The following is a 57,671-nucleotide window of genomic DNA, read 5'->3' on the forward strand; positions in this document are numbered from 1 at the left end:
AATATTCCTCATTAAACCAGTAAACCTTATTATGTTCTGATTCATGGCCATCTAATGCAAAATTAGATATTTCGTATTGATGGAAAGGAGATTGTTCTATCTTAGACATCAGCAACTGATACATGTCAGCACCTAAATCCTCATTAGGAAGTTTGAGCAACCCTTTTCTATACATATTATAAAATTGGGTTTTAGGTTCAAGTATTAAGCCGTAACTCGAAATATGTTGAATATCCATATCTAAAGCTAGATCTAAACTTTGTTCAAAATCTTCAATCGTCTGTTTCGGTAAATGATACATTAAATCTAAACTGATTGATTTAATACCTGCGTTTTTAGCATTTAACACCGAAGTGTAAATATCTTCAGTATTGTGCGTTCTACCTAAAACAGACAATAACTCCGGCTTGAATGTTTGAACGCCCATTGAAATTCTGTTTACTCCATATTTCTCTAATAGTTGGACTTTCTCTTTAGTTAACTCATCAGGATTGGCTTCAAATGTATACTCGCCTGTGATTGTAAACGTATCACGTATTGCTTTAAGTAATCTTTCCAACTGATTAATAGAAAGGGCCGTTGGTGTGCCACCACCTACATACATGGTCATTAAGTTCCTATATTTGGCTGTAGACATTTCTGTTATTAGTGCATCTAAGTACTCATCTACAGGTTGATTCTGTATAAAATATTTATTGAAATCACAATATGTACATATTCTTACACAAAATGGAATATGTATATATGCACTTTGTACCGTCATTTTAATGCCCCGCTTCTCAGACTGTTTATCCAATCGGCTACATCCTGTTGGACTATCTGCTATTATTCTTACTTTTAACTTTAACGTTTAATCAATGATTGTCTAATATATCGATTCATTTTAATATTTATAAATGTTAAGAGGGAGTGAGATAGAAATAATAAAGAACCACTAATGATTTATTATGTAGTGGCTCTTACACATTAGCCAGAGGTAATATGTACTTAAAAATAGAATTACATGAGTTAAACTCATGCATAAGGGAGTGGGACAGAAATGATATTTTCACAAAATTTATTTCGTCGTCCCACCCCAACTTGCACATTATTGTAAGCTGACTTTTCGTCAGCTTCTTTGTTGGGGCCCCGCCAACCTGCATTGCCTGTAGAATTTCTTTTCGAAATTCTCTGTGTTGGGGCCCCACCCCAACTTGCACATTATTGTAAGCTGACTTTTCGTCAGCTTCTATGTTGGGGCCCCATTGTTATAAGCTCATTTTAACTCTGTCGATGGCTGCCAATATAACATTGTAAAGCCCAGGACGTTAATTTATCCTAGGCTCCCTCTTTTTAGTTATTAAACTTTATTCATTGTAAATTGTTAATAGATTTTTTAAAAACTTATTCGTCATCCATTTTCAACACAGCCAAGAAAGCATCCTGTGGAATTTCAACATTACCAACTGCTTTCATCTTAGCTTTACCTGCTTTTTGTTTTTCAAGTAATTTACGTTTACGGCTTATGTCACCGCCATAACATTTAGCTAAAACGTTTTTACCCATTGATTTAATATTTGTACGCGCTACAATTTTTTGTCCTATTGCAGCCTGTACAGGTACTTCAAATTGCTGTCTTGGAATTAACGTTTTAAGTTTTTCAACTAATGCTTTACCACGTTCATACGCAAAATCTCTATGAACTATGAAGCTTAGCGCATCCACTTTATCACCATTTAATAAAATATCCATCTTGACTAAATTACTTTCTTTATTTTCGATGAATTCATAATCAAATGATGCATATCCTTTAGTATTAGATTTAAGTTGATCGAAGAAATCAAATACAACTTCAGCTAAAGGTAATTCATAAACAATATTTACACGAATATCATCTAAATAGTCCATATTTATAAATTGTCCACGTTTACGTTGACATAATTCCATTACTGCACCGACATAGTCATTTGGAACCATCATAGTTGCTCGAACATATGGCTCAAATATTTTATCAATTTTATCACGATCTGGCATTTGTGCTGGGTTATCAACCGTCACTTCTGAACCGTCCCTTAAAATACATTGATAAATTACAGATGGTGCGGTTGCAATTAATTCAATACCAAATTCTCTTTCAATTCTTTCTTGAATTATTTCCATGTGTAACATACCTAAGAAACCAGTTCTATAACCAAAACCTAATGCTTGTGATGATTCAGGCTCAAATTCTAATGATGCATCATTCAATTGTAATTTTTCTAATGCTTCTCTTAAATCATTATAATTTTTGTTATCTATTGGGAACAGTCCGCAATATACCATTGGATTCATTTTCTTATAACCTTGCAATGGTTCTGATGCAGGTCTACTAGCTAATGTGATTGTGTCACCAACCCTAGAATCATCAACATTTTTAATACTTGCAATAATATAACCAACATCACCAACTGTTAATTCATCAACTGGAAGCTGCTTAGGTGTATTAATTCCAACTTCTGTTACTTCGAACTCTTTACCAGTGGCCATCATTCGAATTTTATCCCCGGCTTTAACAACACCGTCTACAATTCTTATCGATGAAATTACCCCTCTATATGGATCATACTCAGAATCAAATATTAACGCTTTTAGTGGTGCTTCTGGGTCACCATCTGGAGCTGGCACAACTTCAACTATTTTCTCTAGTATCTCTTCAATTCCAATGTTAGATTTAGCACTTGCTAAAACAACATCGTCTTGGTCTAAACCTATCATATCCTCAATTTCTTGTTTCACGCGTTCAGGTTCTGCAGCAGGTAAATCAATTTTGTTAATAACAGGCAATAACTCTAACTCATTATCTAATGCCAAATAAACATTTGCTAATGTTTGTGCTTCGATACCTTGAGCCGCATCTACTACTAAAATCGCACCCTCACAAGCTGCCAAAGAACGTGACACTTCATATGTAAAATCGACGTGTCCAGGCGTATCGATTAAATGGAATGTATAAGTATTTCCATCTTTAGCTTCGTACTTTAAACGTACTGCGTTTAATTTGATTGTAATACCACGTTCTCTTTCTAAATCCATTGAATCTAGTAACTGATCTTGCATATCTCTTGTTTCAACTGATTTGGTATTTTCTAAAATTCTATCAGCCAATGTAGATTTTCCGTGGTCAATATGTGCTATAATCGAGAAATTCCTTATATTCTCTCTTCTTTTTAAGCGTTGCTCATTATCCATTTTATCCTTCTCACTTTCATAAAATAAACCCGTATTATCTTTCGCATCTTTGATATAATAACGTTTTTAATAGGTAAATGCAAACGCCATAATCTTGGATGAACTTTGAAATTATAACAATCTTTATTTAAATACATACTTGCGATATGTTAATATGTTAATTACGTACTTATAATTATAAAACGTATTGATTGTGTTTCCAACACAATTTATTAAATCTGCAAAATTTTAAGCTAACCCCATCAAATAAATGATTGCACAACGGTTAGACTTTTGTTAAAATATTTCTTGTTGTAATCAAATAAAATTTTGATAAGATGAACTCACTTTTAGGAGGTGACAGAAATGGCAAATATCAAATCTGCAATTAAACGCGTAAAAACAACTGAAAAAGCTGAAGCACGCAACATTTCACAAAAGAGTGCAATGCGTACAGCAGTTAAAAACGCTAAAACAGCTGTTTCAAATAACGCTGATAATAAAAATGAATTAGTAAGCTTAGCAGTTAAGTTAGTAGACAAAGCTGCTCAAAGTAATTTAATACATTCAAACAAAGCTGACCGTATTAAATCACAATTAATGACTGCAAATAAATAATCTTTTTAAATAAAAGTTCAAGCGCATGCTTGAACTTTTATTTTTTATAAAGATAGAATGAATAATTCCAGTATTAACTGTTTATCCATATATGATGATTTAAGTTTATAATCAGTTTCCGCACAAGCATCTATAATATTCAATAATTCATCAAGTTGATAATGTCTTACTTGTCCTAACGCTAATTTTACTCTGTATGGATGTACGCCTATTGTTTTAGCAATTTGCTGTCCACTATATCCTTTTTGACTCAAAATCTTACATTGATAAAATAATCGGTAATTACTTGTAATTAGTGCAAGTAATTTAATAGGTTCTTCTTTCATAGTTATTAAATCTTTTACTAAATGAATTGCTTGTTCTTTCTTTCTTTTCTGAATGTATTCAGTCAGTAAAAATACATTTTGTTCTAAACTTCTATTAATAATTTGGTTAACATCCTGCTTATTAATTGTTGGTCTATCGCCTAAAAATAAAATCAACTTTTCTATCTCTTGTGAGACAATATTAAAGTTAATACCTGTCAACTCAATAAATAAATCTAATGCATCTCTTTTGATATCTTTGAAATTCTCATTTAATTTACTTTGAATCCATTTTTTTATTTCTTCTTCAGACATTTGCTCTATTTTTTTAAGCCTTGCATGCTTTTTTAGAGTTTTAGTTAACTTTTTTCTTTCATCAAGTTTATTTTGATATATCTCAAAGACAATCAAATTTTCGCCATCATATTTTTCAATAAATTCTATTAATTGATCTACATTATGAGCCATATCTTTTGGCGCTTTTTCACCTGTAAATATATATGCATTTTTAACCAAAATTGCTTTTTTATCTGAAAAGAAAGGCAATGTTAATGTTTCTTCAACAATTGGTGCAATCTCTGTTTCGTATAAATTATATTTCACAAAGTTAAAGTCATCTCTATCACTTTTCAAAAATTGTGATATGATTTCTGCACTTTGTTTTTCAACCAATTCAGGCACATCTCCATAAATAGCTACAATATTGTCGCTCATTCATTACACCCTTTCATTCGTTTGACACATCAATAGATTATATCATGTTTCTGTATCTATAAACCACTTGCATTTCCATAAGAGTTTGAATCAACTTTTAAATTATCATCTAAGTCAATTGTAACTTGACCGTTTTGTTGACTATTGTAAATGCGACTGCGAATCCTTTGCAATCGTTTAACAACTTCTATATTAGGAAGATGATACATATTGTTCTTCCCAGAAGAAATCAAACTTATTTTAGGCTTAATCATCTCTATAAATTCTTTAGAACTACTTGTCTTGCTCCCATGATGTCCTACTTTTAAAATATCAATCTCCGGCAAGTTATATTTTTTTAGTAGTAAAGATTCATTATTTTTACTAGCATCGCCCATTAATAAAACTTTTTTATTTTGATATGTAATCATAGTAATAATAGAATATTCATTTTTATCTCGGCTATTTGGAATAAAACTATCAAAAAATAGAAAACTACTATCTCCAAGTTTAAAACTACTAACTTGTCTTACATCCATAAGTTTAATGTTATACTTATGGCTTAATTTCGATAATAACATCAATGTATTACTACTATATCCCTTATTGTATATCACTATATGTTTAATTTTAATATGACTAATAATATATTCCACTTCACCAATATGGTCATTGTGTGGATGTGTTAAAATTAGATACTCTAATTCATTTATCCCTCTTTCATTTAGCGTTGGTAAAATATGATATTTAGAAATTGAATAACTAGGTTGTTTAGTATCATCAATCACTTTCCCACCTGTATCAATCAAGACATTTTGGTTCTTACCACCTTCATATAAAATACTGTCTCCCTGCCCCACATTTAACATTGTAATTTTGTGATGTGAATTTGTTGGAAACGTTATTAATAATGTCAGAATAATTATAGTCCAAACCGTAACCAATATATATTTACGTTTAGCCAATAACCAAAATATGTAATAAACAGAAATTATAAATATTATAAATATCCAATCATTAAACTTGGGAACAGAAAAATGTGATTGCTTGATTCTTGTGAATAGGTCTAGTAACCAGTCATGAAAATTAAAACTTAGGTCAACCAAGTAATTTAGCGGCGTTAATCCCACAATAAAATGACTTGTAATAAAGAATAAAATAGATAGCGGAAACAATATAATCGAATAGTACGGTACAAAAATCAAATTAGATAAAAATCCCACCCATTGAAGTTGATGAAAGTTTGGAATGGCAACGATAAATGAAGCTAATTGTGCAATAAACGTAATTATGAATAATGATTGTAACTTTGACAATTGCTGTAAAAAAGGAAAAAGTAGCATAATAAAAAATGAAATGATGAATGAAAATTGAAATCCAATATCATAAACAACTAGTGGATTTAAAATAAACATAATTATAAATGCAAATGCTAATAGCTGAATACCCTTTATTTTAATTTGCTTAGTAATAAGCAGTACAAGAGTTGTCATTATTATAGCTCTTACAGCACTAGGTGCATAATTTGTGTATTGAGCAAATAAAGCTAATACAATGATTGTAATTCCTTTAATGACAAATAAAGGTAAATTTAATCGTTTTAAAGGTTGGTAAATTAAGAATACAATTGCAGCTATATGCGAGCCACTAACTGGCAGCAAATGATATATACCTATCTCTTTAACACGTTCCTTAAATTGCTCATTAATTTCTTTTACGTCACCAGTAATCAATGCCATAATACGATCCGGAAACTTAATACCCGAATCATAAATTCGATTCATTATAAACTGTTTATGTTTCTCAATTAAATTAGACCGGTTCGATTCTAGGCAGCTTTGTACAACTATACTTTGTAATTTAAGAGTTACAAACTTATTGTCATTAACTTTGAATTGTCCTTTAACAATACAATTACGACTTTCAATTTTCTTTAAATCAAAATTCTTTTTATTTGTTAAAAAGAAAGGATATATTTCATTTTTTAAACTCAACCTACCTTTATATGTGTCACTACCTTGACGTTGAATTTGGATTACTTGAGCACGCTCATTAAACTGAGAATTACGTTCAATATAATTGATATAATTAAATATTGCTTGTTGTGAATAATGTAAATACCATGAGGAGAAAATGATTAAAAAGAGAGAAATAGGGGCATAAACGATTTTATTTTTACGATAAGTAATATACAAAAGTAAAATGAAAAGAAATGTAGAGAGCACTTTGCTAGAATTCCAAAGCACTCCTACAATCATTGATAACGCGACATACAGCAAAACATTAACCTTTAGTCAGATATTTAGCAACATATTCTGGTGAAAATGGAATTTTTTTAAATTCAATACCAGATTGTTTGAGTAATTTAGTTGCATATTCATGGTTATGATAATCTTCTGCATAGTAGATACGCTTTATACCTGCTTGAATAATTGACTTTGTACAATTTAGGCATGGAAAATGAGTAACATAGATTGTTGCACCTTCAGTAGATACACCTTGTTTTGCACATTGTAATAAAGCATTCATTTCTGCATGTATCGTTCTGATACAATGTCCATCTTCAATTAAACATCCTTCATCTATACAATGCACCTCGCCAGCTACAGAGCCATTATAACCACCAGCAATAATACGATTATCCTTAACAATCGTTGCACCTACAGATAATCTTTGACAAGTTGAACGTAATGCTAGCAAATGACTTTGTGCCATAAAATATTCTTCCCATTTGATTCTTTCCAAGATGTTCACCTTCCATACTTAAAATTTAGTAACATTTTCTAATAATATAAGATTAATCACAAAAAATAAAATTTGCAATTAAAATAATCCATTATATCGTGAAATAAGATTTCAGTTTATCAAAAGTTTTACTTCCAAAACCTTTTACTTTTTTCAAATCGTCAATTTCTTGAAATGCACCTTGTTGGTTGCGATATTCAACAATTGCATTAGCTTTAGCTTGCCCTACTCCAGGAACAGACATCAATTCTGATACAGATGCGGTATTTAAATTTACTTTAGTATTATTTGTGTTCCCATTTTTTACATGCACACTGTTTACTCCAATTTGTGGTTCAACATTCTTTTGTCCTTTATGAGGTATGAAAATCATTTTTTGATCTGTTAATTTTTCAGACAAATTAATTTGACTTACATCTGCATCCTCCAATAATTGTGCTTTATCAAGTAAATCAACTACTCTATCCTTAGATGTCATTTTATAAACATTAGGATGTTTAACAGCACCTTTTACATCGACATATACAGGACCTTTATTTTTGGAATTATCTCCATCTTTGACCTGGACATCTTCTAATTTGGACAAACTACTATTTTCACTAGTGCTTTGTTTCAGAGCAGTATCTTTATTTTCAAAATTTCTTGAAGTATAATCATCTTGTCTCCAGAATATAAAACCAATTAATACCATAATTAAAACAACAGCACTTATAATATATAACTTCCACTGAGTTAAAAAATCTTTATAGCGTAATAAAAATTGATACAATAAAACCACTCCTCAACTTTATACACGTCTGAGCGAGTGGTTTTACTTTTATTTTTTCGCAATGAAAAACAATCTTTCTGCATCTTCATTATGTTCATCTATATTAAAATCAGTAAATGTTTCAACTTGTTTAAAACCAACTTGAGCTAACCAAGACAAATATGTCTTTTCATCAAATGTTCTCTGAAAATGAGACTCATCAAACCTTGAATATGTTTCATCTTCATGTCGAATGAAAAATGTCATATCATGATAAACACTTAAAGGTAAATCTCCTTGCACAGCATCCCATGCTAAAAAAATGTCCCCTTTATCATCAATATAACTTTGATTATTAAACAAAGTCATCATTTTATAAACAGTATGTACATCAAAAATAAATACACCTGAATCAGTCAGATGATGATAAACATTGATGAATGTTTCAATCACTGCAGTTTCATCTTGCAAATAATTTAGAGAGTCACAAAAAATAGTGATGATATCAAATTGTTGTTGCAAATCAAAAGATGTCATATCTCCTTCAAGCCAATTTACATTTGCTGATTTTTGAGCTGCAACAGTCAACATATCAACACTTAAATCCATACCAGTAACATTACCTAAAGCTTCTAATTGAACTGTTAAACTACCAGTACCGCATCCAATATCTAAAATATTTGATTCATCTTTGCAGTGATTTTTTACAATTTCAAACCATTTTTCATATGGTTGATCTTGAGTCAATTGATCGTACACTAGGCTCATTTCTGCATATTGCGACATAATTAATACGCAACCTGACTATATGATTCTAATGGTGCATCTTGATATAACTTTTCAATATTATAATAATTTCTTTCGTCTTTATGGAAAACATGTACCACAACATCAGCTAAGTCAATTAATATCCAACGCGCTTCATTGTATCCTTCCATACGTTTTACTTCTATATTTTGTTCATTGGCTACTTCTTTCACCGCTCTAGCAATCGCTTGAACTTGTCGTTCATTATTTCCGTGCGTTACAACAAAATAATCTGTCATATCGCTGATACCTTTCATTTCTAAAGAAATCGTATCTTCGCCTTTTTTATTGTCAATTGCATCCACAGCAATTGCTAATAATTCTTGTGAATTCATTTAATCATCCTTTATTCTTTCGTCACTATAGTTATAATAATTTAAACAGTCAATCGTCTTATTATATACCGTAATATCTTTCTGTATTAAAAATAGTACTGTGCGTTTAGAAATTTCATAAATTGTCTTATCTAAACTACCTTGATTGTATGCCATATCTCGAATATCATCAACTCCTGGGATTGTTCTTCCAGGTTCGATGTAATCTGCAATAAAAATCAGTTTTTCAGTTTTTGTCATTTGTTGACGTCCAGTAGTATGGTATTTGATAGCCATTAATACTTCCTCATCATTGATACCATATTCATGTTCCATGATTGCTGCACACACAGGGCCATGCAATATTTCACTACCATAACTCAGTAGGTCATTACCTAATTCGTATTGTCGAACAATTTGATACATTTTACCTAAATCATCATACTTACAGAAATCATGTAATACACCTGCTAATTCTACTTTACTAGTGTCTCCATCATAAATTTCTGCCAATTTAATAGCTGTTTCTGCAACTCTTAAAGAATGATTATAACGTTTCTCTGGCAGTTTCTCTTTTGCAAGCCGTTTTGCTTTTTCAATGTTCATATAATCCTTCCCCCTTAATATAGTTTTCAACGGATTTAGGAACAAGAACTTGGATAGATTTCCCTTCACTAACTCTTTGTCGAATCATTGTCGAACTTATATCTACCCTAGGTATCTGAATTGCAATCATAGCATTTTCAACATTTTGACTATTTTTGTCTCGATTTACAACTACAAAAGTAACCATTTCTTTTAAGTATTCAATTTGATACCATTTCTCTAGTTGGTTATACTGATCCGTCCCAATAACAAAGTACAACTCACTGTCTTTGTGTTGCTCCTTGAATGCCTTGATCGTGTCATAGGTATAACTCTGACCACCACGTTTAATTTCATCGTCGCAAATATCTCCAAAACCAAGCTCGTCGATAATCATCTGTATCATTGTTAATCTGTGCTGAACATCTATAAAATTATTGTGCTTTTTCAATGGAGACATAAAACTAGGTAAAAAATAAAATTCATCTGGCTGTAATTCATGAAATACTTCGCTAGCTACTATCATATGTGCAGTATGGATAGGGTTAAACTGACCGCCGTAAAGTACTATCTTTTTCATTATTATGGCAATTCAATTTCTTTATTTTCTTTAGATTCTCTATAAATCACTATCATAGATCCAATCACTTGCACTAATTCACTACGCGTAGCTTCGCTTAATGTTTCAGCTAATTCTTTTTTATCATCAAAGTTATTTTGTAGTACATGCACTTTAATCAATTCTCTGTTTTCTAACGTATCATCTATTTGTTTAATCATATTTTCGTTGATACCGCCTTTTCCAATTTGAAAAATCGGATCAATATTGTGTGCTAAACTTCTTAAGTATCTTTTTTGTTTGCCAGTAAGCATATGTTATTCTCCTTTTAATTGTTGTAAAACTGCTGTTTTCATAGAATTAATATCAGCATCTTTATTAGTCCAAATTTTAAAGCTTTCCGCACCCTGGTAAACAAACATATCTAAGCCATTATAAATATGGTTTCCCTTGCGCTCTGCTTCCTCTAAAATAGGTGTTTTATACGGTATATAAACAATATCACTCATTAAAGTATTGGGAGAAAGATGCTTTAAATTAATAATACTTTCGTTATTTCCAGCCATACCCGCTGGTGTTGTATTAATAACGATATCGAATTCAGCTAAATACTTTTCAGCATCTGCTATTGAAATTTGGTTTATATTTAAATTCCAAGATTCAAAACGAGCCATCGTTCTATTCGCAACAGTTAATTTGGGCTTTACAAATTTTGCTAATTCATAAGCAATACCTTTACTTGCACCACCTGCGCCCAAAATTAAAATGTATGCATTTTCTAAATCTGGATAAACGCTGTGCAATCCTTTAACATAACCAATACCATCTGTATTATACCCTATCCACTTGCCATCTTTTATCAAAACAGTGTTAACTGCACCTGCATTAATCGCTTGTTCATCAACATGATCTAAATACGGTATGATACGCTCTTTATGAGGAATTGTGATATTAAAGCCATCTAATTCTTTTTTCGAAATAATTTCTTTAATTAAATGAAAATCTTCAATTGGAATATTTAAAGCTTCATAAGTATCATCTAATCCTAAAGAATTAAAATTTGCTCTATGCATAACGGGCGACAAGGAATGTGAAATAGGATTTCCGATAACTGCAAATTTCATTTTTTAAATCACCTTATAAAATAGAATTTCTTAATACAACATCAACATTTTTAGGAACACGAACGATTACTTTAGCTCCTGGTCCTATAGTTATAAAGCCTAGACCAGAGATCATAACATCGCGTTTCTCTTTGCCTGTTTCAAGTCTAACAGCCTTTACCTCATTAAGATCAAAATTTTGTGGATTTCCAGGTGGCGTTAATAAATCGCCAAGTTGATTACGCCATAAATCATTAGCCTTCTCCGTTTTAGTACGATGTATATTCAAGTCATTAGAAAAGAAACAAACTAACGGACGTTTACCACCTGATACATAATCTATGCGCGCTAGACCGCCGAAGAATAATGTTTGCGCCTCATTTAATTGATATACGCGTTGTTTTATTTCTTTCTTAGGCATAATAATTTTCAATTCTTTTTCACTAACTAAATGCGTCATTTGATGATCTTGAATAATACCTGGTGTATCATACATAAATGATGTTTCATCTAAAGGAATATCTATCATATCTAAAGTTGTTCCAGGAAATCTTGAAGTTGTTACTACATCTTTTTCACCAACACTAGCTTCAATCAGTTTATTAATCAATGTAGATTTCCCAACATTCGTTGTCCCTACAATATACACATCTTCATTTTCTCGAATATTCGCAATTGATGATAATAAGTCGTCTATGCCCCAGCCTTTTTCAGCTGAAATTAATACAACATCGTCAGCTTCCAAACCATATTTTCTTGCTGTTCGTTTTAACCATTCTTTAACTCGACGTTTATTAATTTGTTTCGGCAATAAATCCAATTTATTTGCTGCTAAAATGATTTTTTTGTTTCCGACAATACGTTTAACTGCATTAATAAATGATCCTTCAAAGTCAAATACATCCACGACATTGACGACAATACCCTTTTTATCCGCAAGTCCTGATAATAATTTTAAAAAGTCTTCACTTTCTAATCCTACATCTTGAACTTCATTATAATTTTTCAAGCGGAAACAACGTCTGCAAATCACGTCATCACGAAACATATTATGCTCTGGTACAAAACCAGGTTTATTTTTATCTTCAGATTGAAGTGGCGCACCACAACCGATACATTTTAAAATGTCAGACAATCAATTTTCCTCCCATGTGATATAACCTTTTTTACTGAAATGACGTAATAATCGTCTTTCAATTAACCTATTAAACTTAGTAATAAAGCCATCAGTTCGTTTAACTGGAACGACCATAATTGTATATAAACCTCGACGATTACCACCAAATACATCAGTAAGCATTTGGTCACCTATAACAACAGTTTGATCTGGTCTGATATTCATCTTAGTTATTGCTTTATCAAACGCTTTCCCCATTGGCTTTCTCGCTTTAAAAATAAAATCGATGTCTAAATGCTGACTAAAACTAGCAACACGAGACTCATTATTATTAGACACGATTGTAATAGTGATTCCTTTTTCATTAGCTTCCTTAAACCATGCTTTAACACGTTCTGTAGGTTCTTTAACATCCCAACCTACTAGCGTATTATCTAAATCTGTAATAATACCTTTAACGCCTTTGTCCACTAACTTGTCTAAATCAATTTGAAATATTGATTGAACATATGAATTCGGCATAAAAAACTTGCGAACTAAACCCATTTAACTCACCTTTACCTTTTTATAATTGAGACACTAATGCTTCAACAGTTTGACTTGATGATACAGCTGCTTTTTCTAAAAATGCTTCGAAGCTCATTTCCGCTTCTCCATTTGCTAAGTCTGAAACTGCACGAACTACAACAAATGGTACATTAAATTGATAACATGTTTGTGCAATTGCAGTTGCTTCCATTTCAACCGCCATCGCATTTGGAAATGCTTTTTTAATTTTTTGGCGTTGTTCAACACTACCGATAAAGCTATCACCACTTACAATTAAGCCTACTTTAGCTGTTAATTGTTGTTGTTGTACAACTTGAGATACTTTATCTATTAAAGGTTTACTTGATTGAAATGCTACCGGCATCTGTGGTACTTGTCCATATTCATAACCAAATGCTGTTGCATCTGCATCATGATATTTTACATCATCACTTATAAGAACGTCACCTACATTTAAACTTTCATCTAAAGCTCCAGCAGAACCTGTATTAATAATGATGTCCGGTTTAAACTTATTAATTAATAATGTCGTAGAAATTGCAGCATTAACTTTTCCAATGCCGCTTTGGGTAATCACTACTTCTCTATCTTTTAAAATGCCAGTATAAAATTTAACATGTGCAACTGAAATTTCGCTTAATTGTGTTAATTTATTTTTTAATATTGTTACTTCTTCTTCCATGGCACCAATTATACCAATCATCCTTTGATTCACCTCTTTTAAAAAATCCTAGCATTTGTTATTTTATCACATTTTAATCACTACAACGACAAGTATCATGATTTTCGTTACTGTATAAAACTTTTGCTTTATTTTTTAAAAAAACATTCACAATAACGTGGTATCATAAATAATTATTTATGAACTCATAACAAGGAAATCGATGCTTCTAAATTGTCTATTTTTCAAAAACTAATCAAATCAATTACATCAGCTAATTGTGTCAAGAAACTTTATTAAATAACAGGAAAATGATATGTTTAAAATAATAATGATGAAATAAGAGGATTCTACAATGGCTGAAAATAATCAAAATAGTCTCGTAACAAAGATTGCTACATACGGCAGTTTTATTGCAATTGCGTCGTTTGTCATTTTATTTATAAGTATATTTTTAAAGTTTTCATTTAATATCGAGTTTACAGCAACAATTATGAACATATGTCGCTACACTCTAATTCTAGGATTTATACTTATGTCCTTACCTGATGTTGTTGATAAAAACATCAAGAAAATTATATTCGATGCATTTATTATCATCGTCTTTATCTTCTTTTTGCTATAGTAGTTTTATTTTGTAATTACACAGTTAATCATATTTGTTTCGTATCGAATTCCTGTGTGCATTAAAGGTAATTCTAATAGAAAACAGCAGTAAGACTTTTCTGAGTGATAGCCTCCTTACTGCTGTTTTTATTTGTAACAATAAAATGACAGGTACTTTATATTTCACTGTCAAAGATCATTAATGATTAACTTACTTAAATTATGATTTGAATAAATAGATATCTAAATGCAATTTGTCACTATTGATAGTTTTATTATCAGCATACATTTTTAATACCTCATGACCATACTCACCATTTAAATTATAAAAATCATATTCTACATTTTTTTCATCATCATTATGATATTTAACATACCCTTTAACAATGTCTCCACCTAGTTCGTACAACTTATACTTCTCATTCAAATAATTTCTTAATTGAACATCTAATTCTTGAATGGTAACAATTTTCTTTTTCGTTTTTACTGCAGTTAGTTCTATTCCTGTTTGATGTCCGTCAATCCATAAATTACAAGGTATATTCTTATAATCATCGTATTTATTATTGTCACTTAAAGTAACACCACCATAACTACATAGCGTTTTATTGGTTTCTCCCCCATGACATCCATATCCATAATTTCCAGCAAATATATCGATATCCTTATTTACAAATTTCTTTGAAAGTGCCTCATTTTCGAATTCAACTTTAAAATCTTTTTTCCAAGCATCATTTACGAACATGTCATGAAATAACAAATCATGCTTCAACAGTCTATCGTTTGTTTTTTTATTTTCAAGCTGAGTTGGATTAGCAAATGACACCTTAGCATTATATAGACGCTTGGAATCAAGTTCACTTTTATGATGTAAGTCTGAATATTCGATTGCACTTGCTGAATTTGTAAAAATTCCTTCTAACAATAATATTAAAATAAATCCTGTTAAATATTTAACTTCAAACTCCCCCAAAACAATTACTAATTTACATTTGAGAGCGAGACATAAATGATAAGGGAGTGGGACAGAAATGATATTTTCGAAAAATTTATTTCGTCGTCCCACCCCAACTTGCACATTATTGTAAGCTGTCTTTTCGCCAGCTTCTATGTTGGGGCCCCGCCGGCAAGGTTGACTAGAATTGAAAAAAGCTTGTTACAAGCGTATTTTCGTTCAGTCAACTACTGCCAATATAACTTTGTAGAGCACTGAACATTGATTTATGTCTCAGGTTCTTTAGCCTACAATTTTGATTATGTATCACGCTCATAATACTTTCCAATTTGAAATACCCTGTTCGCAATTATTAGTTGAGTTATATCAACCAATACAGTGTATACTTAAAAATTCCAAACCGTTTAACAGTATATCAGAAAAAATGATAATTATTTCAATTATTTTTATTAAATTTCATAATGATTCATATAATATTCGCATTAAAACATCACAATACTGATACACAACAAAAAGAGCAGTACATTTGTCATGCACCACTCTCAACAAATATATTTTTTTAATGAAGCAATTACGCAATCTTACAAATACAATAAGTATAGCTGAATCACATATTACATTTATTTTATAATCGAATTTAGAAATTCATCACTTATCTCATAAATTGTTGGTCTACTTTTAATTTTAACTAAGTAGTTACCAAATTTTTTAATTGTATTATTAATTTTTACTCTTCCTACTCCCAATATGTTTTCTAAATCAATTAATGTTAATCTATTTCTTTTATTTCCAAACAATTTATCCATTGAAAGGAGATACAAAAATTCATAATCTATCTGTTTATAATGACTAGTTAAATAAAGCGTTAATTTTTCAGTCGCATCCATTTTTGGTATTAATTCATCAAGTATTCTTTCTTGTCCTGCTATCAATAACTCAAGCATTGTGTCAATAAATTCCGTCAAATCACCGCAATTCAAATGATTTGAAGCAGTCATAAACGCCTTGTAATATTTCGATTTATTCCTATTTATAACATATGAAAATGTCAAAGCAGTATAATTATCATAATAATCACTCAAGAGCTTGGCAATTATAAATCTTCCAACTCTACCATTGCCATCATAAAAAGGATGTATATATTCAAACAGATAATGACTAGCCATGATTTTGAACGGCTGAGGCGCATCAAAATATTTTAAAAATGTTAGCATTTCACCTATATATTCAACAATTTTGGTTTCAGGTTGTAACCCAACATGTATATATTTATTCGTTGACCGATCATGTACACCGACAAAATTTTTACGAAATAGCTCTCCATCTAACTTATCTTGTTCGTTAATTTCATTTGAAACTAATTTATCATAAATCGCTCTAATGTCTCTTACATTATCAACTTTAATTTTTTTATTAAGTTCTATCTCTTTATATTGATCCACGAGGCCTCTGAACTTAAGAAATTCTGATGCTTGGTTATTTAACGCATGTGCAATCTCTTGTTTAGTACTAAATACATTTTCAATTTCATTAGTACTTTGTAATTCATCGATTAATAAATCATTAAAATATTGTTCTCTAGCTGCATAAGGCAAAGAATTAAGTGCTCTATCAATTTTTCTACTATTAATTGATATTAATTCTTGTTTTTTTGATAGATTTTTAGTCACCATAAAGAATAGAGGATATTCCAAATCATTAACTTTTTTTCCATTTTCCATGGGTATGATATTAATATTAGTATTGAAAGATGCTAAAGAATTAAATCTTTTAGTATACTCGTCTTTCATTTTACTTTCGTTATGCTCATGAAAAATACTTTTTAAAGTTCTGTAACCCATTTGCAGCCTCCTCTACTCATTTAAAATGTATTTTTTGTCCAATAAATCCATTTTCATTAGATTAGCTAAATATTATCACTTTTTTTCTTTAAAAACTATATAAATAACTATTTTCTCGATCAATAGAAAAAGATTTTTCATCATAACAAAAAAGAGCAGTACATTTATCATGCACCACTCTCTTTCTTAAAATATATTCAATTATGCTTTATAAATGAATCACCGGAAATCAAAATACATCTTGCCTAATACTAACAACATTTACAGTGATACTATTATTCGAAATGTCTTTTAAAATAACTGAAGTACTTCTTTGAATGAGAATATACCTGTCAATATTGTAACAAGTACTGCAACGATACCAAAGATGAACATCCAATTTGGGTGTTTATAATCACCAACAATTGATTTCTTTTTACTTGCAATCAAAATTGCACCTAACGTAATAGGTAAAATCCATCCATTTATCGCGCCTGCTATAATTAAAAGGCTGATTGGTTTTCCAATAAACAAGAAAATCATTGTTGAAATAACGATAAACACAATGACAATTAAATTACTTCTTTCGTCAAGTGATTTATGAAGTGTTTTTAAAAATGTTGCGCTTGTGTATGCTGAGCCAATTACTGATGACATAGCTGCAGCAAATAACACAATACCAAAAATATTCTTTCCAATTGGTCCAATTGCGTGTTCAAAAACTGACGCTGGTGGATTTTCAGAACTTAGTGTCACACCTGTTACAACAACTCCTAATACCGCTAGGAATAGTAACGTTCTCATAATACCTGTAGTTAAAATACCAGCAATTGCTGATTGATTTACAAATGGTAAATATTGCTTACCTTTAATGCCAGAGTCTAAAATACGATGTGCACCTGCAAAGGTAATATAACCACCTACAGTTCCACCAACTAACGTAATGATTGGCAAGACTAATTTCATTGGATGTTCTGGCGCAAATGTATGCACAAAAGCATCACCATAAGGTGGATTAGAAACAAACATCACATATGCCACAACTAAAATCATCACAATACCAAGAATCATTGAAACAACGTCCATAATTTTTTGGCCACTTTTACTTACAAAGATTAATATTGCAAAGATTGCAGTAATAGCTGCGCCCCATTTTACATCTAATCCAAAAATTGCATTTAAACCTAAACCGGCACCAGCAATATTACCAATATTAAAAGCTAGACCTCCAAATGCAATCAATATTGAGATAACAGTACCAAGCCCAGGAACAACTTTATTTGATATTTCTTGACCTCTTAAACCAGTGACAACCAATATGCGCCATATATTAATTTGTGCACCAATATCAATAATGATTGATAGTAAAATTGCGAATGCAAAACTCGCCAAAAATTGTGATGTAAATACTGCTGTTTGCGTTAAAAATGCTGGCCCAATTGCAGAAGTTGCCATCAGAAATACAGAACCTAACAATAATCTCTTATGGTTTTTAGTAAATTCAAAATCACTTTCACGATGTTTAAGCTTTAAATTTCTCCCCATTTTTTAGCCCCCTATAAGGATTGAATATCAATGCCTTCTTTCATTAAAATTTCTCTAATTTTCGAAACAAATAATAATGCATGTTCTCCATCACCATGCACACAAATTGTATCTGCTTGTAACGTTACTTCCTTATTGTTTTTTGAAATAACTTTATTTTCCTTCACCATCTTTAAAACCTGCTTAAGTGCTTCGTCAGTATCAGTAATCACAGCATCACTTTCTTTTCTACTAACGAGCTGCCCATCATCTTCGTATCGTCTATCAGCAAACACTTCAGAAGCTGTAATTAATCCGACATTCTTTGCTTCTGAAATTAGATATGAATTTGCTAATCCTACTAACACTAGTGATGGATCAAAGTCATAAACAGCTTGTGCTATAACGCTTGCTATTTCTCTGTCTTTTGCACCCATCTGATACAATGCACCATGCGGTTTAACATGATTAATTTTAACTTGATGAATGCGACAAAACCCTTGTAATGCACCTAATTGATAAATCATCAAATTATAAATCTCGTCGTTAGAGATATCTATATTTCGTCTGCCAAAGCCTTTCAAATCAGGTAAACCAGGATGTGCACCTACTGCAACATTATGTGCTTTGGCAAGTTTTACCGTTTCATTCATTACATTTTCATCACCAGCGTGAAAACCACAAGCAACATTCGCACTTGTAATTAACGGAATAATTTGATGATCACCACCAAAGGAATAATTTCCAAATGCTTCGCCTAAATCACAATTCAAATCAACTCGCATTATAATTCCACCCCTTTAACAATTTGATGTTTTTCTAAAAATTTAATATCAACATCTTTTGCATCTCCATCACGATATAGTGGATAATTTAAAACTGCATATAAAAAATCGGCAGTTGTAGAAAATCCATCTATCACCATTTCATCTAAGGTGGCTTTCAACTTATCAATTGCTGAAGCTCTATCATGAGATTTTACAATTACTTTAGCTACTAAAGAATCATAATATGGTGAAACTTGATAACCGTGATATAGTAAAGAATCGACTCGCACATTAAAGCCTTGAGGTAAATGTAACGCTGTCACTTTACCTGGTGTTGGTTGAAATTTCTTTTCAGGATTTTCGGCATTTATTCTCGCTTCTATCACATGACCATTAAATTGAATATCGCTTTGTGAGAAAGGTAAATGATTATGTTCCAATAAATACAGTTGTGCTGCAACCAAATCACGTTCTGCTCGCATCTCTGTAACAGTATGTTCAACTTGAATTCGAGCATTCATTTCAATAAAGTAATGTGCGGTATCAGTTACTAAAAATTCAATCGTACCTGCACTTCTATAATTTGCTGCACGTGCAACTTTAACAGCATCATTACATATTTGTTGTCGCCTTTCTTCAGTTAATGCTGCACAAGGAGATTCTTCGATTAATTTTTGATTTTTACGTTGTACAGAACAATCACGTTCCCCTAAATGTACATAATTATCCTGCCCATCCCCCATAACTTGAACTTCAACATGTTTTGCAACAGGTATAAAAGCCTCAACATAAACACGATCATCATCAAAGTATTTTTTTCCTTCACTTTTAGCTTCTTTAAATGCCTTTTCTAAATCTTCAGCTTTCTTTACAATACGTATACCTTTACCACCACCGCCACTGGCAGCTTTGATAACAACTGGATAACCGATGTCTTTGGCAAGCTTCTCAATTTCAGACACATGATTCACAGCACCATTTGATCCTGGAATCACAGGAACACCTGCATGATGAACTGTTTGTCTTGCTGTTATTTTATCCCCCATCATTTCCATCGTTTTTTTAGTAGGCCCTATAAACGCTATGCCTTGTTCCTCAACGGTTTGAGCAAATTTTGTTGATTCTGATAAAAATCCATATCCTGGGTGAATTGCATTAGCACCAGTGATTTGTGCAGCAGATATGATGCGGTCAATATTTAAATAACTATCTAAAGCATTAGCTTCCCCAATACATATAGCTTGATCTGCTAAATGTACATGCAAGCTTTGCTCGTCCCGTTTTGCATAAACTGCTACAGTTTCAATCCCATATTCTCTGCAAGCTCTTATAATCCTTACAGCAATTTCACCTCTGTTCGCAATTAAACAACGAAGCATTTACTTACCCCCTTTACTTAATACGTACCAAAACTTGGTCGTATTCAACATTTGTGCCGTGATCAGCTACTATTTCAGTAATTTCTCCAGCAACATCTGTTGTTACCTCGTTTAATACTTTCATCGCTTCAACATATCCTATAATATCTCCCTTGTTAACTTTGTCACCGACTTTCACAATTGGTTCAGTTAATTCTTTACTATCTTGTAAAAAGAATGTACCTACCATTGGTGATTTAATGTCATGATAATCATTTGTCGAAACATCGGAGTTATCATTCGCTTTTGAAGCTGTCAAATCATTATTGTTCATACTTTGATTTGATTGATTACTGTGTGCAGCCAAATGATTCGAGTCAGTGAAGTTAATTTCTATTTCATCTTCAAAATTTTTATATTTAAATTTCTTAACATCATTTTCCTTCACTAATTTGATTATTTGTTCGATTTTTTCAATATTCATTTTACAAATCCCCTTTTAAAATTGTTGCTAATTTTTTCGAAGTATGTCGCAAGCTAGATGTATCAAAAATTGGAGTCTTTTGATGACTCTTAAGAATTTCATTAAACAGAGACATTTGTTCCCGATTCTTATCTACAGCTTCTTGGAATGATATCCATTTAAATTGAATTGTATCTTGTGGTTTCATCTGTGCTAACTTTGGCAGATCAAATTTGCATACAGTTGCAATTTTGGTATAACCACCTATCGTTTGTTTATCATTAAGCAGAATAATAGGTTGACCATCATTTGGTACTTGAACACTGCCAAGAGCAACCGGTTCAGAAATGATATCTGCTTGATTAATTGGTGCAACGCTGTCACCTTCCAAACGATACCCCATACGGTCTGATTGTTCAGTTATTAAATATGGATAATTTACAATTTTCGCTCTAGCCTCTTCAGAAAATGCCTCGAATTGAGGTCCTTGAAGAATGTGTATAATATTATTTTCTGGTAATAAATCGTCCTGTAAATGAATAGTCTTTCCAATGTTTTCTTTAAAGTCATTATTTATTTTCACTGTTATTACGTCATTAGCTAATAACTTTCTACCTTTGAATCCTCCTATACTGCTTCGGGTATGTGTTGCATAACTTTCAGCAATAGAAGGTACGTTGATAGAATGACCAAAAGTAAGATAACCGCGTGCACCTTTGGTTATAGCACCTATTTTTAAAATGTCACCTTTCTCAGCTAATATGACAGAATTCATTGATATAGTTTTATTATTTAGCGAGGCATTAACACTACCACCGGTTATAACAAATGTATTTTGCGTATTAAATTGAATGGTAGGACCAATCAAAGTATATTCAATCGCTGGACCATCATTGTTAATTAATGACTGCGCAACCTTAAAACTAAATTGATCCATGGCACCTGAACCTGAAAATCCAATATGTTCATAACCTTTTCTTCCTAGATCTTGTACCGTTGAAAAGAGACCTGGTTGTAAAATCTTAATTGACATTTTCAATCACCACCCAGTCATCAACATTAAAGTTGCCATCTGATATATCTCTTTCGATTTGTATAAATTCCTGTTCATCTATTGCATAAAATTGTATCCATTCTCCTGCTTCGTACATTGACATTGGTTCACGCTCGCTGCTAAATACTTTTAACGGTGTGCGTCCAATAATTTGCCATCCGCCAGGAGAATCTGATGGATATAGTCCTGTTTGATTATTCGCAATACCTACAGAACCTGCATGAATTTTTAACCTTGGCTGATTACGTCTAGGTGTATGTAGTTGTTGATCAAGTCCGCCTAAGTATGGAAATCCAGGCATAAATCCTAGCATATATATTAAATAAGGTTTACTTGTATGTTTTTCAATAACTTGCTCAACAGTTATTCGATTATGCTTTGCTACTTCCTCAATATCAGGTCCATATGTACCACCATATTGAACAGGTATTTTAATAATTCGATTGGTTTGATTCACAGCATGAACATTTTTTTCATTAAATTTGTTAAGTTCTAAATTTTCAATTAATTTAGAAGATGTTATAGCTTGTTCATCAAAATATATTAGAACTGCTCGATACGAAGGGACAATGTCTTGAATTTCTAATATTTCTTTTTCTCGTATCCACCGTACCATTGCTGTGACATTTCGATATGTCTCTTCGGATATATTATTTTCAAAATAAATCATAATTGTCTGCTCGTTAATAAATCTTACATCCACTCTAAATCCCCCTTTGTATTGCAATAAACCAGTATTGAATACCTTTTCATTGTATCATTGAGAAGCACAAGTTGTTTAATAAGTAATTCAAATCGCATACAATAACAAATTATAATCAATTTGTTTTCTTGGAAATATTTTGCTTTTTTTAAAATGGAGTAGTTAATATTGAAACTCTTACACTAATTTAGGTTCTGCTATCAATCGGTCTGATGGAAAATTTTTACTTTTCATCTGTCCGATTTTTTGATTTTGAATATAAAAAAGCACGACCGAAGTATCATTAACACACTTCAATCGCGCAATTAAACAATCTATTTGATCATTTATTGGATATTAACAATTTTTACGTTCATTTCGCCACCATTAGGTAGTGGAACACGAACTTCATCATCTAAACCTTTACCAATTAACGCTTTAGCCATTGGTGATTCATTTGAAATCTTACCATTAAATGCATCTGATTCAGCTGAACCAACGATTTGATAACTTTCCTCTTCATCACCTGGTAATTCTACAAACGTTACTGTTTTACCAATTTTAACAACGTTGTTATCTCCAGTATCTTCAATGATTAATGCATTTCTTAACATATGCTCAATTCTTTGAATATCTTGTTCGATGAATCCTTGTTCATCTTTTGCTGCATCATACTCAGAGTTCTCTGATAAGTCACCAAATGAACGTGCAACTTTAATTTTCTCTACAACTTCAGGACGCTTAACTGTTTTTAATTCTTCAAGTTCACGCTCTAATTTTTCAAAACCTTCTTGAGTCATTGGATATTGCTTTTGATTTTCCATATTGTCATCTTCCTTTACTGAATTATACTATTGCTTGCTAACTAAAGACTGAATTTTTGTTGTCATAATATCTATTGCAACTTTATTGCTCCCACCTTCAGGTATAATTATATCAGCATATTTCTTAGTCGGTTCAATAAATTGGTCATGCATAGGTCTAACAACACTTAAATATTGATTGATAACAGAGTCCATTGAACGCCCACGCTCTTTAGTATCTCGTGTTAAACGGCGTAATATTCTTAAGTCTGCATCTGTATCAACATATATTTTAACATCCATCATATCACGTAATACCTTATTTTCTAAAGCGAAAATACCTTCTACGATAATAACATCTTTAGGTTTAAAATCAATGGTAATATCACTTCTTGTATGACTAGCATAATCATATGTCGGTACTTCTACTGCTTTACCATTTTTCAAGTCTTTAAGATTTTCAATTAATAAATCATTATCAAATGCAAATGGATGGTCATAATTGGTTTCTAGGCGCTCGTCGAAAGTCAAGTGCTTTTGATCTTTATAATAGTAATCTTGAGCAAGTAAAGCGACACTATGACCTTCTAAGTTTTTCATAATTTCGTTAGTTACAGTTGTTTTTCCTGAGCCAGATCCACCAGCTATGCCAATGATTGTAGTAGCTTTCATTAGCCAATTTCCTTTCTCATCATGTTGTTTGGATATATCGGGCGATCCACTTTAATTTGAACGATTTGTAATGGATGGCGCGCCGCGTCTAAGCTGTTACCTTCTTCATCATAAATTGCTTCTACTACTTGTGTAAATGTTTCAATTTCTGGACCAAAGAATTCTATTTCTTGACCTGGTTTAAAGTTATTTCGTTGTTGAATAGTCGCAATTTTTGTATCTTCATTATAATCTAATACCAAACCACAAAAATCAAATGGTGATTTTTTAGATTGTTGTTGACCAAACATCTGTTCTTCATAACCAGGTGTACCCTCAAAGAATGCTGGTGCAGTGTCTCTATTTGCACATTTATCTAACTCAATTAACCATTCCGGATTAATCTTAAAGTTGTCAGGATCTGCCGCATACGCATCAATGACTTTACGATATACTGAGACAACTGTTGCAATATAATGAATTGACTTCATACGTCCTTCAATTTTTAATGAGTCCACACCAATATCCATCATTTGAGGAATTGATTCGATTAATTTTAAATCTTTAGGACTCATCGCAAACGGTGTAACTTCACCTTGATTATAAAATACATCAAGTTCACCATTATCATCAACTTCTAATAATTCATAATCCCAACGGCAACTTTGACAGCAACCGCCTCTGTTGGAATCCCTTGCAGTCATATGATTACTTAATGTACATCTACCTGAATAGGCGATACACATAGCACCATGAATAAATGCTTCGATTTCAATATCTACTTTTTCCTTCATTTCACGCATTTCCATCGCGCCGGTCTCACGTGCTAATACAACACGATCCAATCCTTCTTCTTTCCAATATTCTACAGCTTTGTAATTAGAAAGTGATTGTTGAGTAGATAAATGAATTTCAAGTTTTGGCGCAACTTCTTTACATGTTTCGATAATTAAAGGATCTGCAACAATGATACCTGTCGCACCAGTCTTTTCCAAATTACGCAAATATGATTCTAGACCTTCAATATTCTCATCATGTGCAATAATATTTGTCGTAACATAAATTTTGGCACCGTAACGGTTCGCAAATTCAACACCTTCAGCTATTTCTTCCATCGTGAAATTATCAGCATTTGAACGTAATCCATATTCTTGACCACCTAAAAATACGGCATCAGCGCCATAATGTACTGCTATTTTTAACTTTTCTAAGTTTCCAGCAGGTGCTAATAATTCTGGTTTCTTCATAACTGTTTTAGGAGTTGATTTAATCTCTTCTATTGTCTTCATGATTAACCTCCTTAATATACCGTTTGTTTATATAAGAAACCTTCGTCAAATGGTCGATGATCAGGTTGAATTTCTTCAATTGGGTCCATCAACATAAATTTCTCATCTTCATAGATTTCAGGATCTTCATTGTACAAATCTATCGCTTGACGATACTGTTCCGTTACCACATTAATATATTCTTCCGTTTGTAGAATACCATCGATTTTAAATGAATCTATACCCGCCTCAAAAAATGGTGCTAATTCTTCAATTAAACAAATGTCGTTTGGTGACATAATGTGCGTACCATTGTAATCTTCGTAAACTGGGTAATTATTTTGTCTTTCTTCATCATAAAGTAATAAAGATTGTTCATCATTGCGACGTTCAATTTTCATTTGGCGATCTTGGAACGTATAATAATTGCCTAGTAGCATACGCTTTGATTGGAACATACAAGTCATTCCTTGAACTTGCACCTCAATTTCCACATTTGAATTTTCTTTTATATTAATAATTTCATCCAAATTCAGCTCACGTGCTAAGACAGCTCTTGATGCGCCTCTTTTCCCCCAGTAATTACATTGAAAATGATTAGTTACTAACGTCTCTGCATTCCAATGAAGTGGTATTGGATTCTCTTGCGCCTTCACATACATTACTACTGCTGGATCCCCGAAAATAATTCTGTCAACTCGTATTTCATGTAAAAAATTAATATAATCTTCTACAGCATCTAAATGATAATTATGAAATAATCCATTCACCGCCGCATATACTTTTTTATCGTTTTTGTGAGCTAATGCGACAGCCTCTGTCATTTGTTGTCTATTGAATTCCCCTGGAAGTCTTAAACCAAACTTTTGCTCGCCAATTACAAAAGCATCTGCACCTAAATCAATAAGTGTTTCCATATGGCTTAATGACTTGGGTGTGACAAGTAATTCTGTCATAGTCATTCTCCTTTAATTGAAATCGCTAATCCATCGTCTATATTTAAAAAATTCGTTGTATATCCTGGTTGCTTTATTAACCACTCATTATAATCTTGAACCTTTTTAACCATTTGTCTTACATTTCTCGATCTAACAATCCCAATATCCGATACAAAACCGTGATATAAAACATTATCTGTAATTACGAGACCTTGGTGCTTTAAAAGTGGTGTATATATTTCAAAAAATTTCTTTGATTGCGCTTTTGCTGCATCAATAAATATCATATCATAAACTTTGTCATTTACATTTTCAAATTGCTCTAAAGCATTACCTTCAATAATTCGAACCTGGTTTTCAAAATGATAAGTAGCTAAATTTTGTTTAGCATATTGAATCATCGTTTCATTACGCTCTATCGTTGTGACATGAATGTCATCAGATATAGAAGCGAATTGCATAGAACTATAGCCGATTGCTGTACCAATTTCTAAAATATTTTTAACATTATTCATACGAATTAATTGCTTAATTAAATCTAATGTTAAACGATCTACGATTGGCACTTCATTTACTTCGGCAAATTCACGCAAAACTTCGATTGAACTATTTTGATGTTGATGTAAATCTATTAAATATTTTTTATTTAGGTCATCCATGTTTTAAACTTCCTTTATGTAAAATAAGTCAATATGATTATGACAATAAAATAAATCAGCCTTCACAATTGATTATGATTTTGCCAACCAATTAAATGACTGATTTCGTGTTAGACGCAAAGCTATTTTATTTATAGAAGCGAATCATTCATATAAAATTTAACTTTAGATATTTTACCATATTTTCAATAAAATTATAAGCGTTAATTATTTATACATTGCTTGACTTAAAAAAATACTCTTGCCTCCCCATCTTAAGGTTAGCAAGAGTAAAATCTTTTTAATTATTCTTCCATTTCAGTATTTACAACTTCTTCAATCATGTCCCATTCTTCATCAGTTTCGATTGGTACTAACTTACCACCGTCACCTGACTCATCTGGTTCATTGATCATTGGTACAAGCTCAATCATATCGTCTTCATCTGATTGAGCACCTTCTTCAGCTAAGATAACATACTCTTTTTTGAATTCAGGATGATAAAATTCTAAAACTTTTCGGTATAAAACTTCATTTCCCTCTTCATCGAATAAAGTTAATAATTCTTCTTCGTTATTAATTTCTAGTTGTGAATCATGATTATGTTCAGTCATAGTAAAATCTCCTTTTAATGTAGTGAATCTAAATAGCCTTGTAAAATAAATACCGCTGCCATTTTATCAATCACTTGTTTTCTTTTTTGTCTTGAAACATCTGCTTCTAATAATGATCGTTCAGCAGCCATTGTGCTTAATCTTTCATCCCACATCACAATCTCAATAGAAGGATAAGCTTCTAATAATTTTTCTTTATATGTTAACGAAGCTTCGCCTCGAAATCCTATTGAATTATTCATGTTTTTAGGTAGTCCTATTACGACTGTACCCACATTATGTTTTTTAATAATGTCTACTAATTGGTCAATACCTAATTCATTATTTTCTTCATTGATTCGGAGTGTGTCTAATCCTTGTGCCGTCCAACCCATTATATCACTAATTGCAATTCCTACCGTTCTACTACCGACATCGAGTCCTAAAATTTTATGTTGTAACATAAATTATTTATTTTGCTCTTTTAAATAGTAAGAAACAAGCTCTTCCATAATAACATCTCTATCAATATGACGAATTTGATTTCTTGCTTCATTTTGGCGTGGAATATACGCAGGGTCACCTGATAATAAATAACCTACAATTTGGTTTACGGCATTATATCCTCGTTCATCTAATGTTCGATAAACATTATTTAAAACATCTCTTACATCTTGTGTTGGAAGTTCTTCATAGTCGAATTTCATTGTTTTATCAAAGTTTTCCATTTGCGACACTCCTTTAATTACAAATATAACTCACTATCATCATACAATATTATGGCTATAAATTATAGATTTTTAATGTAATCTTTAATAAAGCTTAATGATTTTGAGATATTTTCAGGTTGTGTACCGCCACCTTGAGCCATATCTGGACGACCGCCACCTTTACCACCAACGATTGGTGCCATTTGTTTGATAAGATCACCGGCTTTAACGTTATTTGTTAAAGATTTAGGGACAGTTGCAACCATCGATACTTTATCATCAACATTACTTGCAAGAATGATAATTGTATCTTGTAGTTTAGATTTAAAATCGTCCATTGTCGAGCGAATTGCTTTCGCATTTGGTACATCCACTTCAGTAACCAATACTTTATAGCCATTGATTTCTTCAACTTGATCTTCAATATTACCCATTTTAAGTGATGTAATTTCTTTGTCACGTTGCTCTAATTGTTTTAATAATGCTTTTTCTTCATCTTGTAATTGTGTTAACTTATCGACTACTTGATCATCAGATTTCACTTTCAGCTGTGATTTCATCGTATTAAATTTCTCTTGAATATCTTCTAAATATAAGAAAGCTGCTTTACCTGTTAATGCTTCAATACGACGCACACCAGCTCCTGTACCTGACTCACTTACTATTTTGAATAAGCCAATTTCAGAAGTATTGCGGACATGAATACCACCACATAATTCAATTGAAAATGGTGCCATATTTACTACACGCACAACATCACCATATTTTTCACCGAATAATGCCATTGCGCCCATTTCTTTAGCTGAAGCAATATCCATTTCTTGAATGTTAACGTCAATACCTTTCCAAATTTCTTCATTTACTAAGCGTTCAACTTGATCAATTTCATCCTTAGTCATTGGACCAAAATGAGAGAAATCAAAACGTAAACGATCTGCTTCTACTAGTGAACCAGCTTGGTTAACATGATCACCCAGTACTGATTTCAACGCTGCATGTAATAAATGTGTTGCACTATGGTTCTTTTGAATGTCACGTCGATCATTTTGGTTCACTTCAGCAGACACTGTAGCGCCAACATTTACTTGGCCAAATTGTACTACTCCTTTATGCAAGTTTTGACCATTTGGTGCTTTGGTTACTTCACTAACAGCAATTTCAAAATTGCCATTATAAACAATACCTGTATCCGCAACTTGTCCACCACTGACTGCATAAAATGGTGTTTCCGTTAACATGAAGTATACTGTTTCACCCGCTTCAACTTGTGAAACTTCTTCGCCATTGTATATCAAGTGTGTTAGTGTTGTTTGAGCTGTCGCAGTATCATAACCAACAAAAGTACTTGCAGATGTAATATTTTTCAATACTTCACTTTGAACTTGCATTGATTGAGAATTTTGACGTGCTTGACGTGCACGATCACGTTGTTGTTGCATTTCTGACTCGAATGTTGTCATATCAACTTTCAATCCTGCTTGCACTGCTATTTCTTCAGTTAATTCAATTGGGAACCCGTACGTATCATACAATTTAAATGCATCTTTCCCATTAATTTCATTTGTTGTCGCTTTAGCTTTTTTAATTAATTCATTTAAAATCGCTAAGCCATCTTCTAATGTTTCATGGAATCGTTCTTCTTCAGACTTTATAACACGCTTAATGAAATCTGCTTTTTCCTTAACATTTGGATAATATGGTTCCATAATGTCTGCAACAATATCAACAAGTTTGTACATAAATGGCTCATTGATTCCTAACGTTTGACTAAAACGAACGGCACGACGTAACAATCGACGTAATACATATCCTCTACCTTCATTGGCAGGTAATGCACCATCAGAAATTGCAAATGCAATCGTACGAATGTGGTCAGCAATTACTTTAAATGCCACATCCTGTTCGCTGTTTACTAAATATTGTTTACCTGATACTTTTTCGATTTCATTCATTATAGGCATAAATAAATCTGTTTCATAGTTAGTACGTACATTTTGAGAAACTGAGGCCATACGCTCAAGCCCCATGCCAGTATCAATGTTTTTATTAGGTAATGGTGTGTAACTATGATCTTTATTATGATTGAATTCACTAAATACTAAGTTCCATACTTCAAGATAGCGTTCATTTTCTCCACCTGGATACATTTCTTCTGCCGGATCGTCTTGTCCATATGCTTCTCCGCGATCATAGAAAATCTCAGTGTTCGGTCCTGAAGGCCCTTCACCAATATCCCAGAAGTTACCTTCAATGCGAATAATACGACTTTCTTCAAGCCCAATATCTTTATGCCAAATGTTGTATGCTTCCATATCTTCCGGATGAATCGTAACGTACAATTTATCTGGCTCCATTCCCATCCATTTATCACTCGTTAAAAATTCCCAAGCAAATTCAATCGCTTCTTGTTTAAAATAATCACCAATTGAGAAGTTACCTAACATTTCAAAGAATGTATGGTGACGCGCTGTGAAACCAACATTTTCAATATCATTTGTACGAATAGCTTTTTGAGAGTTTACAATTCTTGGCTTTTTAGGTGTTTCACGTCCATCAAAATATTTCTTTAATGTTGCTACACCTGAATTAATCCATAATAATGTATCATCATCAATTGGCACTAATGGTGCAGAAGGTTCAACCATATGTCCTTTTTCAACAAAGAAATCTAGATATTTTTGTCTAATTTCACTCGCTTTTAACTTTTTCATCATTTACACATCCTATTTACTGTTTTTAAATTACCATTCCATAAAAATTGATGACACAGATAGTCGATTTGAAAAACTAGTATAAATCAATATCATTTTTTATTATTAAAAAATAAAAAACGCCCATCCTCAAAAGGGACGAACGTTATCGCGGTACCACCCTAGTTATAAATGCAATTCAACACATTTATCACTTTAAATCGACTATACAGTTGTGCATAAAGTAGCGTTCACTAATGTTTGTTGTACTTTTCACCAACCAGTACATCTCTGATAAACAAATCATTAACTACTCATCTTTATACGAATTTAATTCTATTTTAGTTACATTTACGCTTGTTGTCAACGTTCTATAAAGTCATACGGCGTGATTTCTCCCATATTAATCATTGGGTCAATTTTAAACATTGTAGCTTCCGTTAATACATTTGTATCTGTTTTTGTTGAATCAGACGTAACTTCTTCACTATCATTCGATGGCATTGGCGCTTCTACTTGATCATCTATTGTCGTTTGTGAAGCTCCTGTATCATTAGTTGCTGTGTTTTCTAGCATTTCTTCATCTTCTGAATTAAAATAATTTTTCAACAATGTACATAATTGTGTTAAACGCGCTTGACCATTTGTTTTCAATCCAATATCAAATGCTTCTGGATCACCAAGTAAAACTAAACTCGTTTTCGCTCTAGTTAAACCAGTATATAATATCGGTCTTTGTAACATTCTAAAATACTGTTTAACAATAGGCATGATAACAATAGGAAATTCTGAACCTTGTGATTTATGGATTGATGTACAATAAGCATGCGTTAATTCCATCATATCTTGTTTCGTAAATGTAATTTCATTACCTTCGAAATCCACAACAAGTACATCTTTATTAAGGGCATTTTCTTTCGCCCAAAAAATACCAACAATAACTCCTATGTCACCATTGAATATGTTATCATTTGGCCTATTAACAAGTTGTAATACTTTGTCACCTTTTCTAAAGACTACATCACCAAACTCAATTTCTCGTGTGTCTTTCTTTTTAGGGTTTAAAATATCTTGTAAAACTTGATTTAAACGTTTAATACCGGCATTTCCTTTATACATTGGTGCAAGCACTTGAATATCAGCCATAGTATACCCTTTATTAACAGCACTAGTAACTACCTTCTCAACAACTGTTGGTATTTGGTTTGCCTGACAGTTAATAAAACTTCTATCATGAAAACGCTGTGTAATATCAATTTTCTGACCCAATTTCATTCGATGTGCTAATTCTATAATGCTTGAACCATCTTGTTGACGATATACTTCAGTCAGATTAACTCGTGGTATAGCTTTCGATTCAATTAAATCTTTAAATACTTGACCAGGACCTACAGAAGGCAATTGGTCCTCATCACCTACAAATATCAATTGTGCATCTAAAGGAACTGCACTTAAAAATTGGTGAAACAACCAAGTATCTACCATAGACATCTCATCAATGATTATGAGTCGTGCGTTTATTTCATTTTCTAATATATCCTCTGGCTTTGTGTCTTGATTCCAACCTATTAAACGATGAATCGTCATAGCTTCTAATCCAGTTGACTCTTGTAGTCTCTTGGACGCTCTTCCTGTTGGCGCTGCTAATACAACTGGATAATCATCATTGACATAATCATCATAATCTAATGATAAGCCATGAATCTCAGCATATAATTCTACAATGCCTTTAATTACTGTCGTTTTTCCAGTTCCCGGTCCACCGGTTAATAGCATCACCTTAGAATTGATAGCCGTTTGCAAAGCTTCTTTTTGTGAAGCTGCATAGTTCACTTGATTCGCATCTTCTATTTCACCAATATGCATTTGTAAATCTGACTGTTCAATTTCTGTAAGTTTATTTGTATGCGTCTTTATTCTGAATAAGTTTTGAACACTTTTGATTTCAGAATAATACAAACTTGGAATTGCAACTTGTTCATTGTCAATAATTAGTCGTTTTTCCTCATTTAAGTATTGCAACATTTCGTCTAATTTTTCAGGTTCGATGACCTCTTCATCTTGATAATTTAATACATCAACCGTTAAATCTATAACAACATTGATAGGCAAATATGTATGTCCCTGTTTAATACATTCTTCTTCTAACGTATAGAGCAACGCAGCTTTTAATCGTTCATTATCGTTATAAGCGATACCAATATTTCTAGCAAGTTGATCTGCTTTATTAAAACCAATACCTTTAATATCATAAATCAATTGATATGGATTTTGGTCTAAAATAGTCAGTGTATCACCGAGATAAAACTGATAAATTGCCATTGAAAGTTTAGGGCCAAACCCTAAATCATGTAAACGAATCATTATTTTTTCAGATTCTTGGTTTGCTGAAATTTGTTCTGCAATTTGTTTCTGTTTCTTTTTAGATAATCCCGATACTTTTTCTAGCACTGAATGGTCATCTAAGATATCATTTATCGCATTGTCACCTAATGCATTAACAATATTTTGAGCTGTCTTTTTACCTACACCTTTAAACAAATCACTTGATAAATAACTTATAATTGCTTCTTTCGTTTGTGGCATTTCTTTTTCAAAAGTCTCTGCTTTTAATTGTTTACCATAACGTGGATGATCAACAACTTGCCCTTTAAATGTGTAGACATCGCCTTCAACAATATTCGGAAGAAACCCTACAACAGTTGGCATTGTATCAAAGTCTTCATTTGTTTCAATAGTATCTACTTTAAGCACTGTATAAAAATTATCACTGTTTTGAAACAATATCGCTTCAACAGTACCTTTGATCATTGAATAATCAAATAGTGTAGGGTCTGACATGCTATTCCTCCTCTTTCATTTTAGTGAATGTTTTCAGCGCATGCTGACTTAATAAGTGTTTAGGGTCGATAGTCACAGCTTCTTTAAAATGAGTTATGGCTTCATCAATATCTTCATTTTTCATAAATAACGCTAAGCCCAAATTGTATCTTGCATCAACATGATTTTTATCAATCGTTAATACATGTTTAAGTTGAGTTATGGCTTCATTAAACATTTCTAATTGACATAATACAAGACCATATTGAAATTGAACTTCTGCATCTTTGTCTTTATCTAGTTCCGCAGCAGTCATTAAATACGGCAATGCCAGCTTAAATGATTCTAACTGATTAAACGCCATACCGATCATATAATTACAATCAACTTGTTCAATCTCTGTTTGTAATGCTTGTTGATATAATTTAATAGCTTCTTGATAACGCTGCTGATTATAATATACATTTGCTAGATTATAAAATACTACGCCATTCTTCGGATCTATTGTTAAAGCTTTTTGGAAAAAGCGCTCTGCCTTTTCAATCTCATTCGCATCAGCAAGTACGATACCGGCATTAATATAATTTTCAATAATTGTAGGATCTTCTTCGATATTTCCGAACAATGCTTGTAACGCTTCTTCTATTTTTCCATTTTGTATGTATTGATAAATTGTTTGTTGATCTATCATTTACGAACCTCATTTCTCATCAATTATAACATCTTGATAAATTGTATGTCTCGAATCACTTAACAACGAATAAAATATAATCTAATATCATCTTCATTCATGAAAAAGCGGGAATGGAATAGAAATGCTAAAGAACCATTAACGGTTTATTATGTAATGGTTCTTCCACATTAGCCACCACTATTATGTACTTAAAAATAGGAATACATAATTAGACTCATGCATAGGGAGTGGGACAGAAATGATATTTTTACAAAATTAATTTGTTTACCCCAACTTCCATTGCCGGTTGAATTTCTTTACGAAATTCTCTATGTTGGGGCCCCGCCAACTTCCATTGCCTGTTGAAATTGGGGTTCCAATTTCTCTGTGTTGGGGCCCCGCCAATATAACATTGTAGAGCCTAGGACATTGTGATGTCCCAGACTCTATCATCATGAATTATTCTCATCAAAAACTGTCTTTCGTCATTTCCAACGCTGAAACTTCAAATAAGTAATTTATTGTTGCCATTGTTTATACAACATAATTTAATTGACCTTCATTTTTGAACACATCGTCAATTGTTGCTCCACCAAGACACACATCACCTTGATAAAAAACAACTGCTTGTCCAGGTGTGATTGCTCTTACTGGCTCAGCAAAAGTAACACGTAGTGCATGGTCGTTTTCACGTTTCACAAAAACTTTCGTATCTTTTTGGCGATATCTAAATTTAGCTGTACATTCAAAACCTTGATCTAAGTCATTATCTTCTGGATTTACAAATGAATAGTCTGAAGCAATTAAGTAATCACTGTATAATGCATCGTGATGGAATCCTTGTTCTACATATAAAACATTATCTTTTAGATTTTTACCGACAACAAACCAAGGATCGCCATCTCCACCTATACCTAAACCATGTCTTTGTCCTATTGTGTAATACATCAACCCACTATGTTTACCCATTTTCTTACCATCAAGTGTTATCATATCACCCGGTTGCGCAGGTAAATATTGAGATAAAAATGTTTTAAAGTTTTTTTCGCCGATAAAACAAATACCTGTAGAATCTTTTTTCTTAGCAGTAACTAGTCCTTGTTCTTCAGCAATTCGACGCACTTCACTCTTTTCGATGTCGCCAATTGGGAACATCACTTTTGAAAGTTGTTGTTGGGATAATTGATTCAAGAAGTATGTTTGATCTTTATTATTATCTACACCACGTAACATTTCAACATGACCATCTTCATGACGATGTATGCGTGCGTAATGCCCTGTTGCTACATAATCTGCACCTAAATTCATCGCATGATCTAAAAAGGCTTTAAACTTAATTTCTTTATTACACATAACGTCTGGGTTTGGAGTACGACCTTTTTTATATTCATCTAAGAAATACGTAAAGACTTTATCCCAATATTCTTTTTCAAAATTAACAGCGTAATATGGAATGCCAATTTGATTACACACTTCAATAACATCGTTGTAATCTTCAGTTGCAGTACATACGCCATTTTCGTCAGTGTCATCCCAGTTTTTCATAAATATGCCAATGACATCATAACCTTGTTCTTTTAAGACGTGAGCTGTTACAGAACTATCTACACCGCCTGACATACCAACGACAACACGTATATCTTTATTTGACAATTATGACTCCTCCTTAAATTTAAAATATATTTTATGAATTTCAGCTACAATTGCATTAATTTCATTTTCAGTAGTCAATTCGTTAAAACTAAATCGAATCGAATGATTTGATCGCTCTTCATCTTCGAACATTGCATCTAAAACATGCGACGGTTGTGTAGAGCCTGCTGTACATGCAGATCCAGACGACACATAGATTTGTGCCATATCCAACAATGTTAACATCGTTTCAACTTCAACAAACGGAAAATATAGATTTACAATATGGCCTGTAGCATCCGTCATTGAACCATTTAATTCAAATGGAATCGCTCTTTCTTGTAATTTAACTAAAAATTGTTCTTTTAAATTCATTAAATGAATATTGTTATCGTCTCGATTCTTTTCTGCTAATTGTAATGCTTTAGCCATCCCGACAATTTGTGCAAGATTTTCAGTACCTGCACGGCGTTTCAATTCTTGTTCACCGCCAAGTTGAGGATAATCTAATGTGACATGGTCTTTAACTAATAATGCACCGACACCTTTTGGTCCGCCAAACTTATGAGCAGTAATACTCATTGCGTCGATCTCAAATTCGTCAAACTTAACATCAAGATGTCCAATTGCTTGAACCGCATCAACATGGAAATATGCATTTGTCTCAGCAATAATATCTTGAATATCATAAATTTGTTGCACTGTGCCAACTTCATTATTTACAAACATAATAGATACTAAAATCGTCTTATCTGTAATTGTTTCTTCAAGTTGATCTAAATCAATAGCACCTGTATCATCAACATCTAGATATGTTACATCAAAACCTTCTCGCTCTAATTGTTCAAAAACATGTAACACAGAATGATGTTCAATCTTCGATGTGATAATGTGATTACCCAATTGTTCATTTGCTTTTACTATGCCTTTAATTGCCGTATTATTCGATTCTGTTGCACCACTCGTAAATATAATTTCATGTGTATCTGCACCAAGTAATTGTGCAATTTGACGTCTTGACTCATCTAAATATTTACGCGCATCTCTTCCCTTAGCATGTATTGATGATGGATTACCATAATGCGAATTGTAAATCGTCATCATCGCATCTACTACTTCAGGTTTTACTGGTGTGGTCGCAGCATAATCTGCATAAATTTCCATGTTTGGACACTCCTCACAATTTTATCAATGTTCCAATAATAGCACCTTACATACTATTTTTCTACTTTTCTGTTTAACTTTATTTATAATGTTTTTAATTATATTTTACCATTTTCTACACATGCTTTTCGATAGGCTTTTTTAAGTTTATCGCTTTATTCTTGTCTTTTTTATAAATTTTAGTATTTGCAGATATTTTTTCATTCGTAAAATGTAACGTACTATTATTTTGGTTATGAGCAATTTAATATTTATCTGGTTATTCGATTGGTATACTTCTTATATCATACAAAAGGAAGGACGATACAAAAATGGCGATTAAATATTCAGCATTAAACCTTGTCCCAATTCGAGAAGGTGAAGATGAACGAACAGCAATTAATGATATGGTTAAGCTCGCACAACATTTAGACGAATTATCATATGAAAGATATTGGATTGCTGAACACCATAACGCTCCCAACCTAGTAAGTTCAGCGACTGCTTTATTGATTCAACATACGTTAGAACATACGAAACACATACGTGTAGGTTCTGGAGGAATCATGTTACCTAACCATGCTCCATTAATCGTTGCGGAACAATTTGGCACGATGGCAACATTATTTCCAAATCGTGTCGATTTAGGATTAGGACGTGCACCTGGAACAGATATGATGACCGCAAGTGCATTAAGACGAGATCAACATGATGGTGTTTATAAATTTCCGGAAGAAGTTTCATTATTACAACAATATTTCGGTCCCGCTCACCAACAAGCATATGTTCGTGCTTATCCAGCAGTAGGTAAAAATGTGCCTTTATATATTCTTGGTTCTTCAACAGATTCTGCACATTTAGCTGCTCGTAAAGGGCTTCCATATGTGTTCGCTGGACATTTTGCACCTCAACAAATGAAAGAAGCTATCGAAATTTACAAAACGTTATTTGAACCTTCTGATGTATTAGACGAACCTTATGTTATTGTATGTTTAAACACAATCGTTGCTGAAAATGATGAAGAAGCACAATATTTAGCTTCATCTATGGCACAAGTTATGGTTAGTATCACTCGTGGCAGAATGCAGCCCGTTCAACCGCCAACACATGATCTACAAAATATATTAACGCCGAGAGAATATGCGATGGCTATGGAAAGACAGAAAATATCATTAATAGGTTCAGAAAATACTGTTCAACAAAAAATTCAAGATTTTATGGAAACTTATGGTGAAGTCAACGAAATTATGGCAATAAGTTATATTTATGATAAAGATATGCAATTAGACTCTTATCGTCGGTTCAAGAATGTTATAAATCAGATAAATGAAAAAAACACTTTATAATGTGATAAATAAACTAAGTGAAAGTATGTATCCATAATATTAATAAAAATAAACAGTAACAGCATTTTGAATAAAAGATGTCTTTATTGTTCAATCATTTATTTTAGTAATGATTCAAATTCACTTAAAATTCTAATGCAAATATGAAAGCGCCCCTTCAACTTTACACTGTGTTAGTGTTTATTTGATGGGGCGCTTTCAAAATATTGAAAAGCATATCCAAAATTTAAAGAAATTTATTTCTCTTTATCTTCATTTTCTTTTTTCTCTTCGTTATTCGATCCTGTATATTCATTTATCTTATCTTTTACATTTTTAACTTGTTCATTATCGCTATTTTTAAATTTTTCTACTGCGTCTTTAGCTTTATCCATAAAACTCATATTAATCGCTCCTCTTATATTTAATTAGTTTAATTGAACTTATTTTTTAAGTTTATCAATTGCATCAGTTATTTTGTTTTTAGCATTTTCAACAACTTCTTTTGCTTTACCAGTCGCTTTATCTTGCTGACCTTCTTTTTCTAATTCTTTGTTATCAGTAACGTTACCTACTGTTTCTTTAACATTTCCTTTAAATTGATCGAACTTACTTTCGTCTGCCATAGTGAAACCTCCTTGGATGTATATATTTATATACCACTAAGGAGGTTCGCTAAACATTATAATATGAAGTTTTTATGTTATAGTATAGTATTCATACGATTAAATATAAAACATGTATCCGTCTAAATCTTCGCTTGTATCTACATATTCCGCTAAATATTTCAATGTTGTATTATCTAAAACATCTCTCACTGCATCTCTCATGCGAATCCATAGTTGTTTTTGCGCAGGTGGTTCTGATTCAATACTTTCAACAAATGTAATTGGACCTTCCAACAGTCTTATAATATCCCCTGCTGAGATTTCTTCCGCTGGCACTCTTAATTGGTATCCACCTTTAGCACCGCGTACACTTCGAATTAACCCCGCATTTCTTAAAGGACCTACAAGCTGTTCTAAATATAAATCACTCAAATTATTTTCTTCAGCAATTGACTTTAATGATATACATCCTTGCCCCTCTTTTTTAGCAAGAGAAATCATCAATGTAAGTCCATATCTCCCTTTAGTAGAAATTTTCATTGTATAACCTCACTTAATTCGAATATTGATATTCCCATTTTAGCATTTTTTGAGTTAAGATAGTATAAGAAAGGTGTGACAAATGTGAGTACAGAACCATTAGCATCGAGAATGCGCCCAAAAAATATAGATGAAATCATTTCCCAACAACATTTAGTTGGACCAAGAGGCATTATCAGAAGAATGGTTGATACAAAAAAATTAACTTCAATGATTTTTTATGGTCCACCTGGTATAGGCAAAACAAGTATTGCCAAAGCAATTTCGGGCAGTACGCAATATAAATTCAGACAATTGAATGCTGTAACTAACACTAAAAAAGATATGCAACTTGTTGTTGAAGAAGCTAAAATGTCTGGTCAAGTTATCTTGTTATTAGATGAAATACATCGACTAGATAAAGCTAAACAAGACTTTTTATTACCTCATTTAGAAAATGGCAAAATCGTCTTGATCGGTGCTACAACTTCAAATCCTTATCATGCTATCAATCCAGCGATTCGTTCAAGAGCGCAAATTTTCGAGTTATATCCTTTAAATGACGAAGATGTGCGCCAAGCGTTAACTCGTGCAATAGAAGATGATGAGAATGGTTTGAAAACATATCAACCCAAAATTGATGAAGATGCCATGACCTACTTTTCTACACAAAGCCAAGGTGATGTTCGTAGTGCGTTAAATGCATTGGAATTAGCTGTATTAAGCGCAGATAATGACAAAGACGGTTATCGACATGTTACATTGCAAGATGCTAAAGACTGTTTACAAAAAGGTGCATTTGTAAGTGATAAGGATGGTGACATGCATTACGATGTTATGAGCGCTTTCCAAAAATCTATCCGTGGTAGCGACGTCAATGCCGCTTTACATTATTTAGCACGATTAATTGAAGCTGGAGATTTACCTACAATAGTTCGACGATTACTTGTAATTAGCTATGAGGATATAGGCTTAGCCTCACCTAATGCTGGTCAGAGAACACTTGCTGCTATTGAATCAGCAGAACGTCTAGGTTTACCAGAAGCTAGAATTCCACTAAGCCAAGCAGTAATCGAACTATGCTTATCACCTAAGTCAAATTCAGCAATGAGTGCCATTGATAGTGCATTGTCCGATATTAGAAACGGTCATGTGGGCCAAATTCCAAACCATTTAAAAGATGGACATTATCAAGGTGCTAAAGATCTAGGCCGATCTATTGGTTACAAATATCCACACCAATATGTTAATGGCTATGTTTCACAGCAATATTTACCTGATAAACTTAAAAACAAAATTTATTATGAACCAAAAACGACATCTAAAAGTGAACAACAACTTAAAGAAATATATAACAACTTACTTAAACAAAGGCCGTAAAAATAAGATTAAATCGATTACCTTTGATATTTTAGCTATAATCAAATCAAAACTGACTAGTACACGAGGCATATTCTACTATGCTTGCGAACTAGTCAGTTTTAGTTTTATGGTGCGGTTACACTTGCCTTACGTTGAAAATTATGACTTTCAAAATTAATTATTGCCCTTTGTCTTTAATGCGACGAACTGGAATATCTTTTAATACGTCATTCACCACATAACTTGCACAAATTAATCCAACAACACTTGGCACAAAGGCATTTGAAGAAGGTGGCATTTGTCCTTTTCGATTGATAGCATTTTTATCTCCAACTATATCTTTTACATCTTCTCTTATGACAATTGGACTTTCATCTGAAAATACAACTGGAATCCCTTTACGAATTCCTAGTTTTTTCAATTTTTGACGAATAATTTTGGCCATTGGATCGGTATGTGTTTTAGAGATATCTGAAATTGTAAAACGTGTTGGATCTGTTTTATTTGCAGCACCCATACTGGAAATCACTTTAATCCCTCGGTCAAGACACTCTTTCATTAAGTGTACTTTGTACATTATTGTATCACTTGCATCTACAAAATAATCTATATCGTAATTATCGAAAATTTCTTCATATGTCTCTTCTGTATAAAACATATGTAAAGGTGTGACTTTACAATCTGGATTAATTAATTTAATACGTTCTTCCATCAAAGAAACTTTACTTTGTCCTACCGTTGTAGTTAAAGCATGTAATTGTCTGTTTACATTTGTAATATCAACATCATCTTTATCAATTAATATAATATGACCAATATTCGTTCTTGCTAATGCTTCAGCAGCAAATGAACCAACACCTCCAACGCCAAGTATGACAACAGTTTGTTGCTTCAATAAATCTAAACCTTGTTGTCCAATCGCTAGTTCATTTCTTGAAAATTGATGTTTCATTATTTTACCTCTTTCACTGATTTATACATAAGTACATAGTAACTTAAAATTTTATATTTAGCATTATTGCTTTGATTATTTTTCAAAAATTCAACGAAGAAACATTTATTAAACGCTATTAAACCCAACTAATTCTTTATTAAAAACTTAAAGAAACGCATAAAAATACGCAAGACAAAGTCTTGCGTATCGATAGAGTCCGTATTGCCGTAGTTATAATAGCTTGATCATTCGGCCTGTTATATACAGGTGGGTGCCCTGTTTCTTGTTTTGTACGTCCTTCATATAAGGCGTGTACGCTGCAAGAAAACCCATTGGGCTCCCTTGATCAAAGAGTGTTAGGCCCAAATTAAAAAGCAAACTTACGAACAACTCAGATGACTATCTTATGATGTTATATTACCACATAATTAAAATTAATGAAATTATAACAAACCAAAGTTTATTGATTTTTTAAAATTTAGTGACGAATTCGCAAAGAAAGTTCTTCTAATTGTTTATCAGAAACTTCACCAGGCGCATTCGTTAATAAACATGTAGCAGATGCTGTTTTAGGGAATGCGATTGTATCTCTCAAGTTTGTTCTATTAGTCAATAACATGACTAATCGGTCTAATCCTAATGCAATACCGCCATGTGGTGGTGCACCATATTTAAATGCATCTAGTAAGAAGCCGAACTGTTCTTGTGCTTGTTCTTTAGTAAATCCAAGAACTTCGAACATTTTTTCTTGTAACTCACCATCATGAATTCTGATTGAACCGCCACCTAATTCATAACCATTTAATACTATGTCATAAGCATTTGCCTCAGCTTCTTCTGGCGCAGTGCCAAGCTTAGCAATATCAGCTTCTTTTGGAGATGTAAATGGATGATGTGCTGCAACGTAACGTTTCGCATCTTCATCATATTCTAATAATGGCCAATCTGTCACCCATAAGAAGTTTAATTTTGTTTCATCGATTAAACCTAATTCTTTAGCTAATTTGACACGTAATGCACCTAAACTTTGTGCAACGACATTTGGTTTGTCTGCAACAAACATTACTAAGTCACCAGCTTCAGCACCAGTTAATGTAAGTAATGTTTCAACATTTTCTGTTTCAAAGAAACGTCCAATTGGACCTGTCAAACCATCTTCCACAACTTTAACCCACGCTAATCCTTTAGCACCATAGATGTTTACAAATTCTGTTAAAGCATCCATATCTTTACGAGTATATTGTTCAGCCGCACCTTTAGCGACAATTGCTTTAATTTCACCATCATTTTCAACAGTATCTTTAAATACTTTAAAGTCCATATCACGTCCTAATTGAGAAACGTCAATTAATTCCATTTCAAAACGCGTATCTGGTTTATCAGAACCATAGCGACGCATCGCTTCTTTATATGTCATGCGTGGGAAAGCGCCATTAATTTCAACGCCTTTAACTTCTTTAACAACTTTTTTAAGCATTTCTTCACCCATTTGCATCACATCTTCTTGGTCTACAAAACTCATTTCAATATCGACTTGTGTAAATTCAGGTTGACGATCTGCACGTAAATCTTCGTCACGGAAGCATTTTACGATTTGGTAGTATTTGTCAAATCCACTAATCATCAATAATTGCTTAAATAATTGTGGTGATTGTGGTAATGCATAAAATTCACCATCATGAACACGAGATGGTACTAAATAGTCACGTGCACCCTCAGGTGTTGACTTCGTTAGTACTGGTGTTTCGATGTCAAAGAAACCTTCATCATCCAAATATTGACGAATAGAACGTGTAATTTGATGTCTCATTTTAAATGTTTGCGCTAACTCTTGACGACGTAAATCTAAATAACGGTATTTTAATCGAATATTTTCATCAACGTTAACATTTTCTTCATTTATAGAAAATGGTGGTGTCTCAGATTTATTAATCACTTTAATATTTGTAACTTGTACTTCAACTTGGCCAGTTTTAATTTTAGGATTAACTGTTTCAGGGTCACGCTTCGTAACTGTACCTTGAACTTCTACAACATATTCAGAACGTACTGTTTCAGCAATTTTCAATGCCTCTTCTGAAAATGCAGGATTAAACACGACTTGTACAATTCCTTCTCTATCTCTTAAATCAACGAAAATCAATCCACCTAGGTCACGACGATTGTTAACCCATCCTTTTAATGTAATTTCTTGTCCTAAAAATGCTTCAGTAACTAATCCACAATAAGTTGTTCTCTTACTCATATTTTAACGCCCTCTCTACTTCTTAAAATATTCGACTAATGCGTCTAATTCAATTGTTTCAGATTCACCAGTTGTCATATTTTTAACATCGATTTTATTATTTTCTAATTCTTGATCACCAATAACGATTGTAAACTTGGCACCTAAACGGTCTGCTTGTTTCATTTGTCCTTTAATTTTACGCTGTAAGTAGTCTTTATCTGCTTTAATACCATTATGTCTCAAATGATTTAATAACTTCACAGCATATCGATCTGCTTGATCACCCATTGTAACAATGAATAAATCTAAGTTTTCTTCAATATCTAATTCGATACCTTCTTCTTCAAGTGCAAGCAATAATCGTTCTATACTTAGCGCAAAACCAATACCTGTTTCACTTGGACCATCTAGCAATTCTAATAAACCATTATAACGGCCACCACCACAAAGCGTTGTAATGGCACCATCATAGTTAGGGTTATCCATCATTAATTCAAATGCTGTATGTGTATAATAATCCAATCCACGAACTAAGTTAGGATCTTCAATATATGGAATACCTAAATCATCTAAATAAGCTTTTACTTGTTCATAATATGCCTTAGATTCCTCATTTAAGAAATCAGTGATTCTAGGTGCAGTCTTAATCGCTTCTTTATCACGGTCAACTTTACAATCCAAAATTCGCATCGGATTTGTATGCAAACGTGATTGACAATCTGAACAAAATTCATGAATTACTGGTTCAAAGTGTTTCACTAACGCTTCGTTATATTCTTTTCGAGACGCCATATCCCCTACACTATTAATAACAAGCTTTAAATGTTTTAATCCAAATGATTGATAAATATGCATAACCATAGCTAATACTTCTGCATCTACGCTAGGATTTTCAGCACCAATAGCTTCTACACCAAATTGATTAAATTGACGATAGCGCCCTTTTTGCTTACGTTCATATCTAAACATCGGTCCATTGTAATAAAGTTTAATTGGTTGGTTTGGATTACCTTGCATTTTATGTTCAATATATGAACGTACAACTGCAGCTGTTCCTTCAGGTCTTAATGTAATACTTCTATCGCCTTTATCTTTAAATGTATACATTTCTTTTTGTACGACATCGGTTGAATCACCAACACCTCTTGCAAAAAGATCTGTACTTTCAAAAATTGGTGTTCTTATTTCTTTATAATTATAAAATGTCATTAATTCATCTAATTGATTTTCAATGTAACGCCATTTCTTTGAATCTTCAGGTAAAATATCCTGCGTCCCTCTAGGTATTTTAATCATTTTGACATCTCCCTCGGCAAACTATTTTATTTAATTACCTTTTTAAAACTAAAACTATATACGATCACTTAACTTTGCATGATAAATCATAATTTTAAAAGCAAAAGAAAAAGCCCTTGCACAGCCTGAAACTGCACAAGGGACGAATATCCGTGTTGCCACCCTCATTGGTTTAAAAAACATGCCTAATTGTAATCATCATTACTTTTTATAAGCGTGCATTAAATAAACCCACTCAAAACGTTTAACGTACGTTTAACGGCTTTACTTTTCATAAAGCACCTCTTCTTGTGTTCAATGTATATAAACTACTCAGCATAATCTTTCAGTCTATGGATTATATTCCTACACAATCTTAGTTAGATTGCTACCTATTTCATTTACCATTTCAAGAATACTAACGGTTTTAGTTATAAAATTCAATATCAATGATAACTACTTTCACATATTTTTGCAAGCCCTACGCAGAAAAATAAATTTTAAGGCCATCAACAATTGCTTGTTCTAAAATTTGTCTATGTAATTGATCTTTAATCATCGTTTCATCAGTTGGGTTACTAATATAACCTAATTCTAATAAAACAGCAGGAACTTTTGTTTGTCTTAACACTTGATAATTTTCTTGTCTTGAACCGCGATTAGAAAGTAGACCTTTCTTCTGAATCGTAGCGTCTAACGTATCTGCTAAAGCTCTTTGATTATCATGATACCAATAAACTGTCATTCCATTTGCATTAGATGATTCTAATGCATCATTATGTATACTCAAATAGGCATCGCCTTTGATATCACGATTTTCTAGTGAAACATATGTATCGTCTGTTCTTGTCATCTTAACAGTTGCGCCTTCTTTTTCTAAAGTACGCTGCAATTCTTTTGCTGTTTTCAACGTATAGTCTTTTTCTAAACTTTTATATTTAGTATTGCTTGAAGCACCCTGGTCACTACCTCCATGACCAGGATCAAGCACTATTGTTTTACCTTGCAAAGGATTTTTCTCCTTCGTATTATCCGCGACAATATCTAAATTTGTGTGCCATCCAGCTATCCAACCTTTTTCATTACTGGATGTATCTTCAACTTCAATCCATTTACCTACTTTACCAATCTTTTTAAAATGGTCACCTTTCTCAACTTTATATATGACTGGATACGCAGCGTTTGGACCTGTACGTAATTCAGCATTTTCAGTTATCGTGATGTTCCCACTATCTTCACTATTGCTATTCAGCAATAAAAATAAAAAGATGATAAATAAGACAAAGGCAATCACTACTATTAGAGTACGTTTATTTTTAAGACCCTTTTTAGATAACCATGCCTCTATTTTTTTCATTGAATTTTGCCGTCCTGACTTTCATAAATAATAGTGACTGGACCATCATTATTTATGCTAACATTCATGTGTGTTCCAAATTCACCTGTTTTCACAGTAAGACCATACGCTCGTAGCGCATCATTAAAATACTCATAAATTTTTACCGCTTGATCAGGATTTTTAGAATTTGAGAAACCTGGACGGTTACCTTTTTTTACATCTGCATAGAGAGTAAATTGTGAAACTGATAGTATTTCACCATTCATTTGTTGGATATTAAAGTTTAATTTATTATTGTCATCTTCAAATAATCTTGCATTAGCAATTTTCTTTGCAATTACATCTGCATCTTGCTCTGTAGAGTTCTGACCGATACCGACTAATAAACAATATCCTTTTTTGATTTGATTATTTAATGTATCATTCGTCACCGATGCTTCTTTAACTCTTTGTACAACTACTTTCATATTTTGCACCTCTAGTTCCAAACTCTTGTTACTGTATAAACATCACCAAGTTGTTTGATCTTTTCTACCACACGATAAACATCATTCACGTTTTTCACCATGACACTAATATTTATTATTGCATTTTTATCAATATCTGAACGTCCTGAAACTTTAATTAAATTGCCGGCTGTCGAGCTAACAGCTTGTAGTACTTCATTCAACAAGCCATTTCGGTCATACGCAGTTACCTCTAAATCAACCTGATATTTTTGAGTTGCGTCTTTTGATTTTACCCATTCAACATTAATTAGTCGTTCAGTTTCGTTCTTAATATTTGGGCAATCAGTGCGATGTACTTTAATACCGTGACCTTTGGTGATATAACCTACAATATCATCACCTGGTATAGGATTACAACATTTTGACAACTTGATAAGTACATTTTCTAAACCTTCTACATAGACACCACTATCAGTAATGATGTTGTCTTTAATAGGCAATGATTTCGTAACTTCTTGTGCTTCATTTAAAGCACGTTGTTTATCTAAAATACGTTGTCTTTCAGTTAATTTATTAACAATCTGTAGGGATGTCACGCCGCCAAATCCTACAGCTGCGAATAAATCATCTTCATTTGCAAAGTTATATTTTTCATTAACAACCTGAATATTTTTCTCTGTCAAAATATCTTCGACTCTAAATCCTTGCTCTTTTATTTCAGCTTCAACCATCATTCGGCCTTTTTCAATATTAGATGAACGATCTTGTTTTTTGAAGAAACTTTTAATTTTACCTTTGGCACTAGACGATTTAACAATTTTCAACCAATCACGACTTGGTCCATATGAATGTTTACTAGTACGTATTTCAACAATATCGCCTGTTTGTAAAATATAGTCAATTGGTACAATTTTGCCATTCACCTTGGCACCAATCATCTTATTACCTACTTCACTGTGAATCGCATAAGCAAAATCAATCGGCACAGCACCATATGGCAACTCAATAACATCACTCGCTGGGGTAAATGCGTATACTTTGTCACTCTGTAAGTCATATTTTAAGGTTTCCATAAATTCTTGAGCGTCAGACGATGTATGATCCGCTTCAGCTAATTCTTTTAACCAATTTAACTTATTTTGATAAGTTTGATCTTTTTCACTTACTTTTTTACCTTCTTTGTAAGCCCAGTGTGCTGCAACACCATGCTCAGCAATTTCGTGCATATCAAACGTTCGTATTTGGATTTCGAGCGGGTCTCCATTTGGACCTACTACTGTAGTATGCAATGACTGATACAAATTTTGTTTAGGCATTGCAATATAATCTTTAAAACGTCCTGGCATCGGTTTCCATAACGTATGCACCAACCCAAGTATCGCATAACAATCATTAATAGAATTGACAATAACACGTATCGCCAACAAATCAAAAATTTGATCAAATTGTTTTTTCTGCTTCATCATTTTCCGATAAATACTGTAAATATGTTTAGGTCTACCATTTATATCGCCTTCGATATTCATTCGGTCCATTTCAGTACGTATTCTATCAATAGCCGTTTCGATATACGCTTCACGTTCACTACGTTTCTTCTTCATTAAATTGACTATTCTAAAATATTGCACATTATCAATATAACGAAGAGCTGTATCTTCTAGTTCCCATTTAATTGTATTAATACCAAGACGATGTGCTAAAGGTGCATAAATTTCTAATGTTTCTCGAGAAATTCTAATTTGTTTTTCACGCGGCATGGCTTTCAAGGTACGCATATTATGTAATCTGTCTGCTAATTTCACCAAAATTACGCGTACATCTTTGGCAATCGCAATAAATAACTTGCGATGATTTTCAGCTTGTTGTTCTTCTTTTGAGCGGTATTTTACTTTTTTAAGCTTCGTCACACCATCAACAATTCGAGCAACTTCTTCATTGAACATTTCTTTTACATCTTCAAATGTATACGGTGTATCTTCAATTACATCATGCAAAAAACCTGCGACAATCGTCGGTCCGTCTAATCGCATTTCTGTTAAAATACCTGCAACTTGTATAGGATGCATAATGTATGGTAATCCGTTTTTTCGGAACTGACCTTTATGTGCTTCATAAGCAATATGATAGCTTTTTAAAACATACTCATATTCATCTGCTGACAAATATGATTTTGCTTTGTGAAGAACTTCATCTGCACTATATGGATATTCGTTGTTCATTATATGATACACCCCATTCATATTTATTACTTCGCCTTAAACAATGATTTAGGTACTCTTGTTGAATAGTATTTGTCCCACACCAATCATACGTCCGTCGACGATAAATATTTATCCTGTCGTCATTAATCGTAATATTAATTTTACTTGAGCGAGTTTAATTTGTATACTATTCCTACTTTTAAAACTTTTACAAAAATTCGACCTAAATCTACTGTTTCATTTTTTAAATATTAGTTCTATGATACTACAATTTATGAAATAAATAAACGATGTTATTAAGGTATAATGCTCAATCATCTAACATTTTCAGTAAATAAAAAATCCTAACATCTCATGTTAAGAAAACTTAAACAACTTTTTTAATTAAGTCATTGGTTCTTATACATTTGATGAAGGATTTCATTTGATAAAATTATATTATTTATTATTCGTCGTATGAGATTAAACTCATAACATCGTAATCTTTAATTTTTTCAATACCATTTAAATATTTCAATTCAATTATAAATGCAATACCTACTACGATACCGCCTAATTTTTCAACTAATTTTATTGCTGCTTCAATCGTACCACCAGTAGCTAATAAATCATCTGTAATTAACACACGTTGACCTGGTTTAATTGCATTTTTGTGCATTGTTAAAACATTTGTACCATATTCTAGGTCATACTCATAACGAATGACTTCACGAGGTAATTTCCCTTCTTTTCTAACAGGTGCAAAGCCAATCCCCATTGAATAAGCTACAGGACAGCCAATGATAAAGCCACGCGCTTCAGGTCCTACAACGATATCAACATCTCTGTCTTTTGCGTATTCTACAATTTTATCTGTTGCATAGCCATATGCTTCACCATTATCCATAATTGTAGTAATATCCTTGAAACTAACACCTGGTTTCGGCCAATCTTGAACTTCTGATACGTATTGCTTTAAATCCATTAATATTTCCTCCTAAATTGCTCACGACAATTGTGACTTTATCCAATTTTTTATTTCTGAAAAATCTTGATATAATAATTGCTTTTCAACATCCATACGTTGTTGTCTTAATTGATATACTTTGCTGGAATCAATCGATCTTTTATCAGGTTGTTGATTGATTCGAATTAAACCATCTTCTTGTGTTACAAATTTTAAATCTAAGAAAACTTTCAACATGAATTTAAGTGTATCTGGTTTCACACTTAAATGTTGACACAATAACATACCCTCTTTCTGGATATTTGTTTCTTGTTTAGTTATTAATGCTTTATAACACTTTTTAAAAATATCCATATTAGGTATACCATCGAAGTAAATCGAATGATTATGTTGCAAAACTATATAAAGTTGAGAAAATTGCAGTTGTTGCAAGGAATTAGACAAGTCTTCCATTGACGTTGGTAAATCTCTTAATACTACTTTATCAGTTTGATGTTTAATTTCTTCACCATAATAATATTCATTCGCATTTACTTTATCACTTTTAGGATGAATAAGCACGACAATATTTTCATCATTTTCTGTAAAAGGTAAACTTTTTCGCTTACTTCTATAATCTAATATTTGCTGTTCATTCATCGCAATATCTTGAATAATTAATTGCGGTGATTGATTACCATTCCATTCGTTGATTTGAACAGATCCTAATATATTAATTGGCTGTTCATCTTGTAACTCAGGTTCTAAGTGACCATTTTGCCAAAATAGCGCGGCGATATTACTTTCACCAAGTGTCAATTTTAGATGATTTTTTTGTTGACCGATCGCCTTAACTGAAGAAACTGACAAATCATCCATTTCAAAAATAGGTCTAGAAAAATCTGTTCCGAAGGGTCTTAAACGATTCATATCACGAATATTTTTAATCGTTATATCATTTTCTGTTAATAATACGTCTACTGGCTTTACGGGATCTAACGAAGTTGTTTTAGATAATTCTTTCATCCATTTATTTAAACCTTCAGCTAACGATTCTATATTTTCAATATCCATCGTCATACCTGCAGCCATATGATGGCCGCCAAATTTAGCGATTAACTCTTGATGTGCTGATAGTATTTCAAACATCGACACTTGATCAATTGATCTGGCGGAACCTTTTGCATGATTTTGCTCCCTATCAATATTTAAAATTAATGTTGGCAAAGCAAATGTTTCGACAATTTTCGAAGCAACAATACCTAAGACACCTTCATGCCAATTTTCTTTTGCTAAAAGTAAAAATAAATCTCCCTTTTTAACTTTCGTTTCTGCCATAGCCATTGCTTCTTCTGTGATAGTTGCTACAATATCTTTTCTTTCACGGTTAAAATGTTCAACTTGTTCTGCTAAAAATGCAGCTTCTTCTTCGTCGTCAGTCATCAACAATTCGCAAGCTAATGATGCGTCATCTAAACGACCTACAGCATTAAGTCTAGGTCCAATAATAAAACCAATTGTTTCTTCATCAATATTGTCATTGTATCCCGCTTCTTTTAGCAACGCTTTAACAGAGGTCGGACATTGATCATTTAAGACTTTTAATCCTTGTTTCACTAATGATCGATTTTCATCAGTTAAGGATACTAAATCCGCAATGGTACCTATCGCAACTAATGCTTTAAAATAATCAGGTACATTTTCAATCAATGCTTGTGCTAATTTGTACGCAACACCTGCACCACACAATTGTTGGAACGGATAATTAAACGATGGATGCATTGGATGTACGATTGCATATGCTTCTGGTAATGTACTACCAATTTCATGATGATCAGTTACAATGACATCAACTCCTAAATCTTGAACCATTTTAATTTCATTATGACCTTGTATGCCATTATCAACAGTTATGATTAATGTTATGCCTTCATCATGAGCATTTCTAAATGCTAGTTCGTTTGGTCCATATCCTTCGGTAAAGCGGTTAGGAATATGCCATCCTACTTGTGCACCTAAAAGTTGTAATGTTGTCACTAAAATTGTAGTTGAGGTAACACCGTCGGCATCGTAATCACCATAAACTAGGATTTTCTCATCATTCGCTATCGCTCTTTTAATTCTTTCAATAGTCTTAGTCATATCGCTCAATTGCAGTGCATCATGATTGATATCTGTATCTGAGATGATGGCTTCTATTGTTTGTTCATCAATAATCGATTTACTTTCTAATATTTTTTTTACGATTGGCGTTAACTTTAATTTTGATGTTAATTCATCACTTATGTATTCAGCTGGTTTAGTTAATTTCCACTTATACTTCGGTTTAATCATATATATTTACGCCTCATTTCCAAAAGACATTATATCTAAAATTACTTTAAATAAAAAGCACTTATCTAAATAATCAAGACTTTAATTATACCATTTTTTAAAAATGAATGCGGGAACTTATTTATATATATTTTGTTAAATTTAAACAAAGTAAAAAGCGGTATGTGAACTCTTTATTGTTTCACATACCGCTTAATTCATTTTAAACTAAAATCTTTTCATCGTTCGATTTCTTTTCTTTATATACAACTAATTTGTGTTTCGGCGATTTTTTCAGCTGACGTTTTTTCATTATTCCCCATAGCGGAACGGCAATGAAGATTGAAGAGAATACACCAGAAATCAATCCGATAAATAATGCTAAAGTAAAGTTGAATATCGTAGGAGCACCGAAGAATAGTATAGCAACTACTACTACAATAACTGTTAATACTGTATTAATTGAACGTGTCATTGTCTGTCTAATTGATCTATTAACGATATCATCAATTTGTTCTGTTGTCGTAATCACTTTAACCTTTTGTAAGTTTTCACGTACACGGTCAAACGTTACGATTGTATCATTAATTGAATAACCGACAATTGTTAATACAGCGGCGATAAATGTTAAATCTACTTCAATTCTAAATAAACTGAAAATCGCTACTATAATGAATACATCATGTAATAATGCCAATACAGATGAAAGACCCATGCGCCATTCAAATCGTAATGATACATAGATGATGATACCTATCGATGCATAGATTAATGCAAGCATTGCATTTTTTGCTAATTCCTGTCCAATAATTGGTGATACAGTATTAATTTGAGGTGTGTCACCGAATTTCGATTTAATATTATCACTCAATTTATTATCTTGAGCACGCGTTAAATCGTCTTTAAATTGAACAGTTGCTACTTTATTATCTTTACCATTGATTTGAATTTGATCCGCTTTAAGTCCACTATCTTTTACAACTTGCTCAACCTTTTGTTGAGTAATTGCTTGTTTAGATTGGAAATCTACACGTGTACCACTTGAGAAATCAATTCCTAAGTTTAACTTGAAGATATAAAGAATAACTAAACCGACAACTACAATTAAAATACTTACTCCAATTAATGGCTTAGCTAATTTAACAAAATTCCATTTCTCGAATGAAGTTTTAAGGTCATGAACATCTACACCTTCATTAATATCATGTCGTTTATTCTTTTTAACACCAAATAACCAAAATTGATTTTTGAATATATTTGATGAAACAAGTAATGATAATAAGAATCTTGATAAGAACACGGCTGTAACAAAGATCATTAGAATACCTAATAATAACATTGTCGCGAAACCTTTAACTGAACTTTCACCGAAGAAGAATAATACTGCTGCGGCGATAACTGTTGTTAAGTTAGAATCAAAAATTGTTAGGAACGAACTTTTGTTTGCTTTAGAAAAGGCTTGCTTTATCGTTCTACCTATTCGAAGTTCATCCTTAATACGCTCATACATGATAATATTGGCATCTACAGCCATACCTACACCTAATACCAACGCCGCTAATCCTGGTAAAGTTAGAACCCCGGAAATGAAATTAAATGCTACTAACGTTAGATAGATATAAGTTGTCAATGCAATAATCGCTACTAAACCAGGTAATCGGTAGAATCCAAGCATGAATAAATAAATTAATGCTACACCAATAAACGATGCAAACACAGTTTTATCTAATGCATCTTGACCAAATTGTGCACCTACTGAGTTTGAATAAATTTCTTTCAAGTCAACTGGTAAAGAACCTGCATTTAACAATTCGGCGATTTGTTTTGCTTTTTTAACGCCTTCTTGTCCTTTAAATCCACCAGAGATTTCTACGCTATCAGAATTGATTGGTTGATCAACACTTGCTGCAGAAATAAATTTAGGGTTTTTCTTTTGTGCTTCTTTTTTATAGCTGTCACCTTTTTTGAAATCTAACCAAACAACCATGACATTATCACGTTTCTTAGAGATTTCTTCCGTTACTTTTTTAAATTTGTTTTTGTCTTTTACTTTAAAAGTAACTGTAGGCTGGTTTGTTTCCTGTTTAAATTCTTGTTTGGCAGATCCCTGTTTAATATCAGAACCGCTTAATTTTACTTTATCTTCTGCATCGCGAATTGTTAAATTAGCCTGAGAAGATAAAATTTTACGTGCTTCATTCTGGTCTGTTACACCAGCAAGTTGAACTCTAATTCTATTAGGTTCTTCAACTTGAATTTTAGGTTCGGAAACACCTAAAACGTTAACACGATTTTCTAATGTTTGCGCTGTTGATTGTAAGGCTTTTTTATCTATTTTGTCGCCTTTATTTAAAGGATCGACTTGATAAAGCACCTCAAATCCACCTTGCAAATCAAGTCCTAAATTGACATTCTTTATAACACTTTTATAAGTTGCAGCCATTCCGGCAAACAACAATACGACTAAAAGCAAGAACGCAATTATTCTACTACTTTTCTTCACATGAACACCTCATTATTTACGTATGTATTTAGAATACTTGAATACTATTTTATAACGCAAGTTAAATCTTTCTTACAAAATTTATTAGCCTTATACATATTAACATACTAGAGCAGGGAGTAAAAATAGTCATAGATATATTTAATTTAAATTTAACAATTATTATGTATCACAATTTCTTTTTTTGGAATAAAAATAAGCTATTCTACATACTACTTATAACTTAAAAAGGATGAAACGCTATTCGTTTCATCCTTTTTAATACCACTTCTCGTTATGAAGGGTCAACTTGTTTAATAGCAGGTTTTTCGAAAGTTAATTCAGTACCATGACCATTAACTGTAATAACAACAGTTGTTTCATCTACTGCTTTAACAGTACCTTTAATACCACCAATAGTTGTAATTCTTTGACCAGATTGAATGTTATTAATCAACTCACGATGCTGTTTCGCACGTTTTTGTTGTGGTCTAATCATCAAGAAATACATAACCGCAAAAATTACGACTATATATATTAGTAATGAAAATTGCATTTTATACGCTCCTCTTGCTTAAAAGTTTTTTGGGTTCTCAACATTTAATCCATATTGCTCGAAGAATTCTTCTTTGAAATCTAAAAGACGATCTTCTCGAATGGCTTGTCTTATATCTTCCATTAATTTTAGCAGAAAATGTAAATTATGAATAGTAGTAAGACGAATACCAAAAGTTTCCTCTGCCTTGATTAAATGACGTATATACGCTCTTGAATAGTTTTGACATGTATAACAGTCACAATTCTCATCTAACGGTCTTAAATCATCTGCAAATTTTGCATTTTTAATAACTAAACGACCTTGCGATGTCATACAAGTACCATTTCTGGCAATACGTGTCGGTAAGACACAATCAAACATATCCATGCCGCGAATACTACATTCGATTAACGCATCTGGAGATCCTACACCCATTAAATATCTTGGTTTATCTTTAGGCATAAACTGCTCTGTATGTTCAACCATTTTATACATAACCGGTTTAGGTTCACCAACTGACAAACCGCCGATTGCATAACCAGGAAAATCTAATTCTACTAAATCCTTTGCACTTTGTTCTCTTAAATCTTCATATTCGCCACCTTGTATAATGCCGAACAATGCTTGATCTTCAGGTCTTTGGTGTGCATCTAGACATCTTTTCGCCCAACGTGTTGTACGTTCAATAGATTTTTTTACATAATCATATTCAGCAGGCATTGGTGGACATTCATCAAATGCCATCATAATATCAGAACCTAAATCATTTTGAATTTGCATTGATTTCTCAGGACTCAAAAATAATTTAGACCCATTAGTATGATGTCTAAATTCCACGCCTTCTTCTGTAATTTTACGTAAATTACTTAAACTAAACACTTGGAAACCGCCTGAATCTGTTAGAATCGGACCATCCCAATTCATGAATTTATGTAATCCCCCAGCGTGTTTGATAATATCATTTCCGGGTTGTAACCACAAATGATATGTGTTGCCCAAAATGATTTTTGCTTCAATTTGTCTTAACTCTTCTGGACTCATTGTTTTAACGGTTGCTTTAGTACCAACTGGCATAAACATAGGTGTTTCAAATGAACCGTGTGGTGTGTGCACGATACCTAAACGCGCACCTGATTGTTTACAAGTTTTAATGTGTTCGTATGTTACTGCAGGCATATTCAAAATCCTCACATTCTTTTTATATAATTAACATTGCATCGCCAAAACTAAAGAATCTATATTCTAAATTTACTGCCGTTTTATAAGCATTCAGAACATTTTCACGAGTACTAAACGCTGATACTAGCATAACTAATGTTGATTTTGGTAAATGAAAATTAGTAATCTGGCCATCAATTGCTTTAAAATCAAATCCTGGATAAATAAATATATTAGT

General features: G+C 32.5%; 56 protein-coding genes, 1 other RNA gene and 1 other annotated feature (1 of these 58 running past the window's edge). Of the genes, 4 read left to right on the plus strand and 53 right to left on the minus strand.

The window, feature by feature from the left end; genetic code table 11:
• The coding region (gene hemW / locus IDG65_RS02810; protein ID WP_206174022.1) for a radical SAM family heme chaperone HemW at window positions 1-763 on the minus strand (763 nt) is incomplete at its 3' end.
• Between the two features lie 620 nt (window positions 764-1,383).
• Window positions 1,384-3,207, minus strand: coding sequence for a translation elongation factor 4 (gene lepA, locus IDG65_RS02815; RefSeq protein ID WP_000368338.1), 1,824 nt, complete (start codon window positions 3,205-3,207; stop codon window positions 1,384-1,386).
• A gap of 345 nt (window positions 3,208-3,552) precedes the next feature.
• Here lepA and rpsT point away from each other — a divergent pair, with 345 nt between their 5' ends.
• The gene (gene rpsT, locus IDG65_RS02820) at window positions 3,553-3,804 is read left to right on the plus strand and encodes a 30S ribosomal protein S20 (protein ID WP_001274017.1); all 252 of its coding nucleotides are present in this window, start codon (window positions 3,553-3,555) and stop codon (window positions 3,802-3,804) included.
• Window positions 3,805-3,848: 44 nt separating this feature from the next.
• On the opposite strand, the gene holA is transcribed toward rpsT, so the two are convergent.
• From holA to mtnN, 13 genes are all read right to left on the minus strand, one after another.
• Complete coding sequence (holA, locus tag IDG65_RS02825) at window positions 3,849-4,823, minus strand: DNA polymerase III subunit delta (protein WP_001282562.1); 975 nt, start codon at window positions 4,821-4,823, stop codon at window positions 3,849-3,851.
• 56 nt (window positions 4,824-4,879) lie between these two features.
• Window positions 4,880-7,081 carry a DNA internalization-related competence protein ComEC/Rec2 gene (locus IDG65_RS02830; RefSeq protein WP_200707806.1) on the minus strand — a complete coding sequence of 734 codons (2,202 nt, stop codon included), beginning with the start codon at window positions 7,079-7,081 and terminating at the stop codon, window positions 4,880-4,882.
• Window positions 7,082-7,085: 4 nt separating this feature from the next.
• Entirely contained in the window at window positions 7,086-7,547 is a 462-nt protein-coding gene (locus IDG65_RS02835; RefSeq protein ID WP_000439693.1) for a ComE operon protein 2, read from the minus strand.
• Between the two features lie 91 nt (window positions 7,548-7,638).
• Window positions 7,639-8,325, minus strand: coding sequence for a ComEA family DNA-binding protein (locus IDG65_RS02840; RefSeq protein WP_075583650.1), 687 nt, complete (start codon window positions 8,323-8,325; stop codon window positions 7,639-7,641).
• 39 nt (window positions 8,326-8,364) lie between these two features.
• On the minus strand, window positions 8,365-9,081 hold the full coding sequence (locus IDG65_RS02845) for a class I SAM-dependent DNA methyltransferase (protein WP_000084831.1): 717 nt from the start codon (window positions 9,079-9,081) through the stop codon (window positions 8,365-8,367).
• 2 nt (window positions 9,082-9,083) lie between these two features.
• The gene (rsfS, locus tag IDG65_RS02850) at window positions 9,084-9,437 is read right to left on the minus strand and encodes a ribosome silencing factor (RefSeq protein WP_001088022.1); all 354 of its coding nucleotides are present in this window, start codon (window positions 9,435-9,437) and stop codon (window positions 9,084-9,086) included.
• Window positions 9,438-10,022, minus strand: coding sequence for a bis(5'-nucleosyl)-tetraphosphatase (symmetrical) YqeK (gene yqeK, locus IDG65_RS02855; protein WP_001019324.1), 585 nt, complete (start codon window positions 10,020-10,022; stop codon window positions 9,438-9,440). It abuts the gene before it with no gap.
• Complete coding sequence (nadD, locus tag IDG65_RS02860) at window positions 10,012-10,581, minus strand: nicotinate (nicotinamide) nucleotide adenylyltransferase (protein WP_000725167.1); 570 nt, start codon at window positions 10,579-10,581, stop codon at window positions 10,012-10,014. Before nadD ends, yqeK begins: the two co-directional genes overlap by 11 nt.
• Before the next feature lie 2 nt (window positions 10,582-10,583).
• Window positions 10,584-10,874, minus strand: coding sequence for a ribosome assembly RNA-binding protein YhbY (yhbY, locus tag IDG65_RS02865; RefSeq protein WP_000955235.1), 291 nt, complete (start codon window positions 10,872-10,874; stop codon window positions 10,584-10,586).
• Window positions 10,875-10,877: 3 nt separating this feature from the next.
• Window positions 10,878-11,684 carry a shikimate dehydrogenase gene (gene aroE, locus IDG65_RS02870; protein ID WP_000666749.1) on the minus strand — a complete coding sequence of 269 codons (807 nt, stop codon included), beginning with the start codon at window positions 11,682-11,684 and terminating at the stop codon, window positions 10,878-10,880.
• A gap of 13 nt (window positions 11,685-11,697) precedes the next feature.
• Window positions 11,698-12,798, minus strand: coding sequence for a ribosome biogenesis GTPase YqeH (gene yqeH, locus IDG65_RS02875; protein ID WP_001280141.1), 1,101 nt, complete (start codon window positions 12,796-12,798; stop codon window positions 11,698-11,700).
• On the minus strand, window positions 12,799-13,326 hold the full coding sequence (locus tag IDG65_RS02880) for a YqeG family HAD IIIA-type phosphatase (RefSeq protein ID WP_000524902.1): 528 nt from the start codon (window positions 13,324-13,326) through the stop codon (window positions 12,799-12,801). It abuts the gene before it with no gap.
• Window positions 13,327-13,345: 19 nt separating this feature from the next.
• Window positions 13,346-14,032, minus strand: coding sequence for a 5'-methylthioadenosine/S-adenosylhomocysteine nucleosidase (gene mtnN, locus IDG65_RS02885; RefSeq protein ID WP_000579270.1), 687 nt, complete (start codon window positions 14,030-14,032; stop codon window positions 13,346-13,348).
• 313 nt (window positions 14,033-14,345) lie between these two features.
• Between mtnN and IDG65_RS02890 the strand changes: the two genes are divergently transcribed.
• The gene (locus IDG65_RS02890; protein ID WP_000829750.1) at window positions 14,346-14,615 is read left to right on the plus strand and encodes a hypothetical protein; all 270 of its coding nucleotides are present in this window, start codon (window positions 14,346-14,348) and stop codon (window positions 14,613-14,615) included.
• Window positions 14,616-14,816: 201 nt separating this feature from the next.
• On the opposite strand, the gene sel26 is transcribed toward IDG65_RS02890, so the two are convergent.
• The 21 genes from sel26 to IDG65_RS02995 form a co-directional block, all read right to left on the minus strand.
• Complete coding sequence (gene sel26, locus IDG65_RS02895) at window positions 14,817-15,569, minus strand: staphylococcal enterotoxin type 26 (RefSeq protein ID WP_000503564.1); 753 nt, start codon at window positions 15,567-15,569, stop codon at window positions 14,817-14,819.
• Window positions 15,570-16,171: 602 nt separating this feature from the next.
• Window positions 16,172-17,392 (minus strand): Fic family protein, encoded by a 1,221-nt coding sequence (locus IDG65_RS02900; RefSeq protein ID WP_061385090.1) that lies wholly within the window; start codon window positions 17,390-17,392, stop codon window positions 16,172-16,174.
• A gap of 291 nt (window positions 17,393-17,683) precedes the next feature.
• A complete protein-coding gene (locus tag IDG65_RS02905; RefSeq protein WP_000533223.1) occupies window positions 17,684-18,916 on the minus strand; it encodes an NRAMP family divalent metal transporter in 1,233 nt (410 codons plus the stop codon).
• Window positions 18,917-18,927: 11 nt separating this feature from the next.
• Window positions 18,928-19,680 (minus strand): 5-oxoprolinase subunit PxpA, encoded by a 753-nt coding sequence (pxpA, locus tag IDG65_RS02910; RefSeq protein WP_001261797.1) that lies wholly within the window; start codon window positions 19,678-19,680, stop codon window positions 18,928-18,930.
• Complete coding sequence (locus IDG65_RS02915; RefSeq protein WP_000942753.1) at window positions 19,680-21,041, minus strand: acetyl-CoA carboxylase biotin carboxylase subunit; 1,362 nt, start codon at window positions 21,039-21,041, stop codon at window positions 19,680-19,682. The genes pxpA and IDG65_RS02915 overlap by 1 nt, the downstream gene beginning before the upstream one ends.
• Before the next feature lie 13 nt (window positions 21,042-21,054).
• Window positions 21,055-21,504 (minus strand): acetyl-CoA carboxylase biotin carboxyl carrier protein, encoded by a 450-nt coding sequence (locus IDG65_RS02920; protein ID WP_001019349.1) that lies wholly within the window; start codon window positions 21,502-21,504, stop codon window positions 21,055-21,057.
• A gap of 1 nt (window position 21,505) precedes the next feature.
• Window positions 21,506-22,516, minus strand: a complete 1,011-nt coding sequence (locus tag IDG65_RS02925; protein WP_000023338.1) for a 5-oxoprolinase subunit C family protein — start codon at window positions 22,514-22,516, stop codon at window positions 21,506-21,508.
• Window positions 22,506-23,240, minus strand: a complete 735-nt coding sequence (gene pxpB / locus IDG65_RS02930; RefSeq protein ID WP_000383190.1) for a 5-oxoprolinase subunit PxpB — start codon at window positions 23,238-23,240, stop codon at window positions 22,506-22,508. The genes IDG65_RS02925 and pxpB overlap by 11 nt, the downstream gene beginning before the upstream one ends.
• Window positions 23,241-23,566: 326 nt before the next feature.
• The gene (gene greA / locus IDG65_RS02935; RefSeq protein ID WP_000431312.1) at window positions 23,567-24,043 is read right to left on the minus strand and encodes a transcription elongation factor GreA; all 477 of its coding nucleotides are present in this window, start codon (window positions 24,041-24,043) and stop codon (window positions 23,567-23,569) included.
• Window positions 24,044-24,070: 27 nt separating this feature from the next.
• Window positions 24,071-24,694, minus strand: a complete 624-nt coding sequence (udk, locus tag IDG65_RS02940; RefSeq protein WP_000648617.1) for a uridine kinase — start codon at window positions 24,692-24,694, stop codon at window positions 24,071-24,073.
• Window positions 24,694-25,962, minus strand: a complete 1,269-nt coding sequence (locus IDG65_RS02945) for a peptidase U32 family protein (RefSeq protein WP_000848304.1) — start codon at window positions 25,960-25,962, stop codon at window positions 24,694-24,696. The genes udk and IDG65_RS02945 overlap by 1 nt, the downstream gene beginning before the upstream one ends.
• A gap of 11 nt (window positions 25,963-25,973) precedes the next feature.
• The gene (locus IDG65_RS02950; RefSeq protein WP_000137775.1) at window positions 25,974-26,897 is read right to left on the minus strand and encodes a peptidase U32 family protein; all 924 of its coding nucleotides are present in this window, start codon (window positions 26,895-26,897) and stop codon (window positions 25,974-25,976) included.
• 2 nt (window positions 26,898-26,899) lie between these two features.
• Window positions 26,900-27,538 carry an O-methyltransferase gene (locus IDG65_RS02955; RefSeq protein ID WP_000342266.1) on the minus strand — a complete coding sequence of 213 codons (639 nt, stop codon included), beginning with the start codon at window positions 27,536-27,538 and terminating at the stop codon, window positions 26,900-26,902.
• 284 nt (window positions 27,539-27,822) lie between these two features.
• Window positions 27,823-28,131 carry a DUF1292 domain-containing protein gene (locus tag IDG65_RS02960; RefSeq protein WP_000134779.1) on the minus strand — a complete coding sequence of 103 codons (309 nt, stop codon included), beginning with the start codon at window positions 28,129-28,131 and terminating at the stop codon, window positions 27,823-27,825.
• A gap of 14 nt (window positions 28,132-28,145) precedes the next feature.
• The gene (ruvX, locus tag IDG65_RS02965) at window positions 28,146-28,574 is read right to left on the minus strand and encodes a Holliday junction resolvase RuvX (RefSeq protein ID WP_000939059.1); all 429 of its coding nucleotides are present in this window, start codon (window positions 28,572-28,574) and stop codon (window positions 28,146-28,148) included.
• Between the two features lie 3 nt (window positions 28,575-28,577).
• Window positions 28,578-28,838 (minus strand): IreB family regulatory phosphoprotein, encoded by a 261-nt coding sequence (locus tag IDG65_RS02970; protein ID WP_000426912.1) that lies wholly within the window; start codon window positions 28,836-28,838, stop codon window positions 28,578-28,580.
• Between the two features lie 62 nt (window positions 28,839-28,900).
• Window positions 28,901-31,531, minus strand: a complete 2,631-nt coding sequence (alaS, locus tag IDG65_RS02975) for an alanine--tRNA ligase (protein ID WP_000734088.1) — start codon at window positions 31,529-31,531, stop codon at window positions 28,901-28,903.
• A gap of 131 nt (window positions 31,532-31,662) precedes the next feature.
• Window positions 31,663-31,840, minus strand: a binding site (T-box leader).
• 33 nt (window positions 31,841-31,873) lie between these two features.
• Window positions 31,874-34,351 (minus strand): SF1B family DNA helicase RecD2, encoded by a 2,478-nt coding sequence (gene recD2, locus IDG65_RS02980; RefSeq protein WP_001283300.1) that lies wholly within the window; start codon window positions 34,349-34,351, stop codon window positions 31,874-31,876.
• 1 nt (window position 34,352) lies between these two features.
• On the minus strand, window positions 34,353-35,021 hold the full coding sequence (locus IDG65_RS02985; protein ID WP_000567017.1) for a tetratricopeptide repeat protein: 669 nt from the start codon (window positions 35,019-35,021) through the stop codon (window positions 34,353-34,355).
• A 516-nt stretch (window positions 35,022-35,537) separates the two neighbouring features.
• Entirely contained in the window at window positions 35,538-36,656 is a 1,119-nt protein-coding gene (gene mnmA, locus IDG65_RS02990; protein WP_000066097.1) for a tRNA 2-thiouridine(34) synthase MnmA, read from the minus strand.
• Window positions 36,657-37,799, minus strand: a complete 1,143-nt coding sequence (locus tag IDG65_RS02995) for a cysteine desulfurase family protein (RefSeq protein WP_000409167.1) — start codon at window positions 37,797-37,799, stop codon at window positions 36,657-36,659.
• Between the two features lie 311 nt (window positions 37,800-38,110).
• Between IDG65_RS02995 and IDG65_RS03000 the strand changes: the two genes are divergently transcribed.
• A complete protein-coding gene (locus IDG65_RS03000; RefSeq protein ID WP_000985901.1) occupies window positions 38,111-39,124 on the plus strand; it encodes an LLM class flavin-dependent oxidoreductase in 1,014 nt (337 codons plus the stop codon).
• A 236-nt stretch (window positions 39,125-39,360) separates the two neighbouring features.
• On the opposite strand, the gene IDG65_RS03005 is transcribed toward IDG65_RS03000, so the two are convergent.
• From IDG65_RS03005 to cymR, 3 genes are all read right to left on the minus strand, one after another.
• Window positions 39,361-39,507 (minus strand): SAS049 family protein, encoded by a 147-nt coding sequence (locus IDG65_RS03005; protein ID WP_000009238.1) that lies wholly within the window; start codon window positions 39,505-39,507, stop codon window positions 39,361-39,363.
• A gap of 39 nt (window positions 39,508-39,546) precedes the next feature.
• Window positions 39,547-39,729 (minus strand): CsbD family protein, encoded by a 183-nt coding sequence (locus IDG65_RS03010; RefSeq protein ID WP_000752909.1) that lies wholly within the window; start codon window positions 39,727-39,729, stop codon window positions 39,547-39,549.
• 99 nt (window positions 39,730-39,828) lie between these two features.
• Window positions 39,829-40,251, minus strand: coding sequence for a cysteine metabolism transcriptional regulator CymR (gene cymR / locus IDG65_RS03015; protein WP_000704122.1), 423 nt, complete (start codon window positions 40,249-40,251; stop codon window positions 39,829-39,831).
• Between the two features lie 84 nt (window positions 40,252-40,335).
• On the opposite strand from cymR, the gene IDG65_RS03020 reads away from it, so the two are divergent.
• Complete coding sequence (locus IDG65_RS03020; RefSeq protein WP_000102735.1) at window positions 40,336-41,610, plus strand: replication-associated recombination protein A; 1,275 nt, start codon at window positions 40,336-40,338, stop codon at window positions 41,608-41,610.
• A gap of 160 nt (window positions 41,611-41,770) precedes the next feature.
• Here the strand turns inward: IDG65_RS03020 and IDG65_RS03025 are convergent, their stop codons facing one another.
• The 14 genes from IDG65_RS03025 to queA all read right to left on the minus strand — a co-directional run.
• Window positions 41,771-42,544, minus strand: coding sequence for a tRNA threonylcarbamoyladenosine dehydratase (locus IDG65_RS03025; protein WP_000682646.1), 774 nt, complete (start codon window positions 42,542-42,544; stop codon window positions 41,771-41,773).
• Window positions 42,544-42,672 carry a hypothetical protein gene (locus IDG65_RS03030; RefSeq protein ID WP_001808039.1) on the minus strand — a complete coding sequence of 43 codons (129 nt, stop codon included), beginning with the start codon at window positions 42,670-42,672 and terminating at the stop codon, window positions 42,544-42,546. The genes IDG65_RS03025 and IDG65_RS03030 overlap by 1 nt, the downstream gene beginning before the upstream one ends.
• A 64-nt stretch (window positions 42,673-42,736) precedes the next feature.
• A non-coding RNA gene (gene ssrS / locus IDG65_RS03035) (6S RNA) lies at window positions 42,737-42,927 on the minus strand.
• Between the two features lie 77 nt (window positions 42,928-43,004).
• Complete coding sequence (gene aspS / locus IDG65_RS03040; protein ID WP_000044799.1) at window positions 43,005-44,771, minus strand: aspartate--tRNA ligase; 1,767 nt, start codon at window positions 44,769-44,771, stop codon at window positions 43,005-43,007.
• Between the two features lie 15 nt (window positions 44,772-44,786).
• Window positions 44,787-46,049, minus strand: coding sequence for a histidine--tRNA ligase (hisS, locus tag IDG65_RS03045; RefSeq protein WP_000590826.1), 1,263 nt, complete (start codon window positions 46,047-46,049; stop codon window positions 44,787-44,789).
• 460 nt (window positions 46,050-46,509) lie between these two features.
• The gene (locus IDG65_RS03050; protein WP_000717800.1) at window positions 46,510-47,385 is read right to left on the minus strand and encodes an N-acetylmuramoyl-L-alanine amidase family protein; all 876 of its coding nucleotides are present in this window, start codon (window positions 47,383-47,385) and stop codon (window positions 46,510-46,512) included.
• On the minus strand, window positions 47,382-47,834 hold the full coding sequence (gene dtd, locus IDG65_RS03055; RefSeq protein WP_000869983.1) for a D-aminoacyl-tRNA deacylase: 453 nt from the start codon (window positions 47,832-47,834) through the stop codon (window positions 47,382-47,384). The genes IDG65_RS03050 and dtd overlap by 4 nt, the downstream gene beginning before the upstream one ends.
• 11 nt (window positions 47,835-47,845) lie before the next feature.
• A complete protein-coding gene (locus IDG65_RS03060) occupies window positions 47,846-50,035 on the minus strand; it encodes a RelA/SpoT family protein (protein WP_001058583.1) in 2,190 nt (729 codons plus the stop codon).
• Window positions 50,036-50,462: 427 nt separating this feature from the next.
• Window positions 50,463-50,981, minus strand: a complete 519-nt coding sequence (locus tag IDG65_RS03065; protein ID WP_061385087.1) for an adenine phosphoribosyltransferase — start codon at window positions 50,979-50,981, stop codon at window positions 50,463-50,465.
• A 21-nt stretch (window positions 50,982-51,002) separates the two neighbouring features.
• On the minus strand, window positions 51,003-53,276 hold the full coding sequence (gene recJ, locus IDG65_RS03070; protein ID WP_000595016.1) for a single-stranded-DNA-specific exonuclease RecJ: 2,274 nt from the start codon (window positions 53,274-53,276) through the stop codon (window positions 51,003-51,005).
• A gap of 202 nt (window positions 53,277-53,478) precedes the next feature.
• Window positions 53,479-55,758 carry a protein translocase subunit SecDF gene (secDF, locus tag IDG65_RS03075; RefSeq protein WP_000749795.1) on the minus strand — a complete coding sequence of 760 codons (2,280 nt, stop codon included), beginning with the start codon at window positions 55,756-55,758 and terminating at the stop codon, window positions 53,479-53,481.
• A gap of 274 nt (window positions 55,759-56,032) precedes the next feature.
• Window positions 56,033-56,293 (minus strand): preprotein translocase subunit YajC, encoded by a 261-nt coding sequence (gene yajC / locus IDG65_RS03080; protein ID WP_001160682.1) that lies wholly within the window; start codon window positions 56,291-56,293, stop codon window positions 56,033-56,035.
• 18 nt (window positions 56,294-56,311) lie between these two features.
• Window positions 56,312-57,451: a tRNA guanosine(34) transglycosylase Tgt gene (tgt, locus tag IDG65_RS03085; protein WP_001112045.1), complete on the minus strand. Its 1,140-nt coding sequence runs from the start codon at window positions 57,449-57,451 to the stop codon at window positions 56,312-56,314.
• A 22-nt stretch (window positions 57,452-57,473) separates the two neighbouring features.
• On the minus strand, window positions 57,474-57,671 hold the final stretch of the coding sequence (queA, locus tag IDG65_RS03090) for a tRNA preQ1(34) S-adenosylmethionine ribosyltransferase-isomerase QueA (RefSeq protein WP_001008435.1). The gene runs 828 nt beyond the window's last position; only the last 198 of its 1,026 coding nucleotides appear in the window; its start codon lies beyond the right edge, outside the window — the gene reads right to left on this strand; its stop codon occupies window positions 57,474-57,476.

The sequence above is a fragment of the Staphylococcus sp. EG-SA-17 genome, from assembly GCF_017151845.1.
In the GTDB taxonomy this organism is placed as follows: Bacteria; Bacillota; Bacilli; order Staphylococcales; family Staphylococcaceae; genus Staphylococcus; species Staphylococcus aureus.

What these genes read in the sequence shown, in the direction of transcription:
- lepA (WP_000368338.1), bottom strand. Translation starts at nt 3,207, where the DNA reads ATGGATAATGAGCAACGCTTAAAAAGAAGAGAGAATATAAGGAATTTC.
- rpsT (WP_001274017.1), top strand. Translation starts at nt 3,553, where the DNA reads ATGGCAAATATCAAATCTGCAATTAAACGCGTAAAAACAACTGAAAAA.
- holA (WP_001282562.1), bottom strand. Translation starts at nt 4,823, where the DNA reads ATGAGCGACAATATTGTAGCTATTTATGGAGATGTGCCTGAATTGGTT.
- IDG65_RS02845 (WP_000084831.1), bottom strand. Translation starts at nt 9,081, where the DNA reads ATGTCGCAATATGCAGAAATGAGCCTAGTGTACGATCAATTGACTCAA.
- rsfS (WP_001088022.1), bottom strand. Translation starts at nt 9,437, where the DNA reads ATGAATTCACAAGAATTATTAGCAATTGCTGTGGATGCAATTGACAAT.
- yqeK (WP_001019324.1), bottom strand. Translation starts at nt 10,022, where the DNA reads ATGAACATTGAAAAAGCAAAACGGCTTGCAAAAGAGAAACTGCCAGAG.
- nadD (WP_000725167.1), bottom strand. Translation starts at nt 10,581, where the DNA reads ATGAAAAAGATAGTACTTTACGGCGGTCAGTTTAACCCTATCCATACT.
- yhbY (WP_000955235.1), bottom strand. Translation starts at nt 10,874, where the DNA reads ATGCTTACTGGCAAACAAAAAAGATACTTAAGAAGTTTAGCACACAAT.
- aroE (WP_000666749.1), bottom strand. Translation starts at nt 11,684, where the DNA reads ATGAAATTTGCAGTTATCGGAAATCCTATTTCACATTCCTTGTCGCCC.
- IDG65_RS02880 (WP_000524902.1), bottom strand. Translation starts at nt 13,326, where the DNA reads ATGGGTTTAGTTCGCAAGTTTTTTATGCCGAATTCATATGTTCAATCA.
- mtnN (WP_000579270.1), bottom strand. Translation starts at nt 14,032, where the DNA reads ATGATTGGTATAATTGGTGCCATGGAAGAAGAAGTAACAATATTAAAA.
- IDG65_RS02890 (WP_000829750.1), top strand. Translation starts at nt 14,346, where the DNA reads ATGGCTGAAAATAATCAAAATAGTCTCGTAACAAAGATTGCTACATAC.
- IDG65_RS02900 (WP_061385090.1), bottom strand. Translation starts at nt 17,392, where the DNA reads ATGGGTTACAGAACTTTAAAAAGTATTTTTCATGAGCATAACGAAAGT.
- IDG65_RS02905 (WP_000533223.1), bottom strand. Translation starts at nt 18,916, where the DNA reads ATGGGGAGAAATTTAAAGCTTAAACATCGTGAAAGTGATTTTGAATTT.
- pxpA (WP_001261797.1), bottom strand. Translation starts at nt 19,680, where the DNA reads ATGCGAGTTGATTTGAATTGTGATTTAGGCGAAGCATTTGGAAATTAT.
- IDG65_RS02915 (WP_000942753.1), bottom strand. Translation starts at nt 21,041, where the DNA reads ATGCTTCGTTGTTTAATTGCGAACAGAGGTGAAATTGCTGTAAGGATT.
- IDG65_RS02920 (WP_001019349.1), bottom strand. Translation starts at nt 21,504, where the DNA reads ATGAATATTGAAAAAATCGAACAAATAATCAAATTAGTGAAGGAAAAT.
- IDG65_RS02925 (WP_000023338.1), bottom strand. Translation starts at nt 22,516, where the DNA reads ATGTCAATTAAGATTTTACAACCAGGTCTCTTTTCAACGGTACAAGAT.
- greA (WP_000431312.1), bottom strand. Translation starts at nt 24,043, where the DNA reads ATGGAAAATCAAAAGCAATATCCAATGACTCAAGAAGGTTTTGAAAAA.
- udk (WP_000648617.1), bottom strand. Translation starts at nt 24,694, where the DNA reads ATGAAAGCTACTACAATCATTGGCATAGCTGGTGGATCTGGCTCAGGA.
- IDG65_RS02945 (WP_000848304.1), bottom strand. Translation starts at nt 25,962, where the DNA reads ATGAAGACAATAGAAGAGATTAAATCAACTCCTAAAACAGTTATGAAG.
- IDG65_RS02950 (WP_000137775.1), bottom strand. Translation starts at nt 26,897, where the DNA reads ATGACAGAATTACTTGTCACACCCAAGTCATTAAGCCATATGGAAACA.
- IDG65_RS02955 (WP_000342266.1), bottom strand. Translation starts at nt 27,538, where the DNA reads ATGGATGACCTAAATAAAAAATATTTAATAGATTTACATCAACATCAA.
- IDG65_RS02960 (WP_000134779.1), bottom strand. Translation starts at nt 28,131, where the DNA reads ATGACTGAACATAATCATGATTCACAACTAGAAATTAATAACGAAGAA.
- ruvX (WP_000939059.1), bottom strand. Translation starts at nt 28,574, where the DNA reads ATGTTACAACATAAAATTTTAGGACTCGATGTCGGTAGTAGAACGGTA.
- IDG65_RS02970 (WP_000426912.1), bottom strand. Translation starts at nt 28,838, where the DNA reads ATGGAAAACTTTGATAAAACAATGAAATTCGACTATGAAGAACTTCCA.
- alaS (WP_000734088.1), bottom strand. Translation starts at nt 31,531, where the DNA reads ATGAAAAAGTTAAAAGCGAGTGAAATTAGACAAAAATATCTAGATTTC.
- recD2 (WP_001283300.1), bottom strand. Translation starts at nt 34,351, where the DNA reads ATGTCAGACCCTACACTATTTGATTATTCAATGATCAAAGGTACTGTT.
- IDG65_RS02985 (WP_000567017.1), bottom strand. Translation starts at nt 35,021, where the DNA reads ATGATAGATCAACAAACAATTTATCAATACATACAAAATGGAAAAATA.
- IDG65_RS02995 (WP_000409167.1), bottom strand. Translation starts at nt 37,799, where the DNA reads ATGGAAATTTATGCAGATTATGCTGCGACCACACCAGTAAAACCTGAA.
- IDG65_RS03000 (WP_000985901.1), top strand. Translation starts at nt 38,111, where the DNA reads ATGGCGATTAAATATTCAGCATTAAACCTTGTCCCAATTCGAGAAGGT.
- IDG65_RS03005 (WP_000009238.1), bottom strand. Translation starts at nt 39,507, where the DNA reads ATGAGTTTTATGGATAAAGCTAAAGACGCAGTAGAAAAATTTAAAAAT.
- IDG65_RS03010 (WP_000752909.1), bottom strand. Translation starts at nt 39,729, where the DNA reads ATGGCAGACGAAAGTAAGTTCGATCAATTTAAAGGAAATGTTAAAGAA.
- cymR (WP_000704122.1), bottom strand. Translation starts at nt 40,251, where the DNA reads ATGAAAATTTCTACTAAAGGGAGATATGGACTTACATTGATGATTTCT.
- IDG65_RS03025 (WP_000682646.1), bottom strand. Translation starts at nt 42,544, where the DNA reads ATGAAACATCAATTTTCAAGAAATGAACTAGCGATTGGACAACAAGGT.
- aspS (WP_000044799.1), bottom strand. Translation starts at nt 44,771, where the DNA reads ATGAGTAAGAGAACAACTTATTGTGGATTAGTTACTGAAGCATTTTTA.
- hisS (WP_000590826.1), bottom strand. Translation starts at nt 46,049, where the DNA reads ATGATTAAAATACCTAGAGGGACGCAGGATATTTTACCTGAAGATTCA.
- IDG65_RS03050 (WP_000717800.1), bottom strand. Translation starts at nt 47,385, where the DNA reads ATGAAAAAAATAGAGGCATGGTTATCTAAAAAGGGTCTTAAAAATAAA.
- dtd (WP_000869983.1), bottom strand. Translation starts at nt 47,834, where the DNA reads ATGAAAGTAGTTGTACAAAGAGTTAAAGAAGCATCGGTGACGAATGAT.
- IDG65_RS03060 (WP_001058583.1), bottom strand. Translation starts at nt 50,035, where the DNA reads ATGAACAACGAATATCCATATAGTGCAGATGAAGTTCTTCACAAAGCA.
- IDG65_RS03065 (WP_061385087.1), bottom strand. Translation starts at nt 50,981, where the DNA reads ATGGATTTAAAGCAATACGTATCAGAAGTTCAAGATTGGCCGAAACCA.
- recJ (WP_000595016.1), bottom strand. Translation starts at nt 53,276, where the DNA reads ATGATTAAACCGAAGTATAAGTGGAAATTAACTAAACCAGCTGAATAC.
- yajC (WP_001160682.1), bottom strand. Translation starts at nt 56,293, where the DNA reads ATGCAATTTTCATTACTAATATATATAGTCGTAATTTTTGCGGTTATG.
- tgt (WP_001112045.1), bottom strand. Translation starts at nt 57,451, where the DNA reads ATGCCTGCAGTAACATACGAACACATTAAAACTTGTAAACAATCAGGT.